This window comes from Denitrificimonas halotolerans (assembly GCF_034259425.1).
GTDB lineage: Bacteria > Pseudomonadota > Gammaproteobacteria > Pseudomonadales > Pseudomonadaceae > Denitrificimonas > Denitrificimonas halotolerans.
On the sequence record NZ_JAXIVU010000002.1, the window covers coordinates 1 to 57,671 of the forward strand.

General features: G+C 46.3%; 53 protein-coding genes, 1 other RNA gene, 2 pseudogenes and 2 riboswitches (1 of these 58 running past the window's edge). Of the genes and pseudogenes, 37 read left to right on the top strand and 19 right to left on the bottom strand.

What is annotated here, in order from left to right; translation table 11 throughout:
- Positions 1–8: 8 nt before the first annotated feature.
- The 15 genes and pseudogenes from TOI97_RS01860 (at position 9) to TOI97_RS01930 (ending at position 14,184) form a co-directional block, all read left to right on the top strand.
- Positions 9–101, top strand: a complete 93-nt coding sequence (locus TOI97_RS01860) for an IS3 family transposase (RefSeq protein WP_407651303.1) — start codon at positions 9–11, stop codon at positions 99–101.
- Between the two features lie 311 nt (positions 102–412).
- Positions 413–964: a bifunctional adenosylcobinamide kinase/adenosylcobinamide-phosphate guanylyltransferase gene (gene cobU / locus TOI97_RS01865; protein WP_321552436.1), complete on the top strand. Its 552-nt coding sequence runs from the start codon at positions 413–415 to the stop codon at positions 962–964.
- A 205-nt stretch (positions 965–1,169) separates the two neighbouring features.
- Positions 1,170–1,376, top strand: a riboswitch (cobalamin riboswitch).
- Between the two features lie 175 nt (positions 1,377–1,551).
- The gene (locus tag TOI97_RS01870) at positions 1,552–2,433 is read left to right on the top strand and encodes a cobalamin-binding protein (protein WP_321552437.1); all 882 of its coding nucleotides are present in this window, start codon (positions 1,552–1,554) and stop codon (positions 2,431–2,433) included.
- Between the two features lie 16 nt (positions 2,434–2,449).
- Positions 2,450–3,406: a FecCD family ABC transporter permease gene (locus TOI97_RS01875; protein WP_407651304.1), complete on the top strand. Its 957-nt coding sequence runs from the start codon at positions 2,450–2,452 to the stop codon at positions 3,404–3,406.
- Complete coding sequence (locus tag TOI97_RS01880; protein ID WP_321552439.1) at positions 3,406–4,182, top strand: ABC transporter ATP-binding protein; 777 nt, start codon at positions 3,406–3,408, stop codon at positions 4,180–4,182. The genes TOI97_RS01875 and TOI97_RS01880 overlap by 1 nt, the downstream gene beginning before the upstream one ends.
- A gap of 114 nt (positions 4,183–4,296) precedes the next feature.
- Positions 4,297–4,908 (top strand): cob(I)yrinic acid a,c-diamide adenosyltransferase, encoded by a 612-nt coding sequence (cobO, locus tag TOI97_RS01885; protein ID WP_321552440.1) that lies wholly within the window; start codon positions 4,297–4,299, stop codon positions 4,906–4,908.
- A pseudogene (locus TOI97_RS01890) lies at positions 4,909–5,037 on the top strand (nucleotide-binding protein); the annotation flags it as partial. It abuts the gene before it with no gap.
- Between the two features lie 80 nt (positions 5,038–5,117).
- Positions 5,118–5,816, top strand: coding sequence for a 5,6-dimethylbenzimidazole synthase (gene bluB / locus TOI97_RS01895; protein WP_321552441.1), 699 nt, complete (start codon positions 5,118–5,120; stop codon positions 5,814–5,816).
- Between the two features lie 227 nt (positions 5,817–6,043).
- On the top strand, positions 6,044–7,276 hold the full coding sequence (locus TOI97_RS01900; protein WP_321552442.1) for an NAD(P)/FAD-dependent oxidoreductase: 1,233 nt from the start codon (positions 6,044–6,046) through the stop codon (positions 7,274–7,276).
- A 17-nt stretch (positions 7,277–7,293) separates the two neighbouring features.
- Entirely contained in the window at positions 7,294–8,445 is a 1,152-nt protein-coding gene (locus TOI97_RS01905) for a 2-aminoethylphosphonate--pyruvate transaminase (protein ID WP_321552443.1), read from the top strand.
- A gap of 10 nt (positions 8,446–8,455) precedes the next feature.
- On the top strand, positions 8,456–9,283 hold the full coding sequence (gene phnX, locus TOI97_RS01910; protein WP_321552444.1) for a phosphonoacetaldehyde hydrolase: 828 nt from the start codon (positions 8,456–8,458) through the stop codon (positions 9,281–9,283).
- A gap of 121 nt (positions 9,284–9,404) precedes the next feature.
- Positions 9,405–10,418: a putative 2-aminoethylphosphonate ABC transporter substrate-binding protein gene (locus TOI97_RS01915; protein WP_321552445.1), complete on the top strand. Its 1,014-nt coding sequence runs from the start codon at positions 9,405–9,407 to the stop codon at positions 10,416–10,418.
- A 44-nt stretch (positions 10,419–10,462) separates the two neighbouring features.
- Positions 10,463–11,533, top strand: a complete 1,071-nt coding sequence (locus TOI97_RS01920) for a putative 2-aminoethylphosphonate ABC transporter ATP-binding protein (protein ID WP_321552446.1) — start codon at positions 10,463–10,465, stop codon at positions 11,531–11,533.
- 33 nt (positions 11,534–11,566) lie between these two features.
- Positions 11,567–13,282: a putative 2-aminoethylphosphonate ABC transporter permease subunit gene (locus TOI97_RS01925; RefSeq protein ID WP_321552447.1), complete on the top strand. Its 1,716-nt coding sequence runs from the start codon at positions 11,567–11,569 to the stop codon at positions 13,280–13,282.
- The gene (locus tag TOI97_RS01930) at positions 13,279–14,184 is read left to right on the top strand and encodes an EamA family transporter (protein ID WP_321552448.1); all 906 of its coding nucleotides are present in this window, start codon (positions 13,279–13,281) and stop codon (positions 14,182–14,184) included. Before TOI97_RS01925 ends, TOI97_RS01930 begins: the two co-directional genes overlap by 4 nt.
- A gap of 59 nt (positions 14,185–14,243) precedes the next feature.
- Here the strand turns inward: TOI97_RS01930 and yghU are convergent, their stop codons facing one another.
- Complete coding sequence (yghU, locus tag TOI97_RS01935) at positions 14,244–15,107, bottom strand: glutathione-dependent disulfide-bond oxidoreductase (protein ID WP_321552449.1); 864 nt, start codon at positions 15,105–15,107, stop codon at positions 14,244–14,246.
- A 216-nt stretch (positions 15,108–15,323) separates the two neighbouring features.
- Between yghU and TOI97_RS01940 the strand changes: the two genes are divergently transcribed.
- A complete protein-coding gene (locus TOI97_RS01940) occupies positions 15,324–16,709 on the top strand; it encodes an NAD(P)/FAD-dependent oxidoreductase (RefSeq protein WP_321552450.1) in 1,386 nt (461 codons plus the stop codon).
- A gap of 116 nt (positions 16,710–16,825) precedes the next feature.
- On the opposite strand, the gene TOI97_RS01945 is transcribed toward TOI97_RS01940, so the two are convergent.
- Positions 16,826–17,560: a glucose 1-dehydrogenase gene (locus TOI97_RS01945; RefSeq protein ID WP_321552451.1), complete on the bottom strand. Its 735-nt coding sequence runs from the start codon at positions 17,558–17,560 to the stop codon at positions 16,826–16,828.
- 325 nt (positions 17,561–17,885) lie between these two features.
- Between TOI97_RS01945 and nfsB the strand changes: the two genes are divergently transcribed.
- The 4 genes from nfsB to TOI97_RS01965 all read left to right on the top strand — a co-directional run bounded on the left by nfsB (position 17,886) and on the right by TOI97_RS01965 (position 20,565).
- A complete protein-coding gene (gene nfsB, locus TOI97_RS01950; protein WP_321552452.1) occupies positions 17,886–18,542 on the top strand; it encodes an oxygen-insensitive NAD(P)H nitroreductase in 657 nt (218 codons plus the stop codon).
- A gap of 85 nt (positions 18,543–18,627) precedes the next feature.
- Positions 18,628–19,218: an IMPACT family protein gene (locus TOI97_RS01955; RefSeq protein WP_321552453.1), complete on the top strand. Its 591-nt coding sequence runs from the start codon at positions 18,628–18,630 to the stop codon at positions 19,216–19,218.
- 285 nt (positions 19,219–19,503) lie between these two features.
- Positions 19,504–20,313, top strand: coding sequence for an RNA-guided endonuclease InsQ/TnpB family protein (locus TOI97_RS01960; RefSeq protein ID WP_321552454.1), 810 nt, complete (start codon positions 19,504–19,506; stop codon positions 20,311–20,313).
- Positions 20,314–20,319: 6 nt separating this feature from the next.
- A complete protein-coding gene (locus TOI97_RS01965) occupies positions 20,320–20,565 on the top strand; it encodes a transposase (RefSeq protein WP_321552455.1) in 246 nt (81 codons plus the stop codon).
- 52 nt (positions 20,566–20,617) lie between these two features.
- Here TOI97_RS01965 and TOI97_RS01970 read toward each other — a convergent pair whose 3' ends face one another.
- The 5 genes from TOI97_RS01970 to TOI97_RS01990 form a co-directional block, all read right to left on the bottom strand.
- Positions 20,618–21,619, bottom strand: coding sequence for an extracellular solute-binding protein (locus tag TOI97_RS01970; RefSeq protein WP_321552456.1), 1,002 nt, complete (start codon positions 21,617–21,619; stop codon positions 20,618–20,620).
- A gap of 156 nt (positions 21,620–21,775) precedes the next feature.
- Complete coding sequence (locus TOI97_RS01975) at positions 21,776–22,993, bottom strand: 2-octaprenyl-3-methyl-6-methoxy-1,4-benzoquinol hydroxylase (RefSeq protein ID WP_321552457.1); 1,218 nt, start codon at positions 22,991–22,993, stop codon at positions 21,776–21,778.
- A gap of 95 nt (positions 22,994–23,088) precedes the next feature.
- The gene (ubiH, locus tag TOI97_RS01980) at positions 23,089–24,285 is read right to left on the bottom strand and encodes a 2-octaprenyl-6-methoxyphenyl hydroxylase (RefSeq protein ID WP_321552458.1); all 1,197 of its coding nucleotides are present in this window, start codon (positions 24,283–24,285) and stop codon (positions 23,089–23,091) included.
- A 3-nt stretch (positions 24,286–24,288) separates the two neighbouring features.
- Entirely contained in the window at positions 24,289–25,623 is a 1,335-nt protein-coding gene (pepP, locus tag TOI97_RS01985; protein WP_321552459.1) for a Xaa-Pro aminopeptidase, read from the bottom strand.
- Between the two features lie 20 nt (positions 25,624–25,643).
- Positions 25,644–26,210 carry a UPF0149 family protein gene (locus TOI97_RS01990; protein ID WP_321552460.1) on the bottom strand — a complete coding sequence of 189 codons (567 nt, stop codon included), beginning with the start codon at positions 26,208–26,210 and terminating at the stop codon, positions 25,644–25,646.
- A 291-nt stretch (positions 26,211–26,501) separates the two neighbouring features.
- Here TOI97_RS01990 and TOI97_RS01995 point away from each other — a divergent pair, with 291 nt between their 5' ends.
- The 4 genes from TOI97_RS01995 to TOI97_RS02010 all read left to right on the top strand — a co-directional run bounded on the left by TOI97_RS01995 (position 26,502) and on the right by TOI97_RS02010 (position 27,823).
- Entirely contained in the window at positions 26,502–26,690 is a 189-nt protein-coding gene (locus tag TOI97_RS01995) for a TIGR02449 family protein (RefSeq protein WP_321552461.1), read from the top strand.
- On the top strand, positions 26,687–26,983 hold the full coding sequence (locus tag TOI97_RS02000) for a cell division protein ZapA (RefSeq protein WP_321552462.1): 297 nt from the start codon (positions 26,687–26,689) through the stop codon (positions 26,981–26,983). Before TOI97_RS01995 ends, TOI97_RS02000 begins: the two co-directional genes overlap by 4 nt.
- 41 nt (positions 26,984–27,024) lie before the next feature.
- Positions 27,025–27,205, top strand: a non-coding RNA gene (gene ssrS / locus TOI97_RS02005) — 6S RNA.
- A gap of 9 nt (positions 27,206–27,214) precedes the next feature.
- Entirely contained in the window at positions 27,215–27,823 is a 609-nt protein-coding gene (locus TOI97_RS02010; protein WP_321552463.1) for a 5-formyltetrahydrofolate cyclo-ligase, read from the top strand.
- Here the strand turns inward: TOI97_RS02010 and TOI97_RS02015 are convergent.
- Entirely contained in the window at positions 27,789–27,956 is a 168-nt protein-coding gene (locus TOI97_RS02015; RefSeq protein ID WP_321552464.1) for a hypothetical protein, read from the bottom strand. The genes TOI97_RS02010 and TOI97_RS02015 overlap by 35 nt on opposite strands.
- A 387-nt stretch (positions 27,957–28,343) precedes the next feature.
- On the opposite strand from TOI97_RS02015, the gene TOI97_RS02020 reads away from it, so the two are divergent.
- The 3 genes from TOI97_RS02020 (at position 28,344) to TOI97_RS02030 (ending at position 33,223) form a co-directional block, all read left to right on the top strand.
- Positions 28,344–29,312, top strand: a complete 969-nt coding sequence (locus tag TOI97_RS02020; RefSeq protein WP_321552465.1) for an HlyD family secretion protein — start codon at positions 28,344–28,346, stop codon at positions 29,310–29,312.
- A gap of 80 nt (positions 29,313–29,392) precedes the next feature.
- Positions 29,393–32,113, top strand: coding sequence for a ribosome-associated ATPase/putative transporter RbbA (gene rbbA / locus TOI97_RS02025; protein ID WP_321552466.1), 2,721 nt, complete (start codon positions 29,393–29,395; stop codon positions 32,111–32,113).
- Positions 32,114–32,116: 3 nt separating this feature from the next.
- Positions 32,117–33,223, top strand: a complete 1,107-nt coding sequence (locus tag TOI97_RS02030) for an ABC transporter permease (RefSeq protein ID WP_321552467.1) — start codon at positions 32,117–32,119, stop codon at positions 33,221–33,223.
- 124 nt (positions 33,224–33,347) lie between these two features.
- Here the strand turns inward: TOI97_RS02030 and TOI97_RS02035 are convergent, their stop codons facing one another.
- The 4 genes from TOI97_RS02035 to TOI97_RS02050 form a co-directional block, all read right to left on the bottom strand.
- Positions 33,348–34,241, bottom strand: a complete 894-nt coding sequence (locus TOI97_RS02035; RefSeq protein ID WP_321552468.1) for a lysophospholipid acyltransferase — start codon at positions 34,239–34,241, stop codon at positions 33,348–33,350.
- 71 nt (positions 34,242–34,312) lie between these two features.
- Positions 34,313–34,897, bottom strand: coding sequence for a 16S rRNA (guanine(966)-N(2))-methyltransferase RsmD (gene rsmD / locus TOI97_RS02040; RefSeq protein ID WP_321552469.1), 585 nt, complete (start codon positions 34,895–34,897; stop codon positions 34,313–34,315).
- Positions 34,897–36,363: a M16 family metallopeptidase gene (locus TOI97_RS02045; protein WP_321552470.1), complete on the bottom strand. Its 1,467-nt coding sequence runs from the start codon at positions 36,361–36,363 to the stop codon at positions 34,897–34,899. The genes rsmD and TOI97_RS02045 overlap by 1 nt, the downstream gene beginning before the upstream one ends.
- Positions 36,360–37,700 carry a M16 family metallopeptidase gene (locus TOI97_RS02050; RefSeq protein ID WP_407651296.1) on the bottom strand — a complete coding sequence of 447 codons (1,341 nt, stop codon included), beginning with the start codon at positions 37,698–37,700 and terminating at the stop codon, positions 36,360–36,362. The genes TOI97_RS02045 and TOI97_RS02050 overlap by 4 nt, the downstream gene beginning before the upstream one ends.
- 148 nt (positions 37,701–37,848) lie before the next feature.
- On the opposite strand from TOI97_RS02050, the gene ftsY reads away from it, so the two are divergent.
- The 8 genes and pseudogenes from ftsY (at position 37,849) to TOI97_RS02085 (ending at position 43,891) form a co-directional block, all read left to right on the top strand.
- The gene (gene ftsY, locus TOI97_RS02055) at positions 37,849–39,381 is read left to right on the top strand and encodes a signal recognition particle-docking protein FtsY (protein ID WP_321552471.1); all 1,533 of its coding nucleotides are present in this window, start codon (positions 37,849–37,851) and stop codon (positions 39,379–39,381) included.
- On the top strand, positions 39,378–40,046 hold the full coding sequence (gene ftsE / locus TOI97_RS02060; RefSeq protein WP_321552472.1) for a cell division ATP-binding protein FtsE: 669 nt from the start codon (positions 39,378–39,380) through the stop codon (positions 40,044–40,046). Before ftsY ends, ftsE begins: the two co-directional genes overlap by 4 nt.
- Positions 40,046–41,062 (top strand): permease-like cell division protein FtsX, encoded by a 1,017-nt coding sequence (ftsX, locus tag TOI97_RS02065; protein WP_321552473.1) that lies wholly within the window; start codon positions 40,046–40,048, stop codon positions 41,060–41,062. The genes ftsE and ftsX overlap by 1 nt, the downstream gene beginning before the upstream one ends.
- Before the next feature lie 129 nt (positions 41,063–41,191).
- On the top strand, positions 41,192–42,052 hold the full coding sequence (rpoH, locus tag TOI97_RS02070; RefSeq protein ID WP_321552474.1) for an RNA polymerase sigma factor RpoH: 861 nt from the start codon (positions 41,192–41,194) through the stop codon (positions 42,050–42,052).
- A gap of 200 nt (positions 42,053–42,252) precedes the next feature.
- Positions 42,253–42,348, top strand: a complete 96-nt coding sequence (locus tag TOI97_RS13290; protein WP_407651297.1) for a helix-turn-helix domain-containing protein — start codon at positions 42,253–42,255, stop codon at positions 42,346–42,348.
- A 47-nt stretch (positions 42,349–42,395) separates the two neighbouring features.
- Positions 42,396–42,653 carry a hypothetical protein gene (locus TOI97_RS02075; RefSeq protein WP_321552475.1) on the top strand — a complete coding sequence of 86 codons (258 nt, stop codon included), beginning with the start codon at positions 42,396–42,398 and terminating at the stop codon, positions 42,651–42,653.
- A 268-nt stretch (positions 42,654–42,921) separates the two neighbouring features.
- Positions 42,922–43,239, top strand: a pseudogene (locus TOI97_RS02080) (zinc ribbon domain-containing protein).
- Between the two features lie 52 nt (positions 43,240–43,291).
- The gene (locus tag TOI97_RS02085) at positions 43,292–43,891 is read left to right on the top strand and encodes a pentapeptide repeat-containing protein (protein ID WP_321552476.1); all 600 of its coding nucleotides are present in this window, start codon (positions 43,292–43,294) and stop codon (positions 43,889–43,891) included.
- Between the two features lie 49 nt (positions 43,892–43,940).
- Here the strand turns inward: TOI97_RS02085 and TOI97_RS02090 are convergent, their stop codons facing one another.
- The 7 genes from TOI97_RS02090 to ahcY form a co-directional block, all read right to left on the bottom strand.
- Positions 43,941–45,707, bottom strand: a complete 1,767-nt coding sequence (locus TOI97_RS02090; protein ID WP_321552477.1) for an SLC13 family permease — start codon at positions 45,705–45,707, stop codon at positions 43,941–43,943.
- A 123-nt stretch (positions 45,708–45,830) separates the two neighbouring features.
- On the bottom strand, positions 45,831–47,048 hold the full coding sequence (locus TOI97_RS02095; RefSeq protein ID WP_321552685.1) for a multidrug effflux MFS transporter: 1,218 nt from the start codon (positions 47,046–47,048) through the stop codon (positions 45,831–45,833).
- Positions 47,049–47,136: 88 nt separating this feature from the next.
- Positions 47,137–49,146 (bottom strand): DNA helicase Rep, encoded by a 2,010-nt coding sequence (rep, locus tag TOI97_RS02100; RefSeq protein WP_321552478.1) that lies wholly within the window; start codon positions 49,144–49,146, stop codon positions 47,137–47,139.
- A gap of 162 nt (positions 49,147–49,308) precedes the next feature.
- Positions 49,309–51,303, bottom strand: coding sequence for a BCCT family transporter (locus tag TOI97_RS02105; RefSeq protein ID WP_321552479.1), 1,995 nt, complete (start codon positions 51,301–51,303; stop codon positions 49,309–49,311).
- 181 nt (positions 51,304–51,484) lie between these two features.
- Positions 51,485–53,308, bottom strand: coding sequence for a DEAD/DEAH box helicase (locus TOI97_RS02110; RefSeq protein WP_321552480.1), 1,824 nt, complete (start codon positions 53,306–53,308; stop codon positions 51,485–51,487).
- Between the two features lie 164 nt (positions 53,309–53,472).
- Positions 53,473–54,318: a methylenetetrahydrofolate reductase [NAD(P)H] gene (gene metF / locus TOI97_RS02115; RefSeq protein WP_321552481.1), complete on the bottom strand. Its 846-nt coding sequence runs from the start codon at positions 54,316–54,318 to the stop codon at positions 53,473–53,475.
- A gap of 75 nt (positions 54,319–54,393) precedes the next feature.
- Positions 54,394–55,794, bottom strand: a complete 1,401-nt coding sequence (gene ahcY, locus TOI97_RS02120) for an adenosylhomocysteinase (protein ID WP_321552482.1) — start codon at positions 55,792–55,794, stop codon at positions 54,394–54,396.
- 23 nt (positions 55,795–55,817) lie between these two features.
- Positions 55,818–55,917, bottom strand: a riboswitch (S-adenosyl-L-homocysteine riboswitch).
- A 321-nt stretch (positions 55,918–56,238) separates the two neighbouring features.
- On the opposite strand from ahcY, the gene TOI97_RS02125 reads away from it, so the two are divergent.
- Together TOI97_RS02125 and TOI97_RS02130 are read left to right on the top strand one after the other, a co-directional pair.
- On the top strand, positions 56,239–57,219 hold the full coding sequence (locus TOI97_RS02125; protein WP_321552483.1) for an RNA-guided endonuclease InsQ/TnpB family protein: 981 nt from the start codon (positions 56,239–56,241) through the stop codon (positions 57,217–57,219).
- Between the two features lie 127 nt (positions 57,220–57,346).
- A protein-coding gene (locus TOI97_RS02130; RefSeq protein ID WP_321552484.1) for a c-type cytochrome crosses the window boundary here: on the top strand, positions 57,347–57,671 show its 5' portion. Its footprint extends 131 nt past the window's final position; the window shows 325 of its 456 coding nt (coding positions 1–325); it begins with the start codon at positions 57,347–57,349; the stop codon falls past the right edge of the window.

The window sequence follows — 57,671 nt, forward strand, 5'->3', positions numbered from 1 at the left end:
AAGATTACATTAGCTACTATAACAACGAACGAATCATGCTTAATTTAAAGATGAGCCCTGCTCAATACAGAGCTCAGTACCTAAGTAAAAGCGTGGCTTAAGAGTCCAAGAAAAGGGGTTCACTCCACATGCCTGTCTCGTACTCGAACTTTTAATGTTTTGGTGTGCCTTACCATGCTGTATACAGTACCAATACCAACCTATACTGCAAAGACTTTAGCAGTCTGTTAAGAGGTTAAGGGGCTGCTTACGCACCCTTCGCTATCCATCCTCGCATTAAAATTACGAGGTCTTACGCGATTTTGATAATACCCTTGCATGCTGGGACAGTGCTTAGGTCTAATGGCTGTTTTATGGGCATTGTTGGTCGTAACTGGTGGTGCTTGCGTGCTTAAGAATGGTGGAGTTGCACATGCTCAATGATCAGCGTCACACATTGGTTCTCGGTGGAATTCGCTCGGGGAAAACCGGATTGGCTGAGGCTCAGGCGTTGCAACAGTCGTTGCCGGTGGTTTATGTGGCTACGGCTACGGCGGGTGATGAGGAAATGACTCAGCGCATCAGTCGTCATCAAACTTTACGTCCAGATGTTTGGGGGTTGGTGGAAGAACCTTTAGATCTGGCTAAAGTTCTGCGTGAGCAGGGTCGACAGAGTCCAGTACCGTGTTTGTTGATTGACTGTATGAGTCTATGGGTGAGTAATTTATTGCACATTGGTGATGCTCAGTTTCAGCGCCAGCGTGATGCCTTTCTTGAGCAGATTGAAAGCTATCCTGGGTCATTGATTGTTGTTAGCAATGAAACAGGTTTAGGGACTATTGGTATGGATCCACTGACCCGAAAGTTTTGCGATGAATTAGGTTGGCTCAATCAAGCCTTAGCACAGCGTTGTCAGCATGTTGTTTTAGCAGTGGCGGGATTATCTTTGGTTTTGAAGGATTCTGTCGACAACGATGTTGAATAGAGCGAGTTTGTTTTGAATGCAAGAGCGGGTTCAATGAAGTCGTAGTGTTTGCGCATCTGGGTCTAAGCTTCACCGGTTTGCTGATTCACTTTATATATTTTAGTTTTTTAGAGCCAATACATCTTGAGGGTGTGTTGGGTTGGCTAATTTTTGCCGATTATTATCCAAGGGTTTAAGCATTGACCATAAGGTGAGGCATTGTTAGCCTTGCTGCGCGTTTTCAGGTGTTGTTATGGCTGCATAGCGGTTATAACAGTGAAACGGGAAGCCGGTTTAAGTCCGGCACTGCCCCCGCAACGGTAAGTGAGAGAACAGCCTAAGTGAATACCACTGTGCTTGGCATGGGAAGGTGTGCGCTGTTGAGCGATCGCAACTCACAAGTCCGGAGACCGGCCTGTTAACACACCGAAGACTGCGGAGGGCCGTTGCGGTGGGTAAGCACCAACTTGTCTTACGGCTTTCCCCACCTCTCAAGCTGATTTTTTATCAGTGCTAGGCTCCATCGGCTCGCTCTGAATAATCCCGCGAGTGTGAACTGTGCGACTGTGCGTTATCTGTCTACTGATTTAAGCAATGAGAGTTGATTCATGATATTTCGGTCTATTAAAGCACTGTTGTTTGCCTTGTTATCGATGCCAGTATTGGTGTGGGCACAGGTATGTGTAGAAGACCAGAGCGGTCAGCAGTTGTGTTTACCTGAACCTGCGCAACGTATTGCTACCTTATCGCCTGGGGCAACTGAGTTGACCTTTGCTGCTGGGGCTGGTCGCAAAGTTGTGGCGGGTGTTAATCACAGCGATTATCCACCAGCAGCATTGAAACTGCCGTTGGTTGGAACACACACTAAAGTTGATGTGGAAGCGTTGTTGGCATTGCAGCCTGATTTGGTCATTACTTGGGTGACAGGCAACCCGCCCGCACAAGTAGAGATGTTGCAGGCACTCGGTTTACCGTTATTTGCCATTGAGCCGCGAAGCTTTGCAGAGGTGGCTGATGTGCTTGAGCGTTTATCCATTTTGGCGGGAACTGAACAAGTAGGTTTTGCTGAAGCTGAGCGTTTTCGCGAAGGTATGGCAACGCTTGCTGAGGCGTATCTCGATGCTGAGCCGGTCTCGGTATTTTATCAGGTGTGGGAAACCCCTTTGATGACGATTAATAACCAACACTTAATTAGTAAAGTATTACAGCTGTGTGGTGGGGTGAATATTTTTGCTGATATGCCACGTTTGATCCCTAGAGTCAGTGCGGAAGTGGTCTTGGAAGCGGATCCGCAGGTTATTTTGACGGGTAGTGTGGAAGGGTTGGAAGACAATCAGTTGGATCGTTGGAAAAGTTATCCAAAAATGACAGCTGTAGCACAAGACAATTTGTTTTTTGTACCAGCTTCACCGATCTCTAGACCTACACCGCGTTTAATTGAAGCCAGTCGTGATATTTGTCAGAAATTGGATATTGCCCGTGCACGTTAAAAAGGTGGGCGCCATGATGCGGACTGTATCTGCGCTGAGTTTGATGGCTTTAGTTACGATGTTATTGGCTCTGGCAATTGGTAGTGTGACTATTGCGCCGGCAGAGTTATGGGCGGTAGTGCAAGGTGAGGGTAGTACTTTACACCGCACCTTGGTATTTGAACTGCGTTTGCCGCGTGCGTTAGCGGCCTTTGCTACGGGAGGGTTGTTGGCTGTAGCTGGTGCACTGATGCAAGTGTTGTTGCGCAATCCGCTAGCTGATCCTTATGTTTTAGGTTTGTCTGGCGGCGCCGCAGTGGGCGCTTTGTTGGCGATGTTGAGTGGCCTAGGGGCAGTGCTGATCTCTGGAGCAGCCTTTAGTGGTGCTATGTTGGCGATGCTTTTGGTCTTTGGGTTGGCGCAAGGGACCGGTAGTTGGACTGCTTCACGCTTATTGCTGACGGGTGTAGTAGTTGCGGCCGGTTGGGGAGCGGTAATTACGCTTATGTTGGCACTGACGCCATCCTACAAGTTGCCTGGCATGTTGTATTGGCTGATGGGAGATATGTCGTATGCACGTACGCCCTGGCCTGCACTCTTGATCTTGCTGTTTGCCATTGTGCTGGTGATGCCATTGGCGCGTAACCTCAATGTGCTGGCCCGTGGTCCAATGCAGGCTGCCGCGTTAGGAGTATCAGTACGTCCTTTAGAATGGACCGTTTATGTATTGGCCAGCCTGATGACAGCGACTGCAGTCACCACGGCCGGTAGTATTGGTTTTGTTGGTCTGATCGTACCGCATATGTTGCGTTTGGTATTAGGTAATGATCAGCGCATTATTTTACCAGCCAGTGCTTTAGCTGGCGGCAGTTTATTGGTTTTGGCTGACACTGTGGCTCGGACTGTGATTGCTCCAGAACAATTACCTGTGGGGGTGATTACTGCGTTGTTGGGTGTACCGACTTTCCTTTATTTATTGCATCGGAGTCGTTAATGAGTCATTTGCAGACCTGCGATTTAATTATCAATGTGCCAGCAAGAGCGGATGGCTTTCCACTTAATGTGCATATTCAGTCGGGTCAAATCTGGGGTGTGCTAGGCCCTAATGGCGCAGGAAAAACCACTTTGTTGCATACTTTGGCAGGTTTGTTGCCGTCCCGTAGCGGTCAGGTGTTGTTAAATGAAACACCTTTGGCCGAGCTTAAACGTCGTACTGTGGCGCAGCAATTGGGTTTGGTGTTTCAAGACCGTCAAGACAGCTTTCCTGCAACGGTGATGGAAACAGCATTGATTGGCCGTCATCCATGGTTATCCCCTTGGGAAGCAGAAGGTCATGAGGATCAACAGCGTGCTCAGCAAGCCCTTGCGGCATTGGATGTTGCACACTTATCTAGGCGATTGCTGAGCACTTTATCGGGTGGAGAGCGGCAACGAGTGGCCATCGCTACATTGATGACGCAAAACCCTGATATTTGGTTATTGGATGAGCCGACTAATCATTTGGATTTACACCATCAGGTTAAAGTGATGCGTTTGCTCAGAGCGCAGGCGGCGGGTGGTAAAGCCGTCTTTATGTGCTTGCACGATCTCAATTTAGCAGCTCGCTGGTGCAGTCATGTGTTACTGCTGTATCCCAATGGTGATGCGTGTTGGGGAGAAGCAGCAAGTATGCTGAAACTTGAAGCATTGGAGCAGCTGTATCAGCAAAAGTTGATCACCGTGGCAGCGGGTGGCGTGCCTGTTTTTGTGCCTGTGGATGACGGTCTGTGATGAATAGCATCGTGCTTGGCTGTAAGTTCATTTTAAAGTGTCCGCTGTATTAAAGAATGAGAATGGGTGCGAAACTGACACGTTCTTAGCATTTAAATTATTAGGATAACCCTCATGAGTAAAGCTGTACGCAACCCTGAACGCCATGCTGAACGTATGGCGATTAAACAAAAAATCATGCAAGAACGTATTTCCAAAGCGCAGAAAGAGCAGGGCGTTTTACTGGTGTTGACTGGCTCTGGTAAAGGCAAAAGCAGCTCCGGTTTTGGCATGGTGGCGCGTGCTTTAGGCCATGAAATGAAAGTGGGCATTGTGCAATTTATTAAGGGTGCTTTTAGTACCGGTGAGCATGCTTTTTTCCGTGATTTGCCCAACATCGATTATCACGTGATGGGGCAAGGCTACACTTGGGATACACAAAATCGCGAGCAAGATGTGGTTGCGGCCAACGCAGCATGGGATATTGTGGCTGGCATGCTACAAGATGACAGCTATGATTTAATCTTACTCGATGAGCTAAATATTGCCCTGAAATATGATTATTTGGATTTAGACCGCGTACTGGATGATTTGCAGGCCCGCCCTGAAATGCAGCACGTCGTGGTCACTGGACGCTATGCACCGCAGGAGTTGATAGATATTGCCGATACTGTGACTGAAATGAAGGTAGTGAAACATGCCTTTAAAGATCAAGGTATCAAAGCGCAAAAAGGTATTGAGTTATAAATGATCACCTTGATGATTCAGGGTACGACCTCGGATGCGGGCAAAACTACAGTGGTTGCTGCCTTATGTCGTTGGCTAGCGCGGCAAGGAGTTTCGGTAGCACCATTCTCGCGGTCGGGCATGGCCGTCTAGCAGTAGGAATCCCCGTCCTTTAGGCCGGGGAGGATGTCAAGCGCTTCGAACCATTTTGCTGGAGTACAAGAACAGCTATGACTGATCATAACCGCCCATTTAGTGATGACGAACGTGCAGGCTTGTATCGTGCGATTTATGAGCGTCGCGATGTACGCTCACAGTTCCTACCGGATCCCATCCCATATCCAGTGCTAGCGCGTCTGTTGAAGGCTGCGCATCATGCACCGTCGGTGGGTTTTATGCAGCCGTGGGATTTTGTTTTAATCGATAGTTTGGAAGTACGCCAGCAAGTCTTGGCGAGTTTTCATGAAGAAAATGCGAAGGCAGCTCATAACTACACTGGTGAGCGGCAACAGACATACCGTAACTTGAAACTGCAGGGCATTATAGAAAGTCCGTTGAATCTATGCATCACCTGTGATCGCAGTCGCGGTGGTGATCATGTATTAGGACGTAACTCTATTGTTGAGATGGATTTATTCAGTACTTGTCTTGCCGTACAAAATTTCTGGTTGGCAGCGCGTGCAGAAGGTATTGGCGTGGGTTGGGTCAGTATTTTGGATCAAGACAAGCTAGCCGATATTTTGCATCTACCGGGTCACGTTTATCCGTTGGCGTACTTGTGTGTAGGCTATGTCAGTGAATTTTTAGATCAGCCAGAGTTAGAAACCAAGGGTTGGCGCTCACGCTTACCGTTGGAAAGCCTAATCCACCATAATACTTGGTCAGAGGCGTTGGATGACCAAGCTTTGCTGGATCAGTTTGAGAAGTAATCAGCTGCACTTCCATTGTCGCTACGGTCATTCCTGTTGTTGCCCTTATTCGACCTTCTACAAAAGCTAGCAAAGAAATTTCAATGCCTTTATGAGTAAATGAAAGTAATGCTTCAGGTGAAGGTGCATTGTGTTGCGAGTTTTGTAGGCATTTTGTCATCTAAGCGTCACTGCATTGTCATAGTTTTCTATAAGAATAGCCCGCATTCGATTAGCGGGAAGTCACTATGTCCATGTCAAGTCATTCCGATATTGTCGTTATTGGCGGCGGTATTCTTGGATGCTCTATTGCCAGTTATTTAAGTCAGCAGACAGGTCTTAAAATTACAGTAGTTGAGCGTACTGGTTTAGCTGAGCAAACCACTAGCCAAGCTGCTGGCCTTTTAACTCGAATTCGCTCGTCAAAGGCATTGACTGTTTTGGCTATGGAAACCTTTGCTGCCATTGATCAGCTGGCTGAGCATACTGGCGAATCATTGCCTTTGCAGCGAGTTGGTAGCTTGCAAGTAGCAGCATCTGAGCAAGGCTTGCAGCAGCTAAATAGGCTGGTAACGCAGGCTGCGGCGTTTGCGCAAAATAGTGAATGGTTGCAGCCTGCTGATGCTGAACAGCTAGCGCCTTGGTTGTCTTTAACTGAACAAACACGTGCACTGTATTTGCCTGATGATGGCTATATCGATCCTTATGCTTTGTGTATGGCTTATGCACGTGCTGCTCGTAATCGAGGGGTGGTCTTTCGTTTGTATCAAGAAGTGACCTCAGTACTGAACGAGGCGGACAAGGTGTATGGAGTTCAGTTAGCTAGCGGCGAAATTTTGCATGCGGGTTTGGTCATTGACGCAGCAGGTCCATGGAGTACTGCTTTAGCGCGGCAGCAAGGGGTTAATTTAGCGATGGCTCCAGTGCGCAGCCATTACTGGATTTCAGCGTATCACGCGCAAGTTCTGCGCGGAGCTCCTATGACTATTTTTCCTGACAGTGGTTCTTATGCCCGACCAGAAGTGGGTGGTTTACTGTTTGGGATGCGTGACAAAAATGCTGTGACGGCTCACCCTTCTGACCTACCAAATAATCTACAGGGCTTTTCTTTTGCCACGGATGCTAACGGTGACGAAGCTTTGGCTGATGGATATGTGGCGCTGCAACAACAATGTTCGTTATTGGATGAGTTGGATTTAGCCCACTATATCAGCAGCGTGTCGAGCTACACCCCAGATAACATCCCCCTAATAGGCGCAATGCCAGGGGTTGAGGGTTTTTTTGCGGCAACAGGGTGCTCAGGTGCTGGGGTTGGATTATCCGGTGGGATTGGGCGTTTAGTTGCTGATTTAGCCACGGGCTGTACTCCTTTTATTGATCCTGCTGCTTTTCGTTTAGACCGCTTTGGCGCGGTTGATTCTTTTGATCCAGATTTTATTCAGCGTTGCGCAGCGGCGCGTGCTCGAAAACGTTCTGGTTAGACCTTACGGAGACTTTAATGAACTCAAAAGCACCTTATTTACTCACCCCAGGCCCCTTAACTACCAGTTTGTCGGTGAAGCAGGCCATGCTTAAAGACTGGGGGTCTTGGGACGGTGAATTTAATGACATGACAGCGCAAATTTGTCAGCGTCTGTTGTCTGTGGCGGGTGCAGAGCAGACGCATGTTTGTGTGCCAGTGCAGGGCAGCGGTACTTTTGCAGTGGAGGCGGTTTTAGGCACCCTGATTGATCCCGACAGCTATACGTTGGTGTTGATGAATGGTGCATATGGGCAGCGTGTAGGTGAGATTTTAGAGTACCTCAAACGTCCGTATATGGTGCTTGATAAAGGTGACTATGTGCCACCTCGCGGCTTTGAAGTGGCTCAGTTATTAGAGTCCAATCCAAAAATTGAACAGGTGGTTCTGATTCATTGTGAAACCAGCTCAGGGATTCTTAATCCGCTAGAAGAAATTGCTGCAGTGTGCGCGCAGGCGGGAGTGCGTTTGATTTTAGACAGCATGAGTGCTTTTGGTGCTGTGCCAGTCAATATGGCTGATCTACCTTGTGCCGCATTGATTTCCTCGGCTAACAAATGTTTTGAAGGGGTGCCAGGGTTTGGTTTTGCCTTAATTGAACGTCAATGGTTGGAAGGAGCGCAGGGGCGGTGCCACAGTTTATCGTTAGATTTATATGAGCAGTGGCGACATATGGAGAACAGTGGTAAGTGGCGTTATACCCCGCCAACCCATGTGATTGCTGCTTTTTTACAAGCGCTTAAAGAGCATCAAGCCGAGGGTGGTGTACAAGGACGTTTGGCTCGCTATACCCGTAATCGTGACCGCTTAGTGGCCGGTATGCGTGCCTTAGGCTTTCAGACATTATTAGATGATGAATGGTTGTCGCCCATTATCACCACCTTTTTATCACCTAGCAGTGAGTCGTTTGATTTCACTCAATTTTACGCTCTGATCAAGCAGAAGGGGTTTGTGATTTATCCCGGAAAGCTGACAGTAGCGGATAGCTTTCGTATTGGCTGTATTGGTCAGCTTTTTGATGAGCAAATTGATGCGGTATTACTGGCTGTTTCCCATGCGTGCATGCAAATGGGGATGACTGTACCTGTACCTGCACCGAATTTGTTATCGCCCCAATTAAAAACTGCTTAAAGGATTTGTTATGTACCGTTATTCCCGTTCGTATGTTGGCCCAGTTCAAGCCGTTATTTTGGACTTGGCTGGAACCTGTATTGATTTTGGCTCTTTGGCTCCGATTCAAGCGTTTTTAAAATTGTTTATGGATGAAGGCTTAGAGATTACAGAGGCAGAGGCGCGAGGCCCGATGGGGACAGAAAAACGCGAGCATATTCGTCAATTATTAGCGATGCCACGCATTGCCCAAGCATGGAGTGAGATTCACGGTGCAGCACCTCATGAGGATGATATTGAGCGTTTATACCAAGCGTTTTTACCGTTGCAAACAGCCGCTATTGCCGAACGTTCTGAATTGATTAGTGGCGCCTTAGAGTTACAAGAATTTGCTCATAATCATGGTATTCGGTTGGGTGTGAATACCGGTTATAGCCGTGAAATGTTTGAGGTGATGTTGCCTGCGTTAGAGCGTCAAGGTTTTCAGCCACAAAGTATTGTTTGCGCGACAGAAGTGCCCCTGGGGCGTCCAGCACCTTATATGAGTTTGCGCGGCATGATAGAGCTGGGTGCACAAGCAGTGCAGGCCTGTGTGAAAGTGGATGATACCGCTACAGGTATTGAGGAAGGGTTAAATGCCGGCATGTGGACTGTGGCGGTGGTTGCATCCGGTAATGCCTTAGGGTTATCAGAAGAGCAGTTTTTTAGTTTGTCCGAAGTGGAGCGTAGTCAGCGTATTGCCGTAGCGCGCAGCAAAATGGCGCAGTCCGGAGCTCACTATGTAATTGATTCCATTGCTGATTTACCCCGTGTAATCCAGTGCATTCAAGAGCAATTACAGCTTGGTGTTTGCCCCTAAAAAGAGCTGAAAATTCTTTCGGATTGTCACAAAGTTGCAATTTTAGCTGCTTATCATTGGCTGCAATAAGAATTTCGGTCAGCCAATGATGACCTCTTGATATAACCATAAGGAAGGCTACGTGAAACTTTTCAAATCAGTACTAGCGCTTGCTCTTTGTAGTGTCATTGCTGGTGTACAGGCGCAAACAGAATTGACGGTTTATACCGGGTTGGAAGCCGACTCGCTGAAAAAATACGCCCAACGTTTTAATGAAGATCATCCAGATATCAAAATTAATTGGGTGCGCGATTCAACTGGAGTGATTACAGCACGTTTACTTGCCGAGAAAGACAATCCGCGTGCAGATGTGGTATGGGGGCTCGGTGGTACCAGCTTACTGATGCTGAAAAACGAGAATATGCTGCAACCATATAAGCCAGTGGGCTTTGACCGGCTTTCTGCTCAGTTCAGTGATCAAGCACCAGAGCCTTCTTGGGTCGGGATGAATGCCTGGATGGCTGCTTTGTGTGTGAATACCATTGAAATGGAAAAGAAAGGACTGCCAATGCCAAACAGTTGGCAGGATCTGACTCAGCCTGTGTATCAAGGGCAAATTGTGATGCCTAATCCAAGTTCATCGGGGACAGGCTTTTTAGATGTCTCAGCTTGGTTACAACTGATGGGTGATGATGCGGGCTGGGCTTATATGGATGGATTGCATAAGAACATCAATCGTTATACCCATTCAGGTTCTAAGCCGTGCAAAATGGCAGCCACTGGTGAAGTGCCTATTGGAGTGTCTTTTGCTTTTCGTGGTGTACGTTTAAAGCATCAAGGTGCGCCAATTGAGTTGGTGTATCCAAGTGAGGGGTTGGGTTGGGAAGTGGAAGCTGCAGCCATTATTAAAGGCACTACTAAAACGGCAGCAGCTAAAACTTTAATGGATTGGGTGGTCAGTCCAAAAGCTATGAAGATGTACAACGAAGGCTTTGCCATTGTGGCATTACCAGAGGCCGCGAAACCGGTTAAACACTTCCCCGAACATGCACAAGAGCTGCTCATTGACAATGATCTTGCTTGGGCGGCAGAGCATCGCCAAGCAATTTTGAGCAAATGGCAGCAACGCTATGACGGTAAGTCTGAAGCGCAATAAGTGTATGCACAGCAATAAACTCTAATAAGGCAGAGGATGACAACATGCAAAAGTCCACTCAAGGCAGTCGACTGGTAGTGAAAAATGTCAGCAAAGATTTTGGCAATTTTTCTGCGCTGCGCAATATCAATTTAGATATTCAGCCGGGTGAGTTGGTGTGTTTTTTAGGGCCATCGGGCTGTGGTAAAACCACCTTACTCAGAATTATTGCTGGTTTAGAGCAGCAGACGTCTGGGATGCTGTTTCAAGGAGAAGAGGATATTTCTTTGCAGCCGCCCAGTGCGCGTGATTTTGGCATAGTGTTCCAGTCCTATGCTTTATTCCCTAATATGACCATTGCCGACAACGTAGCCTATGGTTTGCGTTGTTTACGCGTGCCGAAGGCTCAGATTAAAACGCGAGTAGCTGCGCTACTAGAGACTGTAGGTTTGCCGGATCAGGCGAAGAAATATCCAACTCAGTTGTCGGGTGGTCAGCAGCAACGTGTCGCACTGGCGCGTGCTTTGGCGCCCAATCCGGGCTTGTTATTGCTAGATGAACCATTGTCTGCTTTAGACGCCAAAGTGCGTCATCATTTACGGACTGAAATTCGCCAACTGCAACAAAAACTGGGTGTGACGACCATTATGGTCACCCATGACCAAGAAGAAGCATTGGCGATGGCTGATCGGGTTGTGGTGATGAATAATGGGGTGATTGAACAGGTAGGCACGCCGATGGAAATTTATCAGCAGCCTGCTTCTGCCTTTGTTGCTGAGTTTATTGGATCGATGAACTTCATTGGTCATTCTGCAGTAACAGGTCGCTCGGCACAGTTAGATGCCCGAGTGTTGGCGTTAAAACAGCCTATTTCGGTGGTGCAGGATAATATCCGTTTAGCCATTCGACCTGAAGATGTGCATTTACAGCCTTTAGATGGTCCAGGTTGGACGGCACAGGTCGAACACTTGGATTACTTAGGTGCCTTTATTCGTGCTCAAGTGACCTTGCGCGAGTGGGGCTTAAGTTTGCTCGTGGATGTGGATCCGCGCACAGCACGCCAGTTAGGTTTAAGCCGTGGTTCTTGGGTGAATGTCACCTTGCCTTCTGACTCACTGCACTGTTTTGCAGCTTGAGCAGCATCCTGTTTTTTACTGAATGATGAACTTATGAATCTTCCTGCACCTGGTGCCCGATCTATGCCACTGATGGTTCAGCTCAGTCAGTTGCGTCATCGATGGGGTTTTGCCTTATTGCTATTAATGGGATGCGTTACACTGACCTTGCTCGTGTTCGCACCACTATATACGCTGCTTTCAAAAAGTGTTGAAAACAAAGCAGGCGAGTTTGTTGGGCTGGCCAACTTTGCGCAGTATTTAGGCTCAAGCGCCTTTGAGTCGGCTTTTTTTAACTCATTATGGGTTGCTAGTTTGAGTACTGTGCTGGTGGTGTTATTAGCTTTCGCTGCCGCTTGGGCCTTAACTCGTACACGTTTGGCTTTAACGGGACTTATTCGCGGTATTTTGATCGTACCTATTTTAGCGCCATCGTTATTATCTGCGATCAGCTTGGTCTATTTATTTGGTAACCAAGGCCTGCTAAAAAGTTGGCTCTTTGGAGCTGATATTTATGGTCCTATTGGCGTTGTTTTAGGTTCAGTATTTTGGACCTTTCCCCATGCGCTCATGATTATTTTAACTTCTATGGAAAATGCCGATGGTCGGCACTATGAAGCGGCAGCCTCACTTAAAGCCAGTCCGTTGCGCATTTTTTGGACGGTCACGGTGCCAGGTGCTCGTTATGGTTTAATCAGCGCAGCGTTTGTGGTGTTTACTCTAGTGATCACTGACTTTGGCGTGCCGAAAGTGATTGGCGGTCAATTTAATGTATTGGCCACTGATATTTATAAGCAAGTTGTGGGGCAGCAACAATTTGAAATGGGTGCTGTGGTTAGTGTGCTGTTGCTAGTACCAGCGCTATTAGCTTTTGCAGCGGATCGTTATGTGCAACGTAAGCAGATTGCTAGTTTTACAGCGCAATCAGTACCTTATCGACCACAGGTAAATAAACTTCGTGATGCTGTAAGTGTGCTGTTATTGCTGCCCACAGTGCTCTTCATTTTGGCGATTTTAGGAACAGCGGTATATGCCTCTTTTGTTACCTTTTGGCCTTATAACTTAGATTTAAGTCTGAAAAATTATCAATTTGACTTGATGGATGGCGGTGGTTGGGGCGCTTACTTTAACAGTATTCAGATGGCACTAGGGGTGATGGCTCTAGGTACTGTGTTGGTCTTCTTTAATGCATGGTTGATGGAGCGGACACCGCAACCATCTGTAGTGAAGGGTTTATTTCAGTTATTGGCCATGCTGCCTTTGGCCGTGCCTGGTTTGGTATTGGGCTTGTCGTACATTTTCTTTTTTAATAACCCTAATAATCCATTAGGCGTGATTTATGGCTCTTTGTTTATTTTAATCCTTTGCACTGTGGCTCATTTTTATGCGGTATCTCATTTAACTGCTGTGACCGCAATTAAACAGTTGGACCGTGAATTTGAGGCCGTAGGTGAGTCGCTCAAAGCATCACGTTGGCGAGTGCTCTTTACCGTCACTGTACCGTTATGTTTACCGGCAATATTAGATGTGGCGTTGTACTTATTTGTGAATGCCATGACCACAGTATCTGCGGTTGTGTTTTTGTACGGTCATGAGTCGCAATTGGCTTCAGTGGCTGTACTTAATATGGATGAAGCAGGTGATACTGCTGCGGCTGCAGCTATGGCGGTATTAATTACTGCAACCTGTGCTGCTGCTAAATTGCTGCAGGGGGTATTGCGCTTCTGTTTGGATCGTAAAACCAAGGTTTGGCGGCAGGGTCGAGTATGAGCTTGACTGCGATTTTTATTGTGCTGTTGTCAGCACTTACGCATGCCAGTTGGAATTTATTTGGAAAAAGCGTCAGTCCCAGTGGCGCTTTTTTTTGGCACAGTACTTTTTGGGGAGGCTTGCTTAGCTTGCCAGTATTGCTTTGGTACTGGGATGTTTTAAGTCTTTTTACTGTTGATATTTGGTGGCTAATCGTACTGACTGGTTTGTTTCAAGCTTTGTATTTGAGTACTTTAGCAGCGGCTTATCGATATGGTGATATGTCGGTGGTGTACCCCATGGCTCGTTCTTCGCCATTGATTATCTTACTGGTAGGAGCATTATTTTTAGGCACCGCGGACCAGATCACTTTTTTGGCCGTGTTGGGTATTGTGTTGATTGTAGGTGGGTGTGTGATTTTACCCATGCGCTATATGCGTAGTTTTAATCGTTCCAATTACATAAATTTAGCTACGTTATTTGCCTTGTTGGCAGCGCTCAGTACAGCGGGGTATTCCTTAGTAGATGATAGAGCAACGCGCCAGATTCGTGAATTGCCACAGTTGGTGATTGGCAGTGGTGAGGTGGCGCTACTGTTTGTGATTTTACAAGCTTGGTCGGCTTTGATTTGGTTGTCGATCGGAGTGTTCTGTCAGTCTAAAGAACGACAGTTGATGAGTACTTTATTTGCTAACTGGCGCAGTACTATGGCAGCTGGAGCTCTGATTCTAGCGACCTATGCATTGGTTGTTTGGGCCATGGCTTATGCAGACGATGTGAGTTATGTAGTGGCTTTTCGTCAGATCAGTATTCCTATTGGGGTTGTATTGGGCTGGTTATTTTTAAAAGAATCAATGCATGGGCCGAAGATCATCGGAACTGGAATCATTTTGTTAGGGTTGTTTTTGGTCGTCTTGGGTTGAGGTAGATGATTTCTGTATGATGGAGCCCCTCTTACCAAACTGCGTAAGAGGGCAGAGAGTTAAGTGGACAGTTTATCTTGGGTGCGCAGTTCAAAGTCAGAGGCATCATGACGCTCGTGCAGTTGCTCTGAGGGGTCGCCCCAAGTGCGGTTCACCATGCGTCCACGCTGTACTGCTGGGCGTACAAGGATTTCTTCAGCCCAGCGTCGAACGTGCTTATAGTCCTTGACCTGCAAAAATTCTGCGGCGTCGTAGGTATTGCCAAGCACTAAGTTTCCATACCAAGGCCAGCTAGCTATATCAGCGATGCTGTATTCATCGCCTCCTAGGTAGCGTTTTTGTACCAGTTCACGGTTCAGTACATCGAGTTGGCGCTTAGTTTCCATGGTGAAACGGTTAATGGGGTATTCAAACTTTTCCGGTGCGTACGCATAGAAATGACCAAAGCCACCACCTAAGTAAGGTGCCGAACCTTGTAGCCAAAACAACCAGTTTAAGACTTCAGTGCGTGCGATTGGATCTTTTGCGAGGAAGTGCCCAAATTTTTCAGCTAAATACAGTAAAATAGCCCCACTTTCGAAGACGCGGCTACCGGTCTCAACGTCTAAGAGGGCGGGGATTTTGGAGTTTGGATTGATCTCAACAAAGCCAGAAGAAAATTGATCGCCTTCGTTTATTTTAATCAGATGAGCGTCGTATTCGGCTCCTTGAACCCCTAATTCTAAAAGCTCTTCGAGCATAATAGTTATTTTTTGGCCATTAGGTGTGGCTAGGGAATAGAGCTGTAATGGGTGTTGACCTTGCGGTAAGGTTGCATCGTGGGTTGGACCGGCAATAGGGCGATTAATTTTGGCCCACTCGCCACCGTTTTTTGTATCCCAAGTCCAAACCTTAGGAGGCACGTAGGTATTGTTTTCAGACATATAAATTTCCCATTTATTATGAGTTAGCGTTTGGCCTGTGTTTAGTCTGGCATTTTTTCCAATTGATGCAGAATCTTATTGGTGCTGAAATCAGGCCCTTAGATTTGCTAAAACTTCAGGTTCTCTTGTAGACTGATTGGGCTATTTTAGTCAAAAAAACATCGAAATATAAAATATGTTATAATTACTCCTATCGAAGTGAAATGGGAGTATGTTTTGAAGAATACAAAAATAGCTATTTTAGGTGCGGGTCCGAGTGGTTTAGCTCAATTGCGTGCATTTGAAGCTGCACGTTTAGCAGGTGCAAAGGACCTTCCAGAAATTGTCTGCTACGAGAAGCAAAATGATATTGGCGGCATGTGGAACTACACATGGCGCACAGGCTTAGACAAGAATGGTGAGCCAGTACATGGCAGTATGTACCGTTACTTGTGGTCCAATGGCCCAAAAGAGTGTCTTGAATTTGCGGACTATTCTTTTGAAGAGCACTTTGGTGAGCCTATCCCTTCTTACCCTCCGCGCGAAGTCCTTAAAGATTACATCATGGGACGCATTGATCAGGAGAGTATCCGTAAGTACATTCGTTTTGAGTGCCCAGTACGCTGGGTGACTTTTGATGCCGAAACACAGAAATTTACTGTGACTGTGATGAATCATAAAACGGGTCAACAGGAAACCGGTGAGTTTGATTATGTAGTGGTTGCTACAGGTCATTTCTCTACGCCAAATATGCCTTACTTTAAAGGTTTGGAAGAGTTTCCTGGTCGTGTGATGCACGCCCATGACTTCCGTGATGCATTGGAGTTTAAGGATCAAGATATTTTACTGATTGGTGGCAGTTATTCTGCAGAAGACATTGGTACCCAGTGCTATAAGTACGGCACAAAGTCGGTCACGATCAGTTATCGCAGTCAAGCGTTGGGTTATGAGTGGCCAGAAGGTATGAAAGAAGTGCCTTTAGTCACGCACTTTGAGGGTAATGTAGCCCACTTTATTGATGGTACTAGCCAAGCTTTTGATGCAGTGGTGATGTGCACTGGTTATTTATTCCACTTCTCATTCTTGCCGGATGAGTTGCGTTTGGAAACGCATAACTGCCTCTACCCTGAGAACCTCTACAAAGGAATTTTCTGGCAGCAGAATCCAAAGTTGATTTACTTGGGTATGCAAGATCAGTACTTCACTTTTAATATGTTTGATGCGCAAGCATGGTATGCACGTGATGTAATTATGGGCAGAATTGATTTACCTGCTTTAGCCGCGCGTAAAGCTGATGAAAAACAGTGGGTTGATGAGTATGCTGCAGTTAAAACTGTAGATGAGGAAATTGATTTTCAAGCCAAGTATATTCGTGATCTCACTGACCCAACGGACTACCCAGAGTTTGAGGTAGAGCAGCAGGGTGAAATTTTCAAGCAGTGGCAGAAAGATAAAAAAGTCGACATTATGGGCTTTAGAGAAAAGTCCTATCGCTCAACTTTGACAGGGACTTTGGCTCCAGAATTGCCTAAACCTTGGTTGGAAATTATGGATGACTCGCTTGAGCACTTCTTAAACTTAACTTTAGTTAAAAATAAGAAGAAAAATAAAGCTGCTCATTAATATTTAAAGCAGTATAAAACGGCGCTAGATTTTTCAGCGCCGTTTTTAATGGGTATTGGAAAAGTTTAGTGCACTACTGCTGCATGAGTTGACACTTATGTTTCATTAAAATCAATTTAGCGTGCTGTTAAACCGCCATCGACAATAAACTCAGCACCAGTAGAATAACTGGAATCATCTGAAGCAAGATACAGCACAATACTACTGACTTCTTCCGGTTGGGCTAAGCGTTGTAATGGAATGTTTTTGGCAAATGCTTCGACCGCTGCTTTGGTATCTTCTTGTATGACCATAGGGGTCGCTATAACACCGGGATGTACAGAATTAACGCGAATCCCATAAGGTGCGCAGGATAAGGCAGCAGCCTTAGTCATACCACGTACAGCAAATTTAGAATCGGTATAGCCAATTGCGCCACCGACTAAACCATTAATCGATGAAATATTAATAATGGAGCCTTGTTTGCGTGTTTGCATTGACGGAATAACAGCTTTCATGCCTAAAAAAACTGAAACTTGGTTGATTTCAATAATGCGGCGATAGTCGTCTAGTGATGTGTCGAGAATAGACTTAGCCATAGTAATGCCAGCGTTATTGACTAGCACATTGACAGGACCAAAATGGGCTTCAGTCTGTTCTACGACTTGTGCCCACCCTTGCTCACAGGTGACATCATGCTGAATAAATAAAGCATTACTGCCTAGCTCCTCAGCTAAGGCTAGGCCTTTTTCGGCATTGATATCGGTGAGGACAACTTGAGCACCTTCTTCGATACAGAGGCGAGCATGGGTAGCTCCCATACCCTGTGCAGCACCTGTGATAATGATAACTTTATCTTGCAAACGAGCCATATTATGTCCTATTAGGATTATTGTTTGTCATCAGTATAGCTTGCTCATTGCAAATGATACCAGTGTGTATTGTGGGTTGAGTCATTGGGTAAAAGTATTCTGGGAGCGCTTGCTCTTGAGCAAATATTGTGAAGACGAGATTGTCCGTAGCAGGCAAATTGAGTGTTTGGATGCTGTGTTAACATTGAGCGAATCAAGCTCTGTGCTTCATGTAAATGTAATCGAGGAGTGGAGCTGTCTAGTTGGTCTATATTTTAGATTGGAAAGAGCAGGTTAAGCTGTCCAAGTATTGTGCTAAAGCTAAAAGTAATGTGTGAGGTGTGTTATGCAATTAGTCGATGTATTAAATCGTCGTTATGCGACTAAGGCTTTTAATGCCAATAAAAAACTCCCTGAATCTGTGGTTGAGCAACTGTTAGCTTTGCTGCGTTTAAGCCCATCGAGTACTAATATTCAGCCATGGCACTTTATTGTGGCCAGTAGCGCAGAAGGTAAAGCTCGCTTAGCCAAAGGTGCTGGTGGTACTTATAGTTATAACGCTGAGAAAATTTTGAACGCGTCTCATGTGATTTTATTTTGTGCGCGTACACAGATTGATGAGGTTCATTTGCAAAAGGTGTTGGTCACTGAAGAGCAAGATGGCCGTTTTTCAGCTAAGCCTGAGGCAAAAGAAGCTTCACACAATACTCGCTTGTCATACCTTAATGAGCATAAATTCATTAGAAAAGATGTGCCTCACTGGTTAGAGAAACAGGTTTATTTAAATATGGGAAGTTTCTTATTGGGTGCAGGGTTATTAAATATTGATGCAGTGCCGATGGAAGGTATTGATCAAGCTGTTCTTGATTTGGAGTTTGGTTTAAACGAGCATGATCTTACGGCTGTTGCTGCGGTGGCGCTAGGCTATCGAGCAGAGACTGATTTCAACGCTTCATTGCCGAAGTCACGTTTAGCTGCAGATGATATATTTACTATAATTTAAGCATAGTTGCAGTGTAGGCGAGTTGATGTTTGTGCTGCTTTTAATGCTGGCAATATAGACCGAGGCAGTAATAGGAATACAGTCAATGCGAGTGCTTAAGGCGCCCCATAGCTATGAAGAAGAAATTCGAAAAAGTCGTTTTTTGGCGCAGGCGGTTTTTTTATCTCATGCTGATCAAGCAGCGGCATTAATTGCTCGGCTCAGCGTGCCGAATGTCTCGCATAATTGTTGGGCATGGCGTTGTGGTGAGCAGTATCGCTTTAATGATGATGGAGAGCCCAGTGGTACTGCCGGTCGACCAATTTTAGCAGCCATTGAAAATCAGAAATTTGATCAAGTATTGATTGTGGTTACTCGTTGGTATGGTGGTATCCAGTTGGGTACTGGAGGTTTAGCCCGTGCATATGGTGGCTGTGCTACGCAAGTCTTACAAACTGCGTCTAGTGAGCTTTTCATACAGCGCACGACGCTGAGCGGGCACTGTCCTTATACCTATTTAGATGTATTTAAGGTTCGCATTGCCGAGGTTGGAGGGGTGCTCAATAGCGAAACCTTTGATGCAGAGGGGGCTTGGTTAAATTTTGCTGTGCCTGATGAGCAAGTTGAGGTGTTGCAACACGCTTTAAAAGAAGCGACACGAGGTGTGAGTCAATTGCAACCCATTAAAAGCGATTAGGGCACCCTTGCTGAGAAAGGAGAGTGGTGCATATATCCACCCTTTAATTACGAGCGTATTAGGCTAAACTCAAAGGCCTGAATCCGATATAATATCGAGCTCAGGCCTTGGTCTGCTTGATCACTCATCTGCTCAATAAAGAGACAGTTTTATCAAAATCGTGTAAGACCTCGTACTTTTAGTGCGGGGATGGATAGCGAGGGCTGCTTAAGCAGCCCCTTAACCCCTTAACAGACTGCTAAAGTCTTTGCAGTATAGGTTAGTACTGGTATTGTATACAGTATGATGAAGCACACCAAAACATTAAAAGTTCGAGTACGAGATAGGCATGTTCCCTTGCTAAACCGTATGGCTCGCAGCGTCAATTTCGTCTGGAACTTTGTTAATGAATTAAGTCAACGCTCGATTAAAGAGCGTGGTGTGTTTTTGTCTGCGTATGATATGCATCCCTACACTAAGGGCGCAGGTAAAGAGCTTGGCCTGCACAGCCAAACCTTACAGTGCATTGCAGGTGAGTATGTCACACGCCGCAAGCAGTTTAAGAAAGCGCGGCTGAACTGGCGCAAATCAGGCGGTGTACGTCGCTCACTGGGCTGGATACCCGTCAATACAGGTGCGGCGCAATGGAAAAATGGTCAGGTCTACCACAACGGCCACTATTTTAAAGTGTGGGATAGCTACGGTTTGAGCGAATATAGATTCCGCTCTAGTAGCTTCAACGAAGATGCCCGTGGCCGCTGGTACTTCAATGTTGTGGTTGATGTGGAGGTCGAACCAAGCAAAGGCCAAGACCGTGTCGGTATTGACCTTGGCTTGGCCGACATTGCCACCTGCTCGGACGGCACCAAGCTGGAAGCGGGCCGCTTCTACCGTGGCCTTGAGGAAAAATTAGCCATAGCGCAACGAGCCAGAAATAAAACCCAAGTCAAAACCATTCATGCGAAAATCGCTAACCGTAGAAAAGATGCCCTGCACAAGTTCAGCCGCACGCTGGTCAACCGCTGCGGTGAAATCTATGTGGGCAATGTCAGTAGTTTAAAGCTCGTTAAAACCACGATGGCCAAGTCAGTGTTGGACGCTGGCTGGGGTCAATAAAAAACAATGCTGGACTATAAATGCGCTCACGCAGGCATTGTTTTTAAGGAAATTGACGAGGCATACACCACCCAAACCTGTTCGAGTTGCGGCAGTTTGCCCGAGTCGAGGCCAAAAGGTATCGCAGGACTTGGAATAAGAGAATGGACGTGCAGTGGGTGTGGTGTCACCCACGATCGCGATATTAACGCGGCACGCAACATTCTCGCGGCCGGACATGGCCGTCTAGCAGTAGGAATCCCCGTCCTTTAGGTCGGGGAGGATGTCAAAGCAGGCGGTTTGTTTATGCGGTGTGCTTGATAGCTTAACGCCAGTCGGCACGATCCATTAAACGAATGGCTTCTGCCTGACGTTTACCCGCTACTTCTACTGGAACAGTATCCGCTTTAAACTCGCCCCATGCGGCTACTTCTTCTGAAGGAGCAACGTTAGGATTGGCTGGGAACTCTTGGTTTGCGCCTGCAAAGATGCTTTGTGCCTCACCTGTGGTCATCCACTCAAGTAGTTTACGAGCTTCGTCAGCATTAGGTGCGTATTTCGTGATACCAGCGCCAGATAGGTTAACGTGTACGCCTCGGTCATCTTGGTTAGGCCAGAACAGCTTTACTTTTAGGTCCGGATTCTGCTTGTGTAAACGGCCATAATAGTAGCTGTTTACAATACCTACGTCACACTGGCCAGCGTTGATAGCTTGTAATAATGCAGTGTCATCTGAAAATACATCAGTAGCTAAGTTATCAACCCAAGCCTTAACGATGTTCTCGGTTTTTTCTGCACCGTGAGCTTCAATGAGCGTTGCGGTAAGTGACTGGTTGTATACTTTTTTACTGGTGCGTAAGCACAGTCGACCTTTCCAATCTTTATCAGCTAAGGCTTCGTAACTGCTTAATTCTTCTGGACTGACACGTTCAGTTGAATAAGCAATAGTGCGGGCACGTAAAGAGAGGCCGGTCCACTGATCATTACTGGAGCGGTATTGGACTGGAATATTGTTTTTAATTGTCCCTGAGTTAAGTGGTTGCAAAATACCCATTTGCTCAGCTTGCCAGAGGTTACCAGCGTCGACTGTGATGAGGATATCAGCAGGTGTATTGCCACCTTCAGCCTTTAAGCGGGCCATAAGAGGTGCTTCTTTGTCGGTAATAAATTTGACTTTGACACCGGTTTGTTCAGTGTACTTATCAAAAACAGGCTTGATCAACTCATCAATACGCGAGGAGTAAACCACGATATCATCTGCTGCTTGAACATGGCCTGCAACTGCGCTGAGTGCGAGAGCTGCGAGAATGGGTTTGCGAATAGACATGGCAACCTCTGGTTATGTGAAAGTTTGTAAATGATATTTAATCTCATTTAGATTATCAACTAAAATATGCAATAAATGTGAATCAAGCTATTTCTTAGCTGTGGTGTTGAGTCAAGAGGTAGCACACATTTTGGTATATAGTCAGTAAAGATGTGCTTAAGTGTGCGCTAGGTCAGGTAAATCAATACCTAAGCCAAGAGCTTGGCGAACAAAAATAGCTTTAGCTTCGTCTAAGTTGTCGACTATTTTTAGACCGCTGTTGCGCAGTAAGCGTACCGGCAACGCATCGGCTTGGAAGAGGTGTTGAAAGCCTTCCATTGCAGCCATCATGCTTAAATTATGCGGCATACGGCGGCGCTCAAAACGACTCAGTACCCGTTCGCTAGTGATATCTTCGCCACGTTGTAGGGCTTTAAGGAGCACTTGAGCTAATACTGCCACATCTAAAAAACCGAGATTAACGCCTTGGCCGGCTAGCGGGTGAATACTGTGGGCAGCATCACCAATAAAAGCTAAGCCTTGCTGCACGTAGCGTTTAGCATGACGTTGACGCAGCGGAATACGGTAGCGCGGATCGGCGTGTTCAATCCGGCCTAAACGTTGCTCACTGGCGTCAGTTAAAGCTTGGCAGAAGGCTGTGTCATCAAGCGTCATAACTTGTAGTGCCTGCTCCTCTGGAAGCGACCAAACAATAGAGCACCAGTTGTGTCCATCATTGTGCTGTAAGGGCAGCAAAGCTAAAGGGCCTTCATCGGTAAAGCGTTGCCAAGCGGTGTTTAAATGGTGTTTTTCACAGCGAACGCTGGTCACAATAGCGTGGTGTAAATAGTCCCATTCACGAGTTGCACAACCTGTTAGGCGACGTACAGCTGAATTGGCACCATCAGCTGCAATGATCAGGGGTGTATGGATTTCTTGTCCATCTTCTAGTTGCAGCAGCCAGCCTGTACTAGCGTGGCGCAGCTGTTCCATACGGGCTTGAGGTTTTAATTCAATGTTCGACTGCTGTAACTGCTCTAGCACGGCATCTTGGACTATACGGTTTTCAACAATATGTCCTAGTACTTTGGCGTGGACGCTGTTAGCGGAGAAATCAATTTTACCTGTGCCTGAGCCGTCCCAAACATGCATGTGGCTATAAGGGCAAGCACGTCTTTGCACAATACTAGGCCAAGCATGCACTTGTTCGAGGATGCGTTGACTGGCAATGGATAAAGCACTAACACGAGGCTCAAAGGCTTGCTCGTGATTAAATACGTTAGGTGTCAGACTGTTGCTGTCTATCAGCATTATCTTGAGCCCGCTGTTTTGCAGTGCTAAAGCGAGGGTGCTACCCACCATTCCTGCGCCAACAATGATTAAATCTGCATGCATATTGAAGTCCTACTGTGTGCTGTCGGCAAGTTATGCTTGAGGTTTGCGACGAATATATAAAATTTCTACTTAGGTCGGTTCTGAAATTCACTTGCTTAGGTTTTGATAACTGTGGGGCGTACACCTAAACCCATTGCTTGGCGAGCAAACCAATGTTTGGCTGGAGGAAAGAGATCGAGGCCAAGTAACCCCAGATTACGACCGCCAGAAAATAATGGTTTACCAGTAGAAAATAAGCGGGTGACACGATCAGAGAAACCAATAGTGAGTGCTTGGTCTAGTTGTTGCTGATGTTGAAAATTCAGCAAGGTGGTTAAATCACCTGGTGTTTTAGGGCCGCTTAAAAGACATTCGGTGAGGGCCATGGTATCGCGTAAGGATAAATTGTAGCCCTGTCCCGCGACTGGATGCAGACTATGGGCAGCGTTACCGAGGACGACTAAATGAGCTCGCACTTGTTCGCTGCTTTCCACTAGACTTAAAGGATAAAGGTGGCGTTGCCCAACTTGTTCAAAGGCGCCTAAGCGGTAGCCAAAGCACTCTTGTAATTCTTGTAAAAAATCTGGGTCTGATAATTCCGACAAACGTTGAGCTTCGTTAGGTTCACGTGTCCAAATCAACACGCTACGGTTTTCTGACATTGGTAATAATGCCAACGGACCATCATCAGTGAAGCGCTCAAAGGCAGTGCCTTGGTGTGGAAGCGCGGTGCTGATATTACTGATCAGAGCTGTTTGTCCGTATGGGGTCTTACGTGCATGGATACCCAGTTGTTCTCGTAGGCCAGAGCGACCACCATCAGCAAGAATAGCCAGATCACAGTCGAGAGTGCTGTCATCGTCCAATATTAAATGATAGCCATCATTTAATGCTTGCAGTTGCTTCACCCGAGCAGGGCAGCGCCATTCGACTACCGTAGGGTCGAGGGAGGCCCACAAGCAATGTCCCAACCAAGCATTTTCTACCACATAGCCTAAAGCAGGGACATTTTCTTCGTTGGCACTGAGACGTGTTGCTGCAAAACGTCCACGGTCAGAGATATGAATGTCAACAATGGCTTCGGCGCGATGCGCAATAGCTTCCCATAGACCTAAACGTTGATAAATTTGCTGACTGCCATAAGATAAGGCCGAAGAGCGTGCATCGTAGCTAGGTTGATAGCCATCACCAGGCGCGAAAGGTTCGATCAGAATAATTTTCCATTGACGTTCGCGAGCCCCCGCTTGTAAGGCCAAAGCGAGGCTGGCGCCAACTAAACCACCACCAATAATTGCGATCTGCACTCGGCTCATGGATTAAACTCCTGCCGGTTGGGCTGCTGCCATTAAAGCTTCAATTTCTGCTACAGATTTTGGCACGCTGTTGGTTAATACATGGCAGCCATCTTGAGTGACTACAACATCATCTTCAATGCGCACACCAATACCGCGCCACTGTTCGGGTACATCAAAATTATCTACGGCTATGTAAATACCCGGCTCTACAGTCATTGTCATACCAGGGGTGAGACGGCGCCATTGACCATCCAGCTTGTACTCACCTACATCGTGTACATCCAATCCTAGCCAGTGACCAGCGCGGTGCATATAAAATGGGCGGTGGGCTTCTTGAGCAATCAGAACTTCTAGCTCACCTTGTAGTAAACCCAGTTCAAGTAAGCCTTCAATAATGACGCGCACTGTTGCTTCGTGGGCATCATTCCAACAGTGTTTTGGTGAAATATGGTTCATTGCCTCAAGATTAGCTTTGAGTACAATTTCATAAATAGCTTTTTGCTCGGGGCTGAAGCGGCCATTTACAGGGAAGGTCCGCGTGATGTCACTGGCGTAACAAGCCAACTCGCAGCCGGCATCAATTAACACTAAGTCACCGTCCTGTAGCTGCGCGTTGTTTTCTGTGTAATGTAAAATGCAGGCATTTTTACCGCTAGCAACAATAGAAGAATACGCAGGTAAGCGTGAGCCACCTTTACGAAAAGCGTAATCCAACTCAGCTTCTAAGTGGTATTCATATAACCCTGGCTGAGCTGCTTGCATGGCACGGATATGAGCTTGTGCAGAGACTTCTGCAGCTTGTTGCATGAGTGCGATTTCTGCAGGACTTTTGTGCAAGCGGGCTTCGTGTAGCAAGGGGTCTAGCATGACAAACTCTGTTGGTGGTTTGACACCCATACGGGCTTTGCCACGAATATTATTGACCCAACTCATCACTTGCTGATCAAAGGTTGGGTGGTTACCAATGGAGTAATACACACGTTCGCGACCTTCTAGTAAGCCAGGCAAAATGTTGTCAATTTCGCTAATGGAGAAGGCTTCATTAGCTTTATATTGTTCAATAGCACCAGCTTGGCCAGCACGTAGTCCATCCCATAGCTCGCGCTCTGGATCACGATCGCGGCAAAAAAGAACAAACTGGCCTTGTGATCGCTGGGGAATGATGACTAGCACCGCTTCAGGCTCGGAAAAGCCAGAAAGATAGAAAAAATCACTGTTTTGTCGATACGGATATTCAACACTGTTGTTGCGGAGACTGACAGGAGCTGCTGGCACAATAGCAATGCTATTGGGAGCCATGCGTTGCATCAGTTGTTGGCGGCGCTGGGCGTATTCGGACATGCTAATTGAGCTCATGCGGTGTGGCTCCTTAAAGTTTAATGTACGGCTGATTGTTCGTCTTCGGTGCTTGGTGCAACATAGTTGGCACACTCGGTAAATAAGAATAAAGGTGCAACGCGTAGGTATTCATTAACCTCCATATAAGCGACTTCGCCTTCTTCGTCTTCCTCCTCATCAGGGCTGATTTGGGCGATGGAAACTAAATCTTCCAGTATTTCACGCGCTTCCTTGGAGAGCTCAGTACTACCAATATTGGCACCAAAACCACTCAGGAAACCTTGTGTCCACTGCCCGATGGCGATGGTGCGTAAGGCTAAAGAATCTTCGTCACCAGGTAGTAGTAAGGTAAGTGAGACGCTGCTTTGAGCCGTTAATTCTGTTTTGACCATTTCTTGCAGACCAATTAAAGCTGGGCGCAGATTACTGGGTACTTCACTTTCAAAGAGATCTTGAGCTTCTTCGAGCCAACCCTCATCGTTAAAGCCAGCGCCGGCGCAGCAGCGGCCAAGCAGTAAGCCTTGGAGCTCAGCCGGAGAGACAGGATGTCCGCTGCTAGCCAGTAGTTGAGCGAAAGCAGTGTATGCAGATTGTGATTGAGACATGAAAAATCCGAAGTTATGGAACTGATACGTGGTTTTATAGGTCGTTTATACTGCGTATGTCAGTATATCGTGTTGTTGAGTATGGCGCTAAATACTGATCTTTGCAGCCCGCCCATGACTTTTCCCGTTAATCGGCTCGTGTAATGCGATAAGTTGTAGCGTAATTGTCTTGTGTGCCTAAGGCGTGGCGCTTAATTTTATTTTGAAGCTGTGTGTGCTAATGCTGTGCGTAATGGCAGGCGAGAGTTAGAATGGTGGTATAAGTCAGGTGATTTAGTGCTAGGAGGGCTGGTGAAAAATACAGATTTGCAAGCCTTGGCGCAGGCCGTTGAGCAATTAATTCAGCGGAATGCTGAACTTAAAGCGCAGAATACAAGCCTACGCGAAGAGCGTCGGCAGTTAGTAGAAAAAAACCAAATAGCGCAACAAAAAGTTGTTGCTATGATTTCGCAGCTTAGAGCATTGGAGCAGGATTCATGAGTCAGACTGAAACGGTAATTGTGCGTATTTTGGATAAGGAATACCACATTGCTTGCCCTGCTTCAGAAAGCGCGAACTTGGAGCGGGCAGCTATATATTTAGACACTAAAATGCGTGATATTCGCCGTACCGGTAAAGTGGTCGGAGCGGAGCGTATTGCTGTTATGGCTGCGTTAAATATTACTTATGCTTTGCATCGTAAAGAGCAGGAGCAAGCATCGAGTGATGAGAGCAGCGAGCAGGTGCAGCAGTTGGTTAGTCGTGTGCAACACAGTTTAGACGAGACCAAATAAGGTACCCTTGAGGCGCTCAAGGAATTGTGTATACTGGGCCCGTCTCCCTCGAGTGTTCGCCAGTGGACTAAGTCCCTGAGCCGATTCATACCAAACAGGGGATTGCATTTTTAGACTGGTGAGCAGGTCCGCTTGCGGAAAGCCTAAAGGTTTAACGTAATCTCCACCTTGAACCTTCTGGTTCAAGGGCAATGTCGACAGCGGCACTACTTGGGAGATCTTTTTTAAACTATGCAAGTCAACACCCCTTTATCTCGTGCTCAATTACGTACTCAGTTGCGTCAAAAGCGGCGTAGTCTAACACCAAACCAACAGGCGCAAGCCGCACAAAACTTATACCGTCAGCTTGCTCAACATCCCTTATTTCTACGTGCTCAGCATATTGCTCTATATCTTGCTGGAGATGGTGAGATTGATCCGCAGTGGATCATGCGTGAGGCATGGCGGCGTGGTAAGTGTGTTTATTTACCGGTCTTACCATGCTGGCCCAAAACAGCAATGGCTTTCCAAAGAGTGCGGCCTGTACAAACCTGGGAAAAGAATCGTTTTGGTATATTACAACCTCGTTGGTACGTGGCTGATCAACGTCCAGTATGGGCGTTGGATGCGGTATTGTTACCTTTAGTGGGCTTTGATCAGAAGGGTGGGCGCTTAGGCATGGGCGGTGGCTTTTATGATCGTATCTTCGCTAAGTTGGCGCAGACTGATCATTTACTGACACCCCAGCGTATCGGCTTGGCCCATGAGTGTCAGCGTGTTGAGTCTTTACCTGTGGCAGCGTGGGATGTGCCGTTGCATGCAGTCGTTACTGATCAAGGCTGGTATATGGCGCCAACATAGTTTGTGGTTCATAGACTAGCATTGCTTGTTCTGCAGACGAGCGCTCCCAAAGGCTTTGAGTATAGCCTGTGGTGACAACGCCTAGGGTAAGAATAACAACTAAAATCCAGAGTAGGTCAGGTTTACGTTTCATTTGGAGCCTTGCCGGTAAGCAATCGAAGCTATGTAATAGGTGATGTTGAGAATTAGAGCGTTCTGCTGAGAAGCATTTGCGGGCGCTATCCTACGCCATTATCTACAGATTGTAATCCGTTGAGAAAGTTCAATGTGTGTTTAAGCTGGTTGTAGTTTACAACATGGGAGATGCGTCGATGAGATCTTTGATTGTTCAGGTTGAGTCCAAGTTGGATCTGACTTGCTAGTCGCTTTTGTTGCTAGACGCTTGGCTTTTGAAAGGTACAATGATCTTATGCTTTATAGCGTATGAACTCGCTGAGCTATCGATACGCTGTTGATTGATTCGCTTTATATAATGCAATGCTGATCTTCGTTGCATTATCTTCACTTGCTAGGAGCAAGCATGTCTGCGCAAAAAAGCCCATCTCGTTTATTTATTGTTCCATTACTCATTGCTTTAGCTGCTGCAGGTGGCTTTGGCTATTGGAAATCATTACAAGACCGTTTGCCTGAGGGTGTTTATGAAGCTAATGGCCGCTTGGAGGCAACAGAAGTGCAAGTGGCTACTAAGCACCCCGGTCGTTTAGCGCAAGTGCTGGTTGCTGAAGGCGACCGTGTGAGCGCTGGGCAATTATTGGCGCGTATAGATACTCGCACTTTAGAAGCACAGCGCAGCCAAGCTCAGTCTGAAGTGTTGCGTGCTCGTGAAAATGTTGCTTCGGCTGAAGCCAATGTGCATTTGCGGGAAAGTGAACGTCGTTTGGCCCAACAAGATTTAGCTCGTTTTCGAGAGTTATATGCACGTGGGCATGCCAGCGGTCAGCAAATTGACCAGCAACAAGCACGCTTTAATACCTCGTCCGCTGCTTTAGAGGCCGCTAAAGCACAAGTACAGGCAGCACGTGCAGCTATTCACTCAGCTGAGGCATTAGTTGCTCAACTGACTAGCGAAATTGATGATAGTAGCCTTCGAGCGCCTATGGATGGGTTAGTTCAGTTACGTCTAGCTGAGCCAGGAGAGGTGCTAGGTGCAGGAGGGCGCGTCTTTTTACTGGTTGATCCTGCTGATCAGTATATGAACGTGTATTTGCCATCGGCGGTGGCGGGGCGTTTAGCGATAGCCGATGAAGCGCGTATCGTTTTAGATGCTTTACCGGAACAACCATTACCGGCTGAAGTAGCTTTTGTTGCTGCGAAAGCGCAGTTCACCCCGAAAGAAGTGGAAACCCGCGATGAGCGTCAGAAATTGGTGTTTCGAGTGAAGTTACGACTCACTGACCCAGCGGCAATGCCACAGGCTAAACCAGGTATGCCTGGTTCTGCTTATGTGCGTCGTGATGCCAGCATTGAGTGGCCGAGAGAGCTGCAATAATAAGTGGTGTGGGTTCACGCTTGAGAGGTATGAGGATACCGCCATTGGGGTGGTGCACGGGGTAATCAGTTGGGTAACGCATGACTACGCAAGTAATTAAAGCGACGAATATTTATCATAGTTACGGTAAGCAAAGCGCATTGGAAAATGTGAGTTTTAACTTGCCGCAGGGTAGTCGTTGTGGACTGATTGGGCCTGATGGCGCAGGTAAGTCGAGCTTGCTAGGTTTAATTGCTGGGGTCAAGATTTTACAGCAAGGTGATTTGGAGGTTTTGGGCGGCCCGATTAATAAGCGTCGTCATCGCGCCAGTTTGTATCAGCGTATTGCTTTTATGCCACAGGGTTTGGGACATAACCTGTACCCTGACCTATCCATTGCAGAAAATATTCGTTTTTTTGCTGATCTTTTTGGTTTGAGTAGTGCTGAGCGTGAAGTGCGCATGGCAGATCTGTTGGAGGCAACGGATTTAAGCAACTTTGCTGAGCGTCCAGCGGGTAAGTTGTCAGGCGGGATGAAGCAAAAGTTGGGTTTATGTTGTGCCTTAATTCATGATCCTGATTTATTAATTTTAGATGAGCCCACTACGGGGGTGGATCCCTTAGCGCGACGTCATTTTTGGGAATTGATCGAGCGTGTGCGCAGTGATCGGCCACAGCTGACGGTTTTGATTGCTACAGCCTATATGGATGAAGCAGCGCAGTTTGAACATTGTTTAATGATGGATCAAGGGCATTTATTGGCTTCAGGTCCTACTCAAGAACTGATGGCTGCAACCCCTAGTGGTAAGTTGGATGATGCCTTTACTTATTATCAAGGGGTTGGAGCGACTCAAGTTGAACCTTTAGTTATGACTCCGTTTGCACCTGAGCATCATGAAGTTGTGATTGAGGCTACAGATCTTACTTTACGCTTTGGTGATTTTACTGCTGTTAAAAAGGTGAGTTTTGAAATTGAGCGGGGCGAGATTTTCGGCTTTTTAGGCTCTAATGGTTGCGGTAAAACCACTACCATGAAAGTGTTAACAGGTTTATTGCCAGCCACAGAAGGTGAAGCATGGCTATTGGGCAATCCAGTAAATGCTAAAGACTTAGCCACTCGAAAGCGTGTGGGGTTTATGTCACAAAGTTTCTCCTTATATGGTGAGCTGACGGTCCTACAAAATCTTGAGTTACATGCTCATTTATTTGATATCCCGAAAGTAGTAGGGGCGGAGCGTGCGCAGGCTTTAATTGAACGCTTTGATTTAACTCAGTACGTCAATGAGCAAGCAGGCGCTTTGCCTTTAGGTTTGCGTCAACGTCTATCGTTAGCTGTGGCTGTGATTCATGAGCCAGAAGTGCTGATTTTAGATGAGCCGACCTCTGGAGTTGACCCTGCAGCTCGTGATGATTTTTGGCGTTTGTTGTTTGAGTTATCCCGCGAGCAAGGGGTCACTATTTTCTTATCCACTCATTTTATGAATGAAGCGGAGCGTTGTGATCGTATTTCATTAATGCACGCTGCAGAAGTTTTAGCAGTAGGTACTCCGAAGGAATTACAAGAACATTATGGCGGTAAAACGCTAGAAGATGCTTTTGTTACTTGTTTACAGCGCGCTCAAGGTATCGGTAATGAGCCCATCGCACAAAAAAGTACTGCAACTGAAGCCTTAACGAGCGTGCCGCGTCGAGGCTTTAGCTTAAAACGTACCTTGGCTTTGATCGTACGGGAAAGTAAAGAGCTGCTACGTGACCGTATTCGCTTATGGTTTGCCCTCTTGGGTGCAGTATTTATGATGATTATTTTAGGCTTTGGAATTTCCCTCGATGTGGAAGATTTAGCCTTTGCTACCCTTGATCAAGATAATACGGCACAAAGTCGTGCTTACTTAGAGGGTTTCCGTGGTTCAAGATATTTTTCTGAGCGTGAACCGTTGACCAGCATGCAGGATTTACATACACGCTTGCAGCGCGCAGATATTAAGCTAGCCATTGAAATACCTGCCGGCTTTGGACGTGATGTCTATGCGGGACGTAGCCCCGAAGTAGGGGTGTGGCTTGATGGAGGCATGCCTTTTCGTGCGGAAACTAGTCGTGGTTATGTAGAGGCGGTGCATCAGGATAACTTGCAGCGCTTAAGGGATGAAGGGAGTGCAGCAATTCCTCCTTTAGTTAGCCCTGCGCGTTTAGAGACCCGCTTTCGTTATAACCAGGATGTAGTCAGTGTTAATGCCATTGGACCTGGAGTGATGGCTCTCATTCTCGTCTTTATTCCAGCGATGCTCACCGCTTTAGGTGTAGTGCGGGAAAAAGAGTTGGGTTCTATTACGAATTTTTATGCGACACCTTTGACTCGTTTAGAGTTTTTGTTAGGTAAACAGATGCCTTATTTGGCCGTGAGTCTGCTAAACCTAGCGTTATTGGTCGCTATTAACCGTTGGTTATTTGGAGTCCCGCTTAAGGGTAGTGGCGTCGCTTTGGCGGTTGGTGGCTTGCTTTATGTATTGGCTACAACAAGTTTTGGTTTATTAGTTTCGGCGGTAACTAAAACACAAATTGCTGCAATTTTAGGCACTATGATTTTAACCACTTTACCGACTGTACAGTTTTCTGGCTTGATCACTCCGCGTTCATCCTTAGACGGTGGAGCTGCTTTGATGGGAGTGCTATTCCCAGCAGGTTATTTCTTAGATATTGCTGTGGGGACTTTTACCAAAGCATTAACCTTGCGTGATTTGTGGTTGCAATGCTTCGTACTGTTTGGTTTTTTCCTTGGCTTTACTGGCTTAAGCCTGCTCCTTTTGAAAAAACAGGAGGTTTAAGCCATGTATAAACTGTCTCATATCTTCCGTTTAGGTATTAAAGAACTGATTAGCTTGCGCTATGACTCAGTGCTACTGCTTTTTATGTTGTATGCCTTCAGTGCGGCTATATATATGCCAGCATCAGGCTCTACAGTAGGTGTGCACAATGCCAGTGTGGCTATTGTGGATGAAGATGATAGTCGTTTATCTCGTCAGCTAGCTGAGGTGTTGCGTCCTCCTGAGTTTCAAACACCGGTGATGTTGCCTTATGAGCAAATTGATGAAGTGCTGGATAGTGGTCGCTATACCTTTGTGATCAATGTTCCGGTTGGTTTTCAGGCAGATTTGCTTGCCGGTAAACAGCCAGAATTGCAAATGAACGTGGATGCTACCGCCATGAGCCAAGCTTTTATGGGAGCGGGCTATATGGGGCGAATTTTTCAGCGTGAATTACAGCAAATGAGTGGTGTCAGTGTTGAGCCGCCTATAAAATTGACCACTCGTTCTTTATTTAATAGCAACATGCAAAGTGGCTGGTTTTTAGCCATTATTCAGATCATTAATAACGTTACCATTTTGGCAATTTTGCTGACAGGTACAGCCCTTTTGCGTGAGCGTGAACATGGTACTTTGGAGCACTTATTAGTATTGCCATTGACTGCATCCGAGATCATGTTAGCTAAAGTATGGACCAGTATCTTGGTTGTGGTGCTTTGCACTTGGTTGTCACTTGAGCTCATAGTGAAGAAAGCATTAGGAGTACCTCTTGCTGGCTCGATGCCGCTGTATTTGTGGGTAACAGGACTGTATTTGTTTGCCAGTACGTCTTTGGCTGTATTCTTGACCACCTTGGCAAGATCGATTCCACAATTTGGTTTGTTGGCTATTCCTGTGGTGATGCCAATGTTGTTGTTATCTGGTGGCACTACGCCATTAGATAGTATGCCGGTTTGGCTACAGTGGGTGATGCAGTTGTCACCAACTACGCATTTTGTCAGCTTATCCACAGCCATTTTATTTAGAGATGCGGGTATGGCCTTGGTATGGCCAGAGATGCTGGCGTTAGCTGTTATTGGTGGAGCTTTTTTTACTGTTGCGCTGTTGCGTTTCCGTCGCAGTTTAACTTAAAAATTAAGCGGATTGCTGTTGAGGTGGCATGCTAGTGCGTCCTCAAGAGAAGAAGTGTCGATGAACGAGTGTAACGTTGAAATGATGGCTGCTCATTGTAGCGGAGCAGCCACTAGAATCAATTTCAATACCAGCGTTCCTCACCTTCAGGGCGTTGTTTAAAGCGCTTCATGGTCCACATATATTGATCCGGCCAGCGTTGCACATAACTGGCTAGCACATCACTCATAGCTTTAACTCCAGTATAAGTATCTGTACTGTACATTGCGTCTGGACCGGCTTCGATAATTACTTTAAAACCACTGCCATCTTTTAAGCGAATGGCATGTAAAAATACTGCCGCAACTTTGTCTTGCTTGCCAGCGAGCATACCCGATACAAATTTACTGGTGAGAGCTGTAGTACCTAAAAAAGGCACGAAAACGCCAGCACTGCGACTGGGTTCGGGGTCTGCAGGGATACCTACAGAGCCACCGTTACGTACTTCTTTAATCACGCTGATAATACCTTCGCGGGTAGAAGGAGCAACACGGTTGCCTTGCTGCACACGCTGGGTTTTCAACAGATCATCTAAGGCTTTGAGCTTGGGTGGGCGGTAAAAGATAATAGGTTTACACTGAGCACAATAGAAGTGATTAAGCACTTCCCAGTTACCTAAATGACTGGTAATACCGACTACACCTTTACCACTCGCTAATGCTTCTTCAAGGACCTCTAAACCTTCAACTTCGCGTACATATTGGAGGGTTTTTTCTGGAGGCCAGATCCATGCGCAGGCACTTTCAGTAAAAGATTTAGCGATTCCTTTAAGGCTACGGCCTGTGAGTTGGTCAAGCTCTTGCGTATTGAGTTCAGGAAAACAGTGACTGAGGTTAGTTCGCGCCACTTCGCGCGAGCGGCTCGGTATTTTCCACATTAACCAGCCAATTGCGCTGCCTAGACCTTGCACACCGCGCCAGGGTAATAATGCAATCAATTTTAAAATGCCCAGTGCTAGTGTGCCCTTGAAAGATTCCACGTCTTACTCCAATGCCACAATTAAAAAATGTTAAGTTACTGGATTTGCTGTGCGAAGTCAGCAGCTAGAACTCAGGTGACTTTTTGCCAAAGGGCATAATGCACCTGTCCGCTATGCTTTTCACGATGCAAACGCCAGTTGCTAGGCACGGCTAAGCTGGAAGGCGCTTGCTCACTTTCAGTGTAAATCCATGCTTCTGCTTGCAGCCAATGATGCTCTTCTAAAAGTTGGCATGCTTTGAGCAATAGGTCCTGATGAAAAGGCGGGTCGAGTAAAACAATATCAAAGCCTTTGATTGGGGTCTGTTTAAGATGTTGTAATGCATCAGCACGTAAAACTTCAGCGGTATCACATTGCAATAACGTTAAGTTGTTGCGGAGATTGCTCACTACTTCAGGGTTGAGGTCAAGTGCCACGCCGGTAGCAGCACCACGGGACATTGCTTCAAGAAACAAAGCACCGCTACCGGTAAAGGCATCCAGCACTCGAGCTCCTTGAATGTAGGCAGCCAACCAGTTGTAGAGGGTTTCACGGACACGGTCGGGCGTAGGGCGTAGACCAGGGGCATCGGGCACATTTAGTTTGCGTGAGCGCCACTGGCCACCAATGATGCGTACTTGATTACCGCGAGTGGCTACTGTGTTTTTTTTAGCCATCAGTGCTGGCGCTCCATAGGTTGTGTTACTTCTGTGCGATCAACGGGATTCGGTAAGGGGTTCTGTTTTACTGTAGGTCCTGCTGTCACAATAATTAACTGGTCAGGGTTGAGGTGGCGTTTAAAGGCTTCATGTACATCAGTTACTGTAAGTTTTTGTAGGTCTTGCATAAAGTCATTGAGCCAGGTGAGAGGCATATCATAGAAACCAATAGCTGCCATTTGACCAACAATTGAGGCGTTGCTTGCAGCGCTTAGCGGGAAACTGCCGAGGCTTTCCCTTTTAGCACGATCCAACTCTGATTGGGTAGGGCCGTTGGCAATATAATCGCGCAGTAGTTCTTGGATAAATTCCAGTGTTGCTTGGCTTAATTGTGCACGGGTTTTAACACTGATCATAAAAGGACCAGCTGCTTGCATTGGACTAAAGCTGGAGTAAATGCCATAGGTCAATCCGCGTTTTTCTCGTACTTCTTCCATTAAACGGGTGCCAAAACCACCGCCCCCAAAGATCTGGTTACCTAAAAACAGTGCTGGATAGTCGGGGTCGCCACGTTTTACGGCCAACTGTGCCAAAAAGATTTGGGTTTGCGTAGATGGAAATTCAATATGTGTTTGAGAGGCGCTGCGCGCAATCGGGTTGACAGTTTTGGCTGCTGTTGTACCGCGAGGTAAGCGTGCAGTGACTTTTTCACTGATAGCTTGAGCTTGAGCTAAGGTTAAATCACCCACTAAGGCAATTTGCGCATTTTCTGCAGTGTAATAAGTCCGATGGAAATCTTGCAGTTGCTTGCGACTTATCATTGGGACCGTCTCGGCAGTACCAACACTTGGATTGGCGTATGGATGTGAGCCATAGAGTTGTTTAAATAATGTCAGTGACGCGAGTTTACCTGGGTCTTGCTTTTGGTATTCAAAACCAGCTAGGAGTTGATTTTTAATCCGTGCTAAAGAATCAGTGGGAAAGCTCGGCTGCGCTGTGATTGAACTAAACAGCTCAAGTGCCGGCTCACTGAGTTGAGGGTCTGTTAGGCTGCGTAAGGATACTACCGCCATATCACGATAGGAGCCGCTAGAAAATTGTGCCCCGAGGTCTTCAAAACGGGCGGCAATTGCATCGGCGTCCAGTTGGCCGCTACCTTCATTGAGCATGGCATTGGTCAGATTGGCTAATCCGAGTATATTTTGGTCCTTACTGCTACCTGCGGCAAAGGTCAAACGCAGGTCAAACATGGGGAGCTCAGGAGCTTTCATAAACAACACTTTGGTGCCGGAGTTGGTATGCCATGTTTGAATATCCAACTCACGGGAGGCTGGGCTTTGCTTTGAGAGCGCGGCTAAGCTGCTGATGCTTTGCTCTGCAGTATCCAATTGTTGTGTGGGTTGAACATTGAGTGTGCTACAGCCGCTAATGATCAGTAAGGCTGCGCTGATGACGCCACCAGTTAAAATACGCAAAGATATCATGGGCGTGCTTCCTCAGGATAAATATAAGCAGTGGTTAGTCGGGTGTTTGTAAAGTATTTTTGCGCTGCGGCTTGGATATCTGCTGGCGTTATTGTTTCTAATGCCGCTAGGTCCTGCTCTTGGATGCGCCATGACAAACCAACGGTTTCCAGCATGCCAATTTGCGTGGCCTGACTGGTGATGGAGTCTTGCGCGTAGACCTCAGAAGCGACAACTTGTGCCCGAACACGGGCCAGCTCAGCTGCACTAGGTGGTGTTTTCTGCAGCTGTTTGATTTGTTGCCACAGCCCTTGCTCAACTTCGGCAATGGTTTTGCCCTTTTGTACGTTGGGGGTGGCGGATAAAATAAACAAGCTGCTTCCGCGAGTAAAGGCGTTATACCAAGCTGAAGCGCCAACCACGAGTTCTTGTTCACGTTCAAGCTGGGTTGGGATACGTGAACTATTGCCGCCATCCAGTAACGCGCTGATTAAGCGTAGAGCATGTACGTCGTTAGGATTATTGCTGCTAGTAAGGCTGGGTACATTAAAACCCATCATTAAACTGGGTAGTTGGGTTTTTAAGTGTAGAGTGATACTGCGTTGCCCCGGTTCATCCAACTCGAGCGGCTGTTTGACTGAGGGTAAGGGACGTGCAGGAATGTGAGCGAAATAACGTTGTACAAGGGCTTTTACTGCTGTAGGTTCGACATCACCCACAATGACTAAGGTGGCGTTGTTGGGTGCATACCAGCGTTGGTGCCAGTTACGAAGGTCTTCAATGGTCATGCGTTCAAGATCATGCATCCAACCGATGGTCGGAATATGGTACCCGCTAGCGGGGTAAGCTAAGGCTTTAAAACGTTCATAAGCTAAGCCGCTAGGGCGATCATCGGTGCGCATGCGGCGTTCTTCTTTAATCACCTCTATTTCTCGAATAAACTCATCTTCTGGTAAAGTCAGGCCTGCAAGGCGGTCGGCTTCCATTTCCAGCGCTACAGCTAAGCGGTCGCGGGCAATAACCTGGTAATAAGCGGTATAATCGTCACTGGTGAATGCGTTTTCTTCAGCGCCGAGCTCGCGTAAAATACGGGAAGATTCGCCAGGACCGAGTTTGCTGCTACCCTTAAACATCATATGCTCAAGGGCATGAGCTAAACCGGTGTTACCAGGAACTTCGTAACTGGAGCCGACTTTATACCAAAGCTGGCTAACCACAACGGGTGCGCGATGATCTTCGCGAACTATTACTTTAAGACCGTTGTCTAGACTGAACTCGGTGGTGGTAGTTTGTGCCATTAAAGGCGCAAGAAAAATACTGGAAAACAGTAGTACGATGTAACGTAAATAAGTATTCATGTTTAAACCTTTTAAACTGCACGGGTAGTTTAGCTACCGAGTGCTTAGAGGTGCTAGGATACGCAACCATTTTATTAACAACCATTGTGGCCTATTTTGACCCATAAATAGTGCTTAGTGTGGTGAATAGCTGAGATTGCTTTTTTCTATGTTTGGTTCCGGCGACGACAAAAAGTCTAAACAAACAGCGGATAACGCTGAGTCCATATCACCTGAAGTGCAGCAGGAGTCTGCTGTACAAGAAAAACCAGCCAAAAAAGGCTTGTTTTCATGGTTTGGACGTAAAAAAAATCAACCCAAAGTGGAGTCACCTGCTGCAACAGTGGCCGAGCAGGCACCGCTTGACTCTATTGAAGAGCCCGTTGCGTCTGCAGTGACTCATGAACAAACTGTAGCAGATGAGTCAGTAGATAAGGTTGTGGAAACACTTGAGCTTAAGGCTCAACCTGAAAAGCCAGAGCCAGAGCCAGAGCCAGAGCCAGAGCCAGAGCCAGAGCCAGAGCCAGAGCCAGAGCCAGAGCCAGAGCCAGAGCCAGAGCCAGAGGGTGCACCCATAGATGAGGAGTCTGAGCAGCCGGCGGCAACAAAATCATCGCGTTTTAGTTTGTTTGGGGGGCGTAAAACAGTTGAGCCTGAGCCGGAAGTTGCAGTGGCAACAGAGGTAGAAACACAAGCAGAACCCGAAGTGCTAGAGCAAGATCCACCGCTGGCGGCCAACTTGGCTGGTCAAAGCAAACCACAAGGCAGTAAGCTCGGATGGTTTGCCCGTTTAAAACAAGGTTTAGCGAAAACGAGCTCTAGTCTCGGCGAGGGCATGGCTAGCCTGTTCTTAGGCAAAAAGGAAATCGATGATGATCTACTAGAGGAGTTGGAGACTCGCTTACTTACGGCTGATGTGGGCATGGAAGCAACGACTGCTATTATGGATAATCTAACCCGTCGTGTAGCACGTAAGGAGCTGGCCGATAGTGATGCGCTGTATAAAGCGTTGCAGGCAGAAATGGCTGAGTTATTACGTCCTGTTGAGCAACCGTTAAAAGTCACTTCTGACACTAAACCTTATGTGATTTTAGTGGTGGGTGTGAACGGTGCAGGTAAAACCACTACCATTGGTAAATTGGCTTCGCGCCTACAGAAAGACGGGAAAAAAGTTATGCTAGCTGCCGGTGATACCTTCCGCGCGGCAGCTGTTGAGCAACTGCAGGTTTGGGGTGAACGCAATAACGTACCGGTGATTGCTCAGCACACTGGTGCTGACTCCGCCTCTGTGATTTTTGATGCGGTACAAGCAGCACAGTCGCGGGGTATGGATGTATTGATTGCCGATACTGCAGGGCGACTGCACACCAAAGATAACCTTATGGAAGAATTACGCAAAGTTGCGCGTGTGATGGGACGCTTAGATGAAAATGCCCCCCATGAGGTTCTGTTGGTGCTCGATGCAGGAACCGGACAAAATGCAATTAATCAAGCTCGCCACTTTAATGACACTATTCCTTTGACTGGCTTGGCTTTAACTAAGCTGGATGGTACAGCAAAAGGTGGTGTGATTTTTGCCTTAGCGAAACAGTTTGGGATTCCTGTGCGCTTTATTGGTGTGGGTGAGGGTATCGATGATTTGCGTGACTTTGCTGCAGATGAATTTGTAGAAGCGTTGTTTGCCGAGAAGGATTCTGCATGATTCGCTTTGAGCAGGTCGAAAAACGTTATCCAAACGGGCATGTGGGCTTACACGAGTTAAGTTTTCGTGTCCGTCGCGGTGAGTTTTTGTTTGTTACCGGTCATTCAGGTGCGGGTAAAAGCACCATGCTACGATTATTACTGGCGATGGAGCGCCCAACTAGTGGTAAGTTACTGTTAGCGGGGCAAGACTTATCAAAAATTACTAACTCACAAATACCTTTCTTACGACGCCAAATAGGTGTGGTGTTTCAGAACCACCAGTTACTTTTTGATCGCAGTGTATTTGAAAATGTGGCTTTGCCCTTGCATATATTAGGTTTGCCGCAAGAAGAGATTAATCAGCGGGTTAGTTTGGCACTGGAGCGAGTGAGTTTAAAAGATAAAGCTTTACAGGCACCGGCAGACTTATCTACTGGGCAGCAACAACGTGTTGGTATTGCTCGCGCTATTGTCCATCAGCCTGCATTATTGTTGGCGGATGAGCCCACAGGTAACTTAGATCCGCGTTTAGCTGCAGAAATCATGTCAGTCTTTGAAGATATTAACCGTTTAGGTACTACGGTCTTAATTGCAAGTCACGATTTGGCTTTAATTGCGCGCATGCGCCATCGCATGTTGACCTTGCAGCGTGGCCGTTTAATTGGTGATGGAGAGGCTGTTTAATGTGTTCTGCTAAAGTGACGCCGGATCAGCCAGGGCAGCGTGTAGGTGCGACTGCAAAAAATGAAGTGAATGCTTCTTTATCAGATACCCGTGGTTTTGCTAATCAGTTTCGAGCTTGGTTAAAAAATCATCGTGCCAGTTTAATAGACAGTACAAGCCGTTTAGTTCGGCAGCCTTTTGGTAGTTTTTTTACCTGTTTAGTGATGGCCGTTGCCTTAAGTTTGCCAATGGGCTTGGCATTGTTATTAGATAATGTGAGCCAATTGGGTGGCTCTTGGCAGCGTGCTGCACAAATCTCATTGTTTCTAGAATTAGATTCGGGCGATGCCTACGGTGAGCTTTTGCGTGATGAAATTGCTGCCCATGAGCATGTCGCTGAAGCGCAATGGATTAGTCGAGAGCAAGCGCTTACAGAGTTCCAAGTACAGTCAGGTTTAGGTGAAGCGTTGCGTGAGCTACCTGATAATCCTCTGCCAGGGAGTATCTTAGTCACGCCTGAAGTGATTGATAAAGATGCACTGGTGGCTTTGCTCGATGAGCTCAAAAAACTGCCTAAGGTTGAACAGGCACAGTTAGATTTGATGTGGATTGAGCGCTTGGCTGCAATTTTACAGGTCGGAGAACACTTTATCTTTGCGTTAGCCGTGTTATTGATTGCTGCTTTATTACTCGTCGTGGGTAATACCATTCGGTTGCATATTGAAAATCGCCGCACTGAGATTGAGGTGATTAACTTAGTAGGTGGGACAGCTGGCTATGTGCGCAGACCTTTTTTATATATGGGTGTGCTCTACGGTTTAGTTGCGGGGGTATTGTCCTGGGTATTGCTGGCTTTCGGTTTGGATTGGCTGAATGAGTCGGTGGTTCGGTTAGCACAGTTGTATGGCAGTGATTTTAGTTTATCGGGTGTTCCAATTGAAGATGGCTTTTCCTTGCTATTTGGTGCAGTATTGTTAGGTTACATCGGTGCTTGGTTAGCTGTGGCACGGCACTTGCGGGAGTTATCGCCGCGATAGTTGTAAGGCGTGCAGTGATTAGGGTTTGCGCAATTTATGAGTGCATAAACAGGGAACTTTATTGCTGAATCGCTATCTATATACTTAATAGTATAATTTTAGATGTTGTCACCCGTTGGAGGATATTTAATGACCACCACGACCGCATTACAAACAGCACATATGCTCAGCCCAGGTGCAAACCTTGAGGCATATGTACATTCAGTGAGTTCGATTCCAGTGCTCACTGCTGAAGAAGAACGTGATTTAGGCGAACGCCTGTATTATCACCAAGACCTTGATGCTGCTCGGCAATTGGTAATGGCACATCTGCGTTTTGTGGTGCACATTGCGCGCAGTTACTCAGGTTATGGCTTACCACAAGGTGATTTAATTCAAGAGGGTAACGTTGGCTTAATGAAAGCTGTTAAGCGCTTTAACCCAGAAGTGGGTGTGCGTTTAGTGTCCTTTGCTGTGCATTGGATTAAGGCAGAGATTCATGAGTATGTATTACGTAATTGGCGAATTGTTAAAGTCGCTACGACTAAAGCGCAGCGTAAGTTGTTTTTCAACTTGCGTAGTCAGAAAAAGCGCTTAGCGTGGCTGACCAACAGTGAAGCGGATGCTATTGCTGATTCTTTAGGCGTAGAAACCCGTGAAGTACGTGAAATGGAAAGCCGCCTAACAGGTAGTGATATGTCGTTTGATCCTGCAGATAACGATGATGATGAGGGAAGCTATCTGTCACCTGCGCATTATTTGGAAGATCATAGTCAAGACCCAGCATTACAGCTGGAAGCGGCTGACAGCGCTGAAAGTAGTAATCATAGTTTGCACGAAGCACTGAGCCAACTAGATGAGCGTAGCCGAGATATTTTGCAGCAGCGTTGGTTATCTGATGAAAAAGTTACTTTACATGACTTGGCTGCACAGTATGGTGTATCTGCAGAGCGTATTCGTCAGCTAGAAAAGAATGCGATGAAAAAAATTAAAGGCAGTATCGCAGCGTAACGGCTTCGACGGGTGACCAAAGGCGACTCTAAGCAGTCGCCTTTTTTATGGAGGTGCATTTTTCATGAATCTGCTTGGTTGCTGCTGTTAAGGTCTGTGCATGAGCTATTCAGCTACTACAAGTGCAGGATGCACGGATATTGTGTTGCAGAGCGATATGCTTCATTTAACAATTACCTAGCAGAATTCCCCCACAGGTGGTGCACCTTGCTAAGTCGTTTGGTTGCGCTCGCTTTGTTTGCAATAAAATGCTCCACGATAAAATAGAGCATTATGAAAAACTAAGACCACATTAAGAAACACGCCTGCTCGGTACAAAAAAGCATTTGAATGGCTTAAAGAAGTGGATAGTTTGGCACTGGTCAATGTTCAGCTTGACCTGCAAAGCGCCTTTCAAAGTTTTTTCAAGGGTGGTTTTGGCTACCCTAAGTTCAAAAGGAAAGGCATTAAGGACAGCTACACGACCAACAACCAAAAAGGCACAGTTGCTGTTACCAGCTGCTCAATCAAGCTGCCCAAGGTGAGGCATGTTAAAGCTCGGATTGACCGCAAGGTCAACGGCCTTATCAAAAGCGCCACAGTATCAAGAACAGTCCGGTAACTACTTTGCCAGTGTACTGGTTGAAACCATTGTCCAACTATTACCCAAAACCAACCGCAAGCTATCTGTATCAAAAATAACGCTTAAAAGTTGCTAAGTTGCATAAGTAAATAGCCAACTGCTGCAAAGACTTCCTGCATAAAACCTCATTCAATCTCATCAAAAACCACGATTTTATTGTTATTGAGTATTTGAACGTCAATGGCATGGTTAAAACAGGCGCTTAGCTAACGCGATCAGCGACAGTTCATAGGCACAGTTTGCCACGATGCTGGCCTACAAAGCAGAGTGGTATGGCAAACAGCCCATCAAGCTAGACCGATGGTTTCCATCGTTTAAAACCTGCTCAGGCTGCGATCATGTGCTTGGTAAGGGTGAGCTCACCCTAGCCATGCGGTAATGGCAGTGCCCAAGCTGCAAGAAAATTCTAGATCGTGATTATAACGCCAGTATCAACATCCTTAAGGAAGAGTTACGCTACTGGCTATCAATGACAGAAACCCTCGGTGCGAGGGAGTTAGCCGAGTCAATTTGCATAACCTTTGCTGTGGTGCAACGCACCCCACCAAGTCTGTGCATGGCCTAGGAAACTCCACTTCTAAATTCAATGCATGCTGAACATTTCAGTAGGGAGCATTATGAGTCAGTTAGACAGCCATCATCAGTACTTTGAAGAGACCTTTAATAACCTGAATATGCAAGACATTAGGTGCCAAAAATCTGAGTTTGAAGCATGCAGTTTTGTTGATTGCAATTTTACTGGCGCTATTTTTGAGCATTGTAATTTTATCCATTGCAGTTTTAACCGCTGCCAATTGAGTTTAGCTAAATTACCCTATACACGAGTATTTGGTTTAAGTTTTCTCGAATGTAAATTGGTAGGTATAGATTGGACTCAGGTGGCGTGGTCTGAATACCATAAAGACTTTGAGGTCAGTTTTCGTCAATGCATTTTAAATGATTCATCTTTTTTTGGGTTGACCTTACAGGGTTTGATGCTTGATGAGTGCAAAGTGCAGGATGTGGACTTTCGTGAAGGCGATTTTTCCAAGGCAGTGATGACCTATAGTGACTTTACTCACAGCCTTTTTATGCGCACAAACTTACAGGGCGCAGACTTTACTGAAGCTACACAATATTCTATTAATATTTTAGAGAACCAAGTGCAAGGCGCTAAGTTTTCTAAACATGAAGCAGTGTACTTATTGGAGAGTTTAGGAGTTGAGCTGGTGGATTAATTAAGGCGACAGCGCTCAGCAGGGGTTAGTGTGCTGCTTATACTCCACTTTAAAACGGCCAGAAAATAGGAATAAAAATCACTCCCAATAGCCAAAAAATACTATTGAGTGGTAAGCCAACCTTCATAAAGTCACTGAATTTATAACCACCAGCGTTATATACCATCATATTGGTTTGATAACCCACTGGCGTCATAAAGCTGGTGGAAGCAGCAAAGGTGATAGCGATTAAAAATGGGGTTGGATCAGCTTCTATCAATTGTGCTGTAGAAAAGCCTATTGGCGTTAATAAGACTGCTGCTGCTGAGTTGCTCATCATCTCACCAAAGAGCAGAGCCATTAAATAGAGTACGCCTAACACCACATGAGGACCTAAATGACTGACTAAGCCTATGCTGTTATCCACGATAAACTCTGCAGCACCACTGCTGCTCATAGCAATTCCTAGTGGTAACAAACCCGCAATTAAGATCACAATTGACCAGTCTGTGCTTTCATATACATCATCAGCATGGATGCAGCCGGCGAGGGTCATGGCAACTGCACCACAGAGTGCAGAAATAGCGATAGGGAGCCAGCCTAATGCCGATATAGCAACGACTGCGGCCATAGTTGCAACAGCAAAGGGGGCTCGCCAGCCATAGCTCTGACTGGCCTCACGCTGGGAGATAACAATAATACTTTTATCTTTGCGCAGGGCAGCGAGATCTTTTTCTGGTAATACTAAGAGTAAAATATCACCAATGCGTAGGCGTAAAGTATTGAGCTGATTACGTACGACATGCCCTCGGCGTTGTACGCCCATGACTGAAGCGTTATAGCGCCAGCTGCGGTTAAAAACTGACAGTAATCGACCCACCGCGCGTGATTGTGGAGCAATCATTACTTCGGCTAGAACAGATTTATCTTGTTTTTTACCTTTTAAGTGAAAGTCGGTTTGCGTATTAAAATCGAGTTTTTGCTCATCTTTTAGGGCTTCTAAGTCTGACCAAACCCCACGCGTCAGTAAAATATCACCTTCTTGTAGTTCTTCAGAGCGTGGTGACCAGTACTTTTCACCGTCGCGCAATAGCTCCAATACATAGACGTTATAGTTTTTGCTCAGCTTAGCTTCTTCAACACTGATGCCCAGTAACTTGGATTCAGCGGTGACTTTTAGCTCGCTGATGTAATGACCAAATTCATAGAGATTATCTAAGTCAGAGCTGCGTACTTCAGGTAATAACCAGCGGCCAAAGGTCAGAAGATATAAGCAGCCAGCAGTTGCACAAATTGCGGCTAAAGGTAAAAACTCAAACATACTAAAGCCAGGGTGTCCTAGGTCTTTGGCAATGGAATTTACTAGAAGATTGGTGGAGGAGCCGATGAGTGTGACTACGCCCATCATCTGCGAGACATAAGAGAGTGGAATTAAGGTTTTTGATGGGGCTAAGCCGACTTTTAAACTGGCTGCAATCACTATGGGAATAAAGATCGCCACAACCGCAGTATTATTAACAAAGGGGGCGATCAGGGCTAATAAACCAAACAGTATTAGTAAAAACTGCCAAGGTGAGCGTGCCGCCCCTAGAAGTCGTTGAATGCCTGCTAAAGCACCACTGTTTTGCAGTCCTGCTGCCAGAATAAACATGGAAGCAACAGTGATGGTGGCTGAGTTACTAAAGCCACTGAGCGCTTCGCTCGAACTGACTAAACCGGCCAAAGTTAGGCTCACTAGCACCAGTATAGCTATGGCATCAACGCGCAACTTCTCGGTGATAAAGAGCGTCATAGCCGTGATGGCTATCAGTAAAACGAGCATAATCTCAAAGGTCATAAACGTCTCACTTATTGTTGGACCGCAGCCTTAGCCTAGCAGTATTTAAGCAAGGTAAGGAGACAAATTACATCTCTGTACAAGAAACCAGAATTAGCTCGCTAGCACCGCATAGAGTTTGGTTTATGGGGCGGGTGTACCCTGTAATGAAAAGTAGCGAGCAAGCCAGCATAGGCCAAGTGCAGCGCTACCTAATATGAGTAAAGCTGCAGGCATTGTATATAAGGATGGTGGAGCAGTTATGCTGGCAAGAAAGCCAATAACCGCTGCTAATAGAAACTGCAATAACCCCATGAGTGACGAAGCCGTACCAGCATGTTGTTGTGTGTGAGCCATGGTGACTGCGGTTAAATTACCTGTAATCAGGCCTGACATAGCGATGCCGAAGCCGAGTAAAACGCTATAGCTCCAGAGAGCGACCCAGTCAAACTGGACCAAAGCAAAAAGAAGTAAGCCAATGCCCATAAAACCGCCTAAGCCAAGGATTAGAATACGCATGGCGCTGTAAAATTTTAATAAGCGCAGATTGATTTGACTCATACCAATCATTAACAAGGCGTTGGCAGCAAATATATAACTGAATTGATTAGGTGTGAGTTGAAACATTTCAATAAAAATAAAAGGGGAGTTATTGAGATAGATAAAAAGACAGCCTAAGGTACAGCTCGTAGCTAAGGTATAAAAAAAGAAGCTAGGATTGCTGATTTGAAGAGCATAATTACGCACAATATTGCGTATTGATAGCGGTACACGGTGTTCTATAGCTAAGGTCTCAGGTAGCAAGCGTAGGGTGAAAAACATGCTCATCAGACCAAATACAGTTAATACCCAGAAGATTAAATGCCATTCGCCATAAGATAAAATTAAGCTACCCAGTAGTGGTGCAGTAATGGGTGCAATCATCATCACTTGCATCAGTATTGAATAAATCCGTGCTGAGCTTTGTGGGTCACAGGTGTCTGTTACCACTGCGCGAGAGGCTACAGAGCCTGCAGCTGCACCGACTGCTTGGAGAAAGCGAGCCACCAGTAACCCTTCAAAGCTGGTGCTAAGGGCTGCACTAAATGAGCCGATAGTAAATAGAGCAATACCAAATAATAAGGGTGGTTTACGACCAAAGCGGTCTAAAAAAGGACCATACAAGCCTTGCCCAACACCTAAACCAATTAAAAATACAGATAGGGTTTGTTGTACCTGCCCTGGCGTAATATTTAAGCTGGTTGCCATGGTCGGAAAAGCGGGTAAGTACATGTCAATGGCTGCCGCTACTAGGGCACTTAAAGATGCGAGTAGGAAAACTAGCTGCAGGCTGAGTGATTTTTTGGCAGATACGCTGTTAATAGTGCGATTCCTTACAGTGGTCTATTAAGCAAGGGGTGCTTATTGTCGATCATATTAATTTAATAGCTCTTTGCAGAGCTTAATATCATTATTTTTTGAGCATAGCTCGAATATCCGCCAGAGCGCTGTTTCCTCGTGCGGCCTTGACTTCTACTGGGGCCTCCTCAAGACCTTCCCACTGCAAATCTTCGGATGGAAGCTCATCGAGAAAACGGCTAGGTGTGCACTCGATAGTTTCACCATATTGTTTACGCTTGCTGGCAAAGGTAAAGGTTAAATTACGTCGTGCACGGGTAATACCAACATAAGCAAGACGGCGCTCTTCCTCAATCGTATCTGTTTCAATACTGGAGCGGTGCGGTAGAATTTCTTCTTCCATTCCCATAATGTAAACGCTAGGGAACTCGAGACCTTTAGATGCGTGCAGAGTCATCATTTGTACCCCTTCGGCACCGTCTTCGTCTTCTTCTTGACGTTCAAGCATGTCGCGTAAGACGAGTTTAGCGATGGCCTCTTCAATGGTCATATCGCCTGCTTCATCCCGCTCCAAAGTGTTTTTTAGTGCATCGATTAAAAACCATACATTACCCATACGAAATTCACAGGCCTTTTCACTGGAGCTGTTTTGTCGAATCCAGTTTTCATAATCAATGTCGATGATCATATCTTTTAGGGCAAGAATGGGATCATCACTAAAGCAGCGCTGACGCAATTTATCCATATAATGCTTAAAACGAGATAAACGTTCGGTATAACGAGGTCCTAGATGTTCACTTAGACCAATTTCTGCAGAGGCTTCATACAAAGAAACTTGTCGTTCAGTAGCATAGGTGCTGAGTTTTTCTAAGGTGGTTGAGCCGATTTCACGGCGAGGCACGTTAATGACACGTAAAAAGGCATTGTCATCATCAGGGTTGACTAATAAGCGGAAGTAGGACATTAAGTCCTTAACTTCTTGGCGACCAAAAAAACTGGTGCCGCCAGACAAACGATAAGGGATTTTATGTACTTGCAGTTTAAGCTCCATAATTTTCGCTTGGTAGTTACCGCGATATAAAATTGCAAAGTCACTGTAAGGGCGTTGGCTGCGCAAGTGTTCGGTGAGGATTTCCAAAGCAATACGTTCAGCTTCAGCATCTTCGTTGCGGCAGCGAATCACACGAATTTCGTCACCAAATCCCATGTCACTCCAGAGCTCTTTGACAAACTCATGTGGATTGTTCGAGATTAAGGTATTAGCACATTTTAGAATACGGCCGGTTGAACGATAATTTTGCTCAAGCATAATGACTTTGAGGGAGGGAAAGTCCTCTTTTAATTGCATCAGGTTTTCAGGGCGCGCACCACGCCAAGCGTAAATTGATTGATCATCATCACCTACCACAGTGAATTGGGCACGTTCTTTTACTAGTAATTTAACCAGTAAATATTGACTGGCATTGGTGTCCTGATATTCATCTACTAGCATATAGCGAATACGGTTACGCCATTTGTCTAGGACATCAGGATGGTTTTGGAAGAGCTTAACGGGCTGCAAAATCAGATCATCAAAATCCACAGCATTGTAGGCTTTGAGGGTGCGTTGATAATGACTGTAAACAATGGCTGCAGTTTGCTCTTTAGTGCCACGGGCTTGCGCTAAGGCTTCGTCAGGCAGGATGAGATCGTTTTTCCATTGACTAATAAGGTTCTTAATCTCATCTGCACCATCGTCACCGGCGTATTCTTTTTGCATAATGTCAGTGAGTAGGCTTTTCACATCGGAATCATCAAAGATAGAAAAGCCTGGCTTGTAACCGAGCAAGCTGTGCTCACGGCGGATGATATTGAGACCTAAGTTATGGAAGGTAGAGACTGTTAGGCCATGACCCTCTGCACCGCGGAGTAAGGCAGTTACCCGTTCTTTCATTTCCCGCGCAGCTTTATTGGTAAAGGTGACTGCAACAATATGGCGTGCAGAAATTCCACATTGTTGAATCAAGTAGGCAATTTTTCGGGTAATGACACTGGTCTTGCCTGAGCCGGCACCGGCCAGTACCAGCAATGGACCGCTGATATAGTTAACTGCTTCTTGTTGGCGAGGGTTAAGCTTAGACATGAATAAACCAAAGTTGTCAAAAGTAACTATTCTAGCATTGAAGTTATAAGCTCAGGCTGAACAAACTAACAGTCTGTTTTTTGATGTAGAGTTGCTTAAAATTCACTGCTAAGCAATAAAAAAGGCGCTCTTAAAGAGCGCCTTGTGTTGGGGTCATTTAGGTTAACGAACGACATGCAAAAAGTGCATATGCTGTTCATATTGGTCAAGAATATCGTCAATCACCTCATTCCGTGACCACCCCATGATGTCGTAATCTTGCCCACCTTCCATAAGGTGGACTTCAGCACGGAAGTACTTGCGTTCTTCACGTTCTTCGCCATCGTTTTCGGTGTCTTCTTGGTTCATGAGGTCAGGACGGATGTACGCGCGTGCACGTACTTCGTAGACAAAGTTAGCTTCAACATGATGTTGGACTTCAAGTTTGCAACGCTTATCTTCGTCACGCTCTTGAACTTCAACTGTATAGCCTTGCTTACGCAGTTCTTCAGCAACTTCTTCAAAAGCAGGTACCACCACCTCATCCATAAAGCGGTTGACGTGTGCTCGGCGTGGAAACATAACCATACTGCGTAAACGACGTTGCCAACCACCAGTTTTTTGATGCTGGCGTGAGTAATGCGTCGCGCTTTGTTGTCTGAGCACTCGTTTAGTAGAGTCCATATCGAGGGCTTTTAATAAGCCCCATAAGGAGATCAGCAAGATTACAGAGAAAGGCAGGGCGCTGGCAATAGTGGCTGTTTGTAGCGCTGCTAAACCACCACCAATTAACAGTGCAATAGCAACTAATCCTGTTGATGATGCCCAGAAAATACGCTGCCAAACAGGCGTTTCTGTTTGACCACCTGAGGCGAGCATATCAATGACTAAAGAGCCTGAGTCAGCTGAAGTTACAAAGAACAAAATCACCATACAGACTGCAACCATTGAGAGGATGCTAGAGAAGGGGAAGTGTTCTAAGAAAGCAAAGAGTGCCAGAGAGCTATCAGCACTGACTGTCTCAGCTAAACTGGTTATATTTTGCTTCATGATCATATAGATCGAGGTGTTACCAAAGACTGTCATCCATAAGAAGGTGAAGCCAGAGGGTACGAGTAGAATACCTACGATAAATTCGCGAATAGTACGGCCACGTGATACACGGGCAATGAACATACCTACAAAAGGTGACCATGAAATCCACCAACCCCAGTACAGTAGAGTCCAACCACCGAGCCAATCTGTTGGGTCGTAGGCGTAGAGGTTGAAGGTCTTACTGACAATTTCGGATAAGTAACCCCCAGTGTTCTCCACAAAGCTTTTGAGCAGTAATGCAGTAGGACCCAGTATCAGCACTAATGACAGTAAAATCACTGCCAGCACTAGGTTGAGCTCTGATAAACGCTTAACACCTTTATCCAAGCCGGTAACAACCGATAAGGTAGCTAAAGCTGTAACGCAAATAATGATAATAACTTGAATATTGGTGCTAATAGGCAAATCAAATAAGTAATTAAAACCACTATTGATCTGTAAAACGCCATAGCCCAACGAGGTTGCGATGCCGAGCACTGTACTTATGATGGCAAAGATATCGACAGCATGGCCAATAGGCCCGTAAATACGATCACCAATTAAGGGGTACAGAGCGGAGCGCAAGGTTAATGGCAAGCCATGACGATAGGCAAAGAATGCTAGAATCAAGGCGACTACAGCATACACCGCCCATGCATGTAAGCCCCAGTGGAAGAAGGTCAGTTTCATTGCTTCCTGCGCTGCTTCAATGGTGTTTGGATCACCAACAGGAGGTGCAATATAATGCATCACTGGTTCTGCAACGCCAAAGAACATTAAACCAATACCCATACCTGCAGAAAATAGCATGGCAAACCATGAAGCATTTTTATAATCAGGTTCACTGTGGTCGGGGCCGAGCTTAATATCACCATAGCGGCTTGCGGCCATAAATACGGTCGCTAATAGAATTAGTGCAAGGGTTAGAATATAGAACCAGCTAACATTTTCTACAATCCAGCTTTGCACTTGGGTAAATAGCACTTGTGAAGCATCGGGAAAAATACTTGCAAATCCAACCAGAATAGCAACGAGCGCTGCAGATGTATAAAACACCGGCGGGCTGATTGTACTGGGTGCTTTGGTAGGGCTGTCTGTGTCCATATGAATTCCTTAATGGCTTGAGTGCTTTTGATCTATATTGTCTTAAGTAGATTAAATATGCTGCAAAAGCGCTCCGTATTGAGTGCTTTTGAACGGATAATATACAGATTTTGCTTAAAAAAAAGCCCCCAAGTGTTGATTTTAAACATTGAGGGCTGATTTTTTGTGTATAAATTTAGATTTAATCGTTACGTGATGTTAGTAAAGCTGGACGCTCTTTATTGCGTGTACGAGACTCCAATTGCTCGAGTTGCTCTAGGCTTGGTAGGCGCTCACCTTTACGGATAATCAAGGGTTGTGGCGCTTCGCGCTCATGGGTTATAGCAGCCTCATGCCGACCGGAAAAACGGGTGTCTTCGCGGCGTGGGTTATTGTTACGAGGCTTGCGTGGTGCGCGACGTTTGTCCCCTGCTACCGATGGGTTACGTTCCTGACGAGCAGGACGGTTGGTGCGTTTAGTTCCAACAGTAGGTGCAGTATTGTTAGAGCGGCGATCACGGCCCTTGTTTTGATAAGGACTGACATAGTTCACACTGTTGCCGAAGTTATCAATCGCATCATCTAAAAAGACTTCAGGATCACGATTGGGTGGCAATTCTGGTGCGCCAATAATTGGCTGTGCTACTGGGCGTTCGTTACGTGTATTACGTCTGTTACGTGTGCGTGGTGGACGTGCTGTACGTGGTGCAGGTTTGTTGTCGCCTTCGCTGCGTGCATTGTCGCGTGCTGCTGGGCGACGGCTGCGAGGCTTGTCTTTACCTTCCAGTTTTTTTTCAGTGTTACGTGGTGCATTATTGCGACTGCCACCGCGAGGTTGTCTTGGCGCGCGTGGCTCTGATTTTTCAATGATAACGCTGCTGGGGTCAAAACCAAAGGTGTCACCGTCTGCAATGCTTTGACGAGTCATGCGTTCAATGCCTTTGAGTAGGCGCTCTTCGTCAGGTGCAACCAGAGATACTGCTAGACCTGATCGGCCAGCACGACCAGTACGCCCAATACGGTGTACATAGTCCTCTTCAACGTTAGGCAATTCATAGTTTACAACGTATGGCAGCTGATCAATATCTAGACCGCGGGCTGCAATATCGGTTGCAACTAATATGCGGATATCACCGGCTTTAAATTCAGCTAGGGCTTTAGTGCGCGCGTTTTGGCTTTTATTACCGTGAATAGCGGCTGCAGGTAGGCCATTTTTTGATAAGTATTCAGCCAAGCGGTTAGCACCGTGCTTGGTGCGGGTGAAAACTAAGACCTGCTCCCAAGCACCCATAGTAATTAAGTGGGCTAACAGAGCGCGTTTGTGCGACGCTTGAATACGGTACACACGCTGCTCGATGCGTTCCACTGTAGTATTAGGTGGTGTGACTTCAATGCGTTGCGGGTTGTGCAATAAACGACCGGCAAGGGCAGTGATATCTTTAGAGAAAGTCGCCGAGAACAGTAGGTTTTGCCGCTGACTTGGCAGTTTAGCCAATACTTTTTTCACGTCGTGAATAAAACCCATATCCAGCATACGGTCGGCTTCATCCAGCACTAGTATTTCTACACCGCTGAGATCGACTTTATTTTGGCCTACTAAATCCAATAAGCGGCCAGGACAAGCAACTAAGACATCAAGGCCTTTAGCCACAGCAGTGATTTGCGGGTTCATACCTACACCGCCAAAAATACAGGCGCTGACAAAGGGTAAATCTTTGGCATACAGTTTGAAACTATCATGCACTTGTGCAGCAAGCTCACGGGTTGGTGCTAACACTAAAGCACGAGGTTGACGCGGGCGGTGACGGTGCTCACGATCTGGCTTCCCGTTAGGGAATAAGCGTTCAAGGATCGGTAGAGCAAACCCTCCCGTTTTACCGGTGCCTGTTTGTGCCGCCACCATGAGGTCGCGACCTTGTACTGCTGCAGGAATGGCCTGTAACTGTACGGGTGTAGGAGTTGTGTAGCCGGCGGCTTCGACGGCGTTAACCAAGGTCTTAGATAGACCAAGGGAAGAAAATGACATGCAGTCTTCCTGTTGTCGGCGGCCCGCCGACTTTGGGGCGCAAAATTATAAATGCTCCATACGGGTACATAGATCATGCTATGTACCCCATCCACGAATGATGTCCTACGCTGGGCACCAAGCTGGATGGAGGTATATCGCTATAGTGGCACTCTGGCCAAGTTTCAGCAGTTAAGCTTTAGATTATCCCAAACAGCTAAACTTGGTTCAGCTTGGTTAAGTGTGTAGAAGTGTAAACCTGGTGCACCACCTGTTAAGAGGCGTTCACACATTTGGCTAATCACTTCTTCACCAAAGGCTTGGATGCTGGCTATGTCATCGCCGTACGCTTCAAGTTGTTTGCGTACCCAGCGGGGAATTTCAGCACCACAAGAATCAGAAAAACGTGCCAGTTTGCTGTAGTTCGTAATTGGCATAATCCCTGGCACGATTGGGATATCGATACCTAGTTTACGCACTCGCTCGACAAAATAGAAGTAGCAATCAGCATTAAAAAAGTATTGGGTGATAGCACTGTCGGCGCCTGCTTGCACTTTGCGAGCAAAATTTTGCAGGTCTGTTTCAAAATCCTGAGCTTGTGGGTGCATTTCAGGGTAGGCTGCCACCTCAATATAAAAGTGGTCACCGGTCTCGTTACGAATAAATTCAACCAGCTCATTGGCGTAGCGTAGCTCACCGTTTGCCATACCCATGCCTGAGGGCAAGTCACCGCGTAGGGCAACAATGCGCTTAATACCTGACTTCTGGTAGGTGTGAAGTAATTCGCGCAAGTCGTCTTTGCTGTCACCAACACAGGAGAGGTGTGGGGCAGTAGGGATTTTAATCTCGCTATCTAACTGTAATACGGTATTTAAAGTACGATCACGGGTTGAGCCACCAGCACCGTAGGTACAGGAGAAAAACTCAGGGTTATAAGTGGCCAGTTTTGTGGCTGTAGTGATCAGCTTTTCATGGCCTGCGTCGGTTTTTGTTGGAAAAAACTCAAAACTAATACGAGATTGTTCGCCCATAGAAAAATCCTTCAAGATTAAAGTGAAGTGCTAGCCGGGTAAATTTCAGGGGTAGTGGCACTACCCCTGATGGACTTAGTAGCGATAAGTTTCTGGCTTATAAGGGCCTTCGACATCAACGCCAATGTAGTCAGCTTGCTCTTTGGTAAGGCAGGTAATTACACCGCCAAAACCTTTCACCATTTCTAAAGCAACTTCTTCGTCGAGTTTTTTCGGCAAGACTTCAACGGTCAGTGCTGCTGCTCGTTTCTCAGCATTTAACTGAGCAAATTTACGCTCAAATAAATGCATTTGCGCCAATACTTGGTTAGCAAATGAACCATCCATAATACGGCTTGGGTGGCCGGTTGCATTACCGAGGTTCACTAAACGACCTTCAGCTAATAGAATTAAGTAGTCGTCATTGTGTGGGTCAAAACTACCAGAGCCGGTACGATGAATTTTGTGTACCTGCGGTTTAACTTCTTCCCATGCCCAGTTTTTGCGCATGAAGGCTGTGTCGATTTCATTATCAAAGTGACCAATATTACATACAACGGCACGTTTTTTCAGTGCTTTGAGCATGCCAGCATCACATACATTCGCATTGCCCGTAGTAGTGACAATAAGATCAATTTTACTCAGTAATGCCTTATCGATACAGGTGTCGGTCCCATCGTTTTGACCGTCAATATAGGGTGATACTAATTCGTAGCCGTCCATACAAGCTTGCATGGCGCAGATCGGGTCTACTTCGGAGACTTTTACAATCATGCCTTCTTGGCTCAGTGATTGTGCTGAACCTTTACCTACATCACCATAACCAATAACCAGTGCTTGCTTACCTGATAGCAGGTTATCAGTACCACGTTTGATTGCATCGTTTAAACTGTGACGGCAGCCGTATTTATTGTCGTTTTTGCTTTTAGTTACTGAGTCATTTACGTTGATTGCTGGCACTTTTAAGGTGCCTTTTTCCAGCATATCTAATAAGCGGTGTACACCTGTGGTTGTTTCTTCGGTGATGCCGTGAACATGTTCTAAAACTTGCGGGAAGCGTTCGTGCAGGATAGCGGTTAAGTCACCACCGTCATCAAGCACCATATTAGCATCCCAAGGTTGGCCATCTTTTAGGATGGTTTGCTCAATGCACCACTCGTATTCCTCTTCAGTTTCGCCTTTCCATGCGAATACTGGAATACCAGCAGCAGCAATAGCTGCGGCAGCTTGATCTTGGGTGGAGAAAATATTGCAGCTGGACCAGCGCACTTCAGCACCCAGTGCAATCAATGTCTCAATTAACACAGCAGTTTGGATGGTCATGTGAATACAGCCAAGAATTTTTGCACCTTTGAGCGGCTGTTCAGCAGCATATTTGCTGCGTAGCCCCATCAGAGCAGGCATCTCTGACTCAGCAATAATAATTTCACGACGACCCCAGTCGGCCAGTGATATATCAGCAACTTTATAATCAGTAAAATCAGCTACAGCGCTCATTAAAGAGTTCTCCATTCGTAATTAGCGAATGGGCGCCGTTTCAAATATGCAGTTGTAAGGACAACTTGAAGGCAACCGTTTCGAGCCTGACAGGAGAATCCTGCTGCAGCGCCCCTCGAATCTGTTGGTCATCACAGCGAAATCGTGATGCGGCGGTGATTATAGCGAGGCTTTTACGTTTGCCCAAGTGTTAAGTTGCGAAGAATGTGTTTTGTATGGAGTAATTTGTATTAAGGTGGAAGTTATATTGTGCAAAATTTGTCTGGTGAAGATAGATGATAGTTGCTTATTGGTGTGTATTGATCGTTATTTTGTTGCCTTATCAAAATCGCGTAAGACCTCGTACTTTTAGTGCGGGGATGGATAGCGAGGGCTGCGTAAGCAGCCCCTTAACAGACTGCTAAAGTCTTTGCAGTATAGGTTGGTACTGGTATTGTATACAGCATGATAAAGCACACCAAAACATTAAAAGTCCGAGTACGAGACAGGCATACGCCACTGCTAAATCGCATGGCTCGCAGCGTCAATTTCGTCTGGAACTTTGTCAATGAATTAAGTCAACGCTCGATTAAAGAGCGTGGTGTGTTTTTGTCTGCGTATGATATGCATCCCTACACAAAGGGCGCAGGTAAAGAGCTTGGGCTGCACAGCCAAACCTTACAGTGCATTGCAGGTGAGTATGTCACACGCCGTAAGCAGTTTACGAAGGTGCGGCTGAACTGGCGCAAATCAGGCGGTGTACGCCGCTCACTGGGCTGGATACCCGTCAATACAGGTGCAGCTCAATGGAAAAATGGGCAAGTCTATCATAATGGCCACTACTTCAATGTTGTGGTTGGTATGGAGGTCGAACCAAGCAAAGGCCAAGACCGTATCGGTATTGACCTGGGTTTGACCGACACTGTCACCTGCTCGGATGGTACAAAGTTAGAAGCGGGCCGCTTCTATCGCGGTCTTGAGGAAAAATTAGCCATAGCACAACGGGCTAGAAATAAAACCCAAGTCAAAACCATTCATGCGAAAATCGCTAACCGTAGAAAAGACGCATTGCACAAGTTTAGCCGTAAGCTGGTCAATCGCTGTGGTGAAATCTATGTGGGCAACGTCAGTAGTTTAAAACTCGTTAAAACCACGATGGCCAAGTCAGTGCTAGACGCTGGCTGGGGTCAATTAAAAACAATGCTAGACTATAAATGCGCTCACGCAGGCATTGTTTTTAAGGAAGTTGACGAGGCATACACCACCCAAACCTGTTCGAGTTGCGGCAGTTTGCCCGAGTCGAGGCCGAAAGGTATCGCAGGATTTGGAATAAGAGAATGGACGTGCAGTGGGTGTGGTGTCACCCACGATCGCGATATCAACGCGGCACGTAACATTCTCGCGGCCGGGCATGGTCGTCTAGCAGTAGGAATTCCGGTCCTTTAGGGTGGGGAGGATGTCAAACTAGTGGTTGAGCGCGTATTGGCTTAAGTGGCAGCGCTTGTTTTGAGCTTTAAGTCGTGGGTTGCAGGCCAGTGGTCGTGCGATTAAAAGTAAATGTCTATTAATTTAAATGGGTGGGTGTGTGCTAAAACGGAGTGCGTTAGTCGTTATGATGTTGAGTTTGGTGGCATGTGGTGGGGTTGATCCAGACTCACCGCTAGGCAAGCGTCAGGTCATCTTTAAAGAAATGCTCAATGTCAGTGAGGATTTAGGTGGAATGTTGCGTGGCCGTATTCCTTATGATGAAGCTATGTTTATTGAGAAAGCTGCTCGTTTAGATGAGCTATCTAAACAGCCTTGGCAGCATTTCCCAACAGTTAAAGAAGACGAGCGTACTTCTGCGCGTGATGATGTTTGGCAGCGTCAAGAGCGCTTTCAAGAGTTGGCTCGTGCCT

Bases quoted from the DNA above. Each gene is read 5' to 3' on its own strand.
- TOI97_RS01905 (WP_321552443.1), top strand. From the start codon at position 7,294: ATGAACTCAAAAGCACCTTATTTACTCACCCCAGGCCCCTTAACTACC.
- TOI97_RS02010 (WP_321552463.1), top strand. From the start codon at position 27,215: ATGCAAGTCAACACCCCTTTATCTCGTGCTCAATTACGTACTCAGTTG.
- TOI97_RS01975 (WP_321552457.1), bottom strand. From the start codon at position 22,993: ATGCATGCAGATTTAATCATTGTTGGCGCAGGAATGGTGGGTAGCACC.
- ubiH (WP_321552458.1), bottom strand. From the start codon at position 24,285: ATGAGCCGAGTGCAGATCGCAATTATTGGTGGTGGTTTAGTTGGCGCC.
- TOI97_RS01925 (WP_321552447.1), top strand. From the start codon at position 11,567: ATGAATCTTCCTGCACCTGGTGCCCGATCTATGCCACTGATGGTTCAG.
- metF (WP_321552481.1), bottom strand. From the start codon at position 54,318: ATGGGCGAACAATCTCGTATTAGTTTTGAGTTTTTTCCAACAAAAACC.
- rpoH (WP_321552474.1), top strand. From the start codon at position 41,192: ATGACCACCACGACCGCATTACAAACAGCACATATGCTCAGCCCAGGT.
- yghU (WP_321552449.1), bottom strand. From the start codon at position 15,107: ATGTCTGAAAACAATACCTACGTGCCTCCTAAGGTTTGGACTTGGGAT.
- ftsE (WP_321552472.1), top strand. From the start codon at position 39,378: ATGATTCGCTTTGAGCAGGTCGAAAAACGTTATCCAAACGGGCATGTG.
- TOI97_RS02015 (WP_321552464.1), bottom strand. From the start codon at position 27,956: ATGAAACGTAAACCTGACCTACTCTGGATTTTAGTTGTTATTCTTACC.
- TOI97_RS01955 (WP_321552453.1), top strand. From the start codon at position 18,628: ATGCGAGTGCTTAAGGCGCCCCATAGCTATGAAGAAGAAATTCGAAAA.
- TOI97_RS01875 (WP_407651304.1), top strand. From the start codon at position 2,450: ATGCGGACTGTATCTGCGCTGAGTTTGATGGCTTTAGTTACGATGTTA.
- ftsX (WP_321552473.1), top strand. From the start codon at position 40,046: ATGTGTTCTGCTAAAGTGACGCCGGATCAGCCAGGGCAGCGTGTAGGT.
- nfsB (WP_321552452.1), top strand. From the start codon at position 17,886: ATGCAATTAGTCGATGTATTAAATCGTCGTTATGCGACTAAGGCTTTT.
- TOI97_RS01960 (WP_321552454.1), top strand. From the start codon at position 19,504: ATGAAGCACACCAAAACATTAAAAGTTCGAGTACGAGATAGGCATGTT.
- TOI97_RS02105 (WP_321552479.1), bottom strand. From the start codon at position 51,303: ATGGACACAGACAGCCCTACCAAAGCACCCAGTACAATCAGCCCGCCG.
- ftsY (WP_321552471.1), top strand. From the start codon at position 37,849: ATGTTTGGTTCCGGCGACGACAAAAAGTCTAAACAAACAGCGGATAAC.
- TOI97_RS02090 (WP_321552477.1), bottom strand. From the start codon at position 45,707: ATGACCTTTGAGATTATGCTCGTTTTACTGATAGCCATCACGGCTATG.
- TOI97_RS02125 (WP_321552483.1), top strand. From the start codon at position 56,239: ATGATAAAGCACACCAAAACATTAAAAGTCCGAGTACGAGACAGGCAT.
- bluB (WP_321552441.1), top strand. From the start codon at position 5,118: ATGACTGATCATAACCGCCCATTTAGTGATGACGAACGTGCAGGCTTG.
- TOI97_RS02000 (WP_321552462.1), top strand. From the start codon at position 26,687: ATGAGTCAGACTGAAACGGTAATTGTGCGTATTTTGGATAAGGAATAC.
- TOI97_RS02110 (WP_321552480.1), bottom strand. From the start codon at position 53,308: ATGTCATTTTCTTCCCTTGGTCTATCTAAGACCTTGGTTAACGCCGTC.
- TOI97_RS01990 (WP_321552460.1), bottom strand. From the start codon at position 26,210: ATGTCTCAATCACAATCTGCATACACTGCTTTCGCTCAACTACTGGCT.
- TOI97_RS01965 (WP_321552455.1), top strand. From the start codon at position 20,320: ATGCTGGACTATAAATGCGCTCACGCAGGCATTGTTTTTAAGGAAATT.
- TOI97_RS01970 (WP_321552456.1), bottom strand. From the start codon at position 21,619: ATGTCTATTCGCAAACCCATTCTCGCAGCTCTCGCACTCAGCGCAGTT.
- TOI97_RS01880 (WP_321552439.1), top strand. From the start codon at position 3,406: ATGAGTCATTTGCAGACCTGCGATTTAATTATCAATGTGCCAGCAAGA.
- TOI97_RS01945 (WP_321552451.1), bottom strand. From the start codon at position 17,560: ATGGCTCGTTTGCAAGATAAAGTTATCATTATCACAGGTGCTGCACAG.
- cobU (WP_321552436.1), top strand. From the start codon at position 413: ATGCTCAATGATCAGCGTCACACATTGGTTCTCGGTGGAATTCGCTCG.
- rep (WP_321552478.1), bottom strand. From the start codon at position 49,146: ATGTCTAAGCTTAACCCTCGCCAACAAGAAGCAGTTAACTATATCAGC.
- pepP (WP_321552459.1), bottom strand. From the start codon at position 25,623: ATGAGCTCAATTAGCATGTCCGAATACGCCCAGCGCCGCCAACAACTG.
- rsmD (WP_321552469.1), bottom strand. From the start codon at position 34,897: ATGGCTAAAAAAAACACAGTAGCCACTCGCGGTAATCAAGTACGCATC.
- TOI97_RS01930 (WP_321552448.1), top strand. From the start codon at position 13,279: ATGAGCTTGACTGCGATTTTTATTGTGCTGTTGTCAGCACTTACGCAT.
- TOI97_RS01870 (WP_321552437.1), top strand. From the start codon at position 1,552: ATGATATTTCGGTCTATTAAAGCACTGTTGTTTGCCTTGTTATCGATG.
- TOI97_RS02045 (WP_321552470.1), bottom strand. From the start codon at position 36,363: ATGATATCTTTGCGTATTTTAACTGGTGGCGTCATCAGCGCAGCCTTA.
- TOI97_RS01900 (WP_321552442.1), top strand. From the start codon at position 6,044: ATGTCCATGTCAAGTCATTCCGATATTGTCGTTATTGGCGGCGGTATT.
- cobO (WP_321552440.1), top strand. From the start codon at position 4,297: ATGAGTAAAGCTGTACGCAACCCTGAACGCCATGCTGAACGTATGGCG.
- TOI97_RS02085 (WP_321552476.1), top strand. From the start codon at position 43,292: ATGAGTCAGTTAGACAGCCATCATCAGTACTTTGAAGAGACCTTTAAT.
- TOI97_RS02030 (WP_321552467.1), top strand. From the start codon at position 32,117: ATGTATAAACTGTCTCATATCTTCCGTTTAGGTATTAAAGAACTGATT.
- rbbA (WP_321552466.1), top strand. From the start codon at position 29,393: ATGACTACGCAAGTAATTAAAGCGACGAATATTTATCATAGTTACGGT.
- TOI97_RS01920 (WP_321552446.1), top strand. From the start codon at position 10,463: ATGCAAAAGTCCACTCAAGGCAGTCGACTGGTAGTGAAAAATGTCAGC.
- ahcY (WP_321552482.1), bottom strand. From the start codon at position 55,794: ATGAGCGCTGTAGCTGATTTTACTGATTATAAAGTTGCTGATATATCA.
- TOI97_RS02020 (WP_321552465.1), top strand. From the start codon at position 28,344: ATGTCTGCGCAAAAAAGCCCATCTCGTTTATTTATTGTTCCATTACTC.
- TOI97_RS02050 (WP_407651296.1), bottom strand. From the start codon at position 37,700: ATGAATACTTATTTACGTTACATCGTACTACTGTTTTCCAGTATTTTT.
- phnX (WP_321552444.1), top strand. From the start codon at position 8,456: ATGTACCGTTATTCCCGTTCGTATGTTGGCCCAGTTCAAGCCGTTATT.